49 protein-coding genes (2 of these 49 cut by a window edge) are annotated in these 56,610 nt (G+C 67.3%); 25 read left to right on the forward strand and 24 right to left on the reverse strand.

Annotated elements, in window-relative coordinates:
* Positions 1-419, forward strand: partial view of an N-succinylarginine dihydrolase gene (gene astB / locus D0901_RS05530; RefSeq protein ID WP_129139297.1) — the final stretch only. The gene continues 934 nt to the left of window position 1, outside the view; 419 of the gene's 1,353 nt are visible here — the last part of the coding sequence; its start codon lies off the left edge, out of view; it ends in the stop codon at positions 417-419.
* A 31-nt stretch (positions 420-450) separates the two neighbouring features.
* Here astB and D0901_RS05535 read toward each other — a convergent pair whose 3' ends face one another.
* The 3 genes from D0901_RS05535 to D0901_RS05545 form a co-directional block, all read right to left on the reverse strand.
* Complete coding sequence (locus D0901_RS05535; RefSeq protein ID WP_129139298.1) at positions 451-1,485, reverse strand: SPFH domain-containing protein; 1,035 nt, start codon at positions 1,483-1,485, stop codon at positions 451-453.
* The gene (locus D0901_RS05540; RefSeq protein ID WP_129139299.1) at positions 1,482-1,949 is read right to left on the reverse strand and encodes a nodulation efficiency, NfeD-like protein; all 468 of its coding nucleotides are present in this window, start codon (positions 1,947-1,949) and stop codon (positions 1,482-1,484) included. The genes D0901_RS05535 and D0901_RS05540 overlap by 4 nt, the downstream gene beginning before the upstream one ends.
* Before the next feature lie 203 nt (positions 1,950-2,152).
* Entirely contained in the window at positions 2,153-3,355 is a 1,203-nt protein-coding gene (locus tag D0901_RS05545) for an MFS transporter (protein ID WP_233440365.1), read from the reverse strand.
* Positions 3,356-3,560: 205 nt separating this feature from the next.
* Between D0901_RS05545 and D0901_RS05550 the strand changes: the two genes are divergently transcribed.
* On the forward strand, positions 3,561-4,811 hold the full coding sequence (locus tag D0901_RS05550; RefSeq protein ID WP_129139301.1) for a CaiB/BaiF CoA transferase family protein: 1,251 nt from the start codon (positions 3,561-3,563) through the stop codon (positions 4,809-4,811).
* Positions 4,808-5,527 carry a glutathione S-transferase family protein gene (locus D0901_RS05555; protein WP_129139302.1) on the forward strand — a complete coding sequence of 240 codons (720 nt, stop codon included), beginning with the start codon at positions 4,808-4,810 and terminating at the stop codon, positions 5,525-5,527. The genes D0901_RS05550 and D0901_RS05555 overlap by 4 nt, the downstream gene beginning before the upstream one ends.
* 165 nt (positions 5,528-5,692) lie before the next feature.
* Here the strand turns inward: D0901_RS05555 and D0901_RS05560 are convergent, their stop codons facing one another.
* Positions 5,693-6,652, reverse strand: a complete 960-nt coding sequence (locus D0901_RS05560; RefSeq protein WP_233440366.1) for an aldo/keto reductase — start codon at positions 6,650-6,652, stop codon at positions 5,693-5,695.
* A 185-nt stretch (positions 6,653-6,837) separates the two neighbouring features.
* Here D0901_RS05560 and D0901_RS05565 point away from each other — a divergent pair, with 185 nt between their 5' ends.
* Positions 6,838-7,758: a DUF808 domain-containing protein gene (locus D0901_RS05565; RefSeq protein ID WP_129139303.1), complete on the forward strand. Its 921-nt coding sequence runs from the start codon at positions 6,838-6,840 to the stop codon at positions 7,756-7,758.
* Here the strand turns inward: D0901_RS05565 and D0901_RS05570 are convergent.
* Entirely contained in the window at positions 7,744-9,264 is a 1,521-nt protein-coding gene (locus D0901_RS05570) for a GGDEF domain-containing protein (protein ID WP_162500827.1), read from the reverse strand. The two genes, D0901_RS05565 and D0901_RS05570, sit on opposite strands and share 15 nt — an antisense overlap.
* Positions 9,265-9,374: 110 nt before the next feature.
* Between D0901_RS05570 and D0901_RS05575 the strand changes: the two genes are divergently transcribed.
* The 4 genes from D0901_RS05575 (at position 9,375) to D0901_RS05590 (ending at position 12,530) form a co-directional block, all read left to right on the forward strand.
* Positions 9,375-9,848, forward strand: a complete 474-nt coding sequence (locus D0901_RS05575) for a GNAT family N-acetyltransferase (protein ID WP_129139305.1) — start codon at positions 9,375-9,377, stop codon at positions 9,846-9,848.
* A gap of 82 nt (positions 9,849-9,930) precedes the next feature.
* Positions 9,931-10,341, forward strand: a complete 411-nt coding sequence (gene mntA / locus D0901_RS05580; RefSeq protein WP_129139306.1) for a type VII toxin-antitoxin system MntA family adenylyltransferase antitoxin — start codon at positions 9,931-9,933, stop codon at positions 10,339-10,341.
* Positions 10,331-10,741: a type VII toxin-antitoxin system HepT family RNase toxin gene (gene hepT / locus D0901_RS05585; protein ID WP_129139307.1), complete on the forward strand. Its 411-nt coding sequence runs from the start codon at positions 10,331-10,333 to the stop codon at positions 10,739-10,741. The genes mntA and hepT overlap by 11 nt, the downstream gene beginning before the upstream one ends.
* Before the next feature lie 112 nt (positions 10,742-10,853).
* Positions 10,854-12,530, forward strand: coding sequence for a DNA recombination protein RmuC (locus D0901_RS05590; protein WP_129139308.1), 1,677 nt, complete (start codon positions 10,854-10,856; stop codon positions 12,528-12,530).
* A 34-nt stretch (positions 12,531-12,564) separates the two neighbouring features.
* Here the strand turns inward: D0901_RS05590 and D0901_RS05595 are convergent, their stop codons facing one another.
* Both D0901_RS05595 and D0901_RS05600 read right to left on the reverse strand, forming a co-directional pair.
* A complete protein-coding gene (locus tag D0901_RS05595) occupies positions 12,565-13,317 on the reverse strand; it encodes a Crp/Fnr family transcriptional regulator (protein ID WP_129139309.1) in 753 nt (250 codons plus the stop codon).
* Between the two features lie 269 nt (positions 13,318-13,586).
* Entirely contained in the window at positions 13,587-15,044 is a 1,458-nt protein-coding gene (locus tag D0901_RS05600; protein WP_162500828.1) for an alpha-amylase, read from the reverse strand.
* 225 nt (positions 15,045-15,269) lie between these two features.
* Between D0901_RS05600 and malE the strand changes: the two genes are divergently transcribed.
* From malE to D0901_RS05625, 5 genes are all read left to right on the forward strand, one after another.
* Positions 15,270-16,463 carry a maltose/maltodextrin ABC transporter substrate-binding protein MalE gene (malE, locus tag D0901_RS05605; protein WP_129139311.1) on the forward strand — a complete coding sequence of 398 codons (1,194 nt, stop codon included), beginning with the start codon at positions 15,270-15,272 and terminating at the stop codon, positions 16,461-16,463.
* Between the two features lie 64 nt (positions 16,464-16,527).
* The gene (gene malF, locus D0901_RS05610) at positions 16,528-18,114 is read left to right on the forward strand and encodes a maltose ABC transporter permease MalF (protein WP_129139312.1); all 1,587 of its coding nucleotides are present in this window, start codon (positions 16,528-16,530) and stop codon (positions 18,112-18,114) included.
* Positions 18,115-18,125: 11 nt separating this feature from the next.
* Positions 18,126-19,016 carry a maltose ABC transporter permease MalG gene (gene malG, locus D0901_RS05615; protein WP_129139313.1) on the forward strand — a complete coding sequence of 297 codons (891 nt, stop codon included), beginning with the start codon at positions 18,126-18,128 and terminating at the stop codon, positions 19,014-19,016.
* 322 nt (positions 19,017-19,338) lie between these two features.
* Positions 19,339-20,610: a maltoporin gene (locus D0901_RS05620; RefSeq protein ID WP_129139314.1), complete on the forward strand. Its 1,272-nt coding sequence runs from the start codon at positions 19,339-19,341 to the stop codon at positions 20,608-20,610.
* Between the two features lie 93 nt (positions 20,611-20,703).
* On the forward strand, positions 20,704-21,624 hold the full coding sequence (locus tag D0901_RS05625; RefSeq protein WP_129139315.1) for a MalM family protein: 921 nt from the start codon (positions 20,704-20,706) through the stop codon (positions 21,622-21,624).
* A 99-nt stretch (positions 21,625-21,723) separates the two neighbouring features.
* Here the strand turns inward: D0901_RS05625 and ugpC are convergent, their stop codons facing one another.
* The 4 genes from ugpC to D0901_RS05645 form a co-directional block, all read right to left on the reverse strand.
* Entirely contained in the window at positions 21,724-22,851 is a 1,128-nt protein-coding gene (ugpC, locus tag D0901_RS05630; RefSeq protein WP_129139316.1) for a sn-glycerol-3-phosphate ABC transporter ATP-binding protein UgpC, read from the reverse strand.
* Positions 22,839-24,515, reverse strand: coding sequence for an alpha-amylase family glycosyl hydrolase (locus D0901_RS05635; RefSeq protein WP_129139317.1), 1,677 nt, complete (start codon positions 24,513-24,515; stop codon positions 22,839-22,841). The genes ugpC and D0901_RS05635 overlap by 13 nt, the downstream gene beginning before the upstream one ends.
* A gap of 150 nt (positions 24,516-24,665) precedes the next feature.
* A complete protein-coding gene (gene malT, locus D0901_RS05640; RefSeq protein WP_129139408.1) occupies positions 24,666-27,383 on the reverse strand; it encodes an HTH-type transcriptional regulator MalT in 2,718 nt (905 codons plus the stop codon).
* A gap of 124 nt (positions 27,384-27,507) precedes the next feature.
* The gene (locus D0901_RS05645) at positions 27,508-28,185 is read right to left on the reverse strand and encodes a response regulator transcription factor (protein WP_129139318.1); all 678 of its coding nucleotides are present in this window, start codon (positions 28,183-28,185) and stop codon (positions 27,508-27,510) included.
* A gap of 143 nt (positions 28,186-28,328) precedes the next feature.
* Here D0901_RS05645 and D0901_RS05650 point away from each other — a divergent pair, with 143 nt between their 5' ends.
* Both D0901_RS05650 and D0901_RS05655 read left to right on the forward strand, forming a co-directional pair.
* Positions 28,329-28,841, forward strand: a complete 513-nt coding sequence (locus D0901_RS05650; protein WP_129139319.1) for a putative pterin-binding protein — start codon at positions 28,329-28,331, stop codon at positions 28,839-28,841.
* Positions 28,842-28,856: 15 nt separating this feature from the next.
* Positions 28,857-31,055 (forward strand): hybrid sensor histidine kinase/response regulator, encoded by a 2,199-nt coding sequence (locus D0901_RS05655; RefSeq protein ID WP_129139320.1) that lies wholly within the window; start codon positions 28,857-28,859, stop codon positions 31,053-31,055.
* 351 nt (positions 31,056-31,406) lie between these two features.
* Here the strand turns inward: D0901_RS05655 and D0901_RS05660 are convergent, their stop codons facing one another.
* The 5 genes from D0901_RS05660 to D0901_RS05680 all read right to left on the reverse strand — a co-directional run bounded on the left by D0901_RS05660 (position 31,407) and on the right by D0901_RS05680 (position 38,347).
* Entirely contained in the window at positions 31,407-32,612 is a 1,206-nt protein-coding gene (locus tag D0901_RS05660) for an EAL domain-containing response regulator (RefSeq protein WP_129139321.1), read from the reverse strand.
* Positions 32,613-32,696: 84 nt separating this feature from the next.
* Positions 32,697-33,470 (reverse strand): PEP-CTERM/exosortase system-associated acyltransferase, encoded by a 774-nt coding sequence (locus D0901_RS05665; RefSeq protein WP_162500829.1) that lies wholly within the window; start codon positions 33,468-33,470, stop codon positions 32,697-32,699.
* Positions 33,471-33,630: 160 nt separating this feature from the next.
* Positions 33,631-36,540 carry a bifunctional diguanylate cyclase/phosphodiesterase gene (locus D0901_RS05670; protein ID WP_129139323.1) on the reverse strand — a complete coding sequence of 970 codons (2,910 nt, stop codon included), beginning with the start codon at positions 36,538-36,540 and terminating at the stop codon, positions 33,631-33,633.
* Between the two features lie 54 nt (positions 36,541-36,594).
* Positions 36,595-37,791, reverse strand: a complete 1,197-nt coding sequence (locus D0901_RS05675) for a hypothetical protein (protein ID WP_233440367.1) — start codon at positions 37,789-37,791, stop codon at positions 36,595-36,597.
* Positions 37,769-38,347, reverse strand: a complete 579-nt coding sequence (locus tag D0901_RS05680; protein WP_224419124.1) for a type 2 periplasmic-binding domain-containing protein — start codon at positions 38,345-38,347, stop codon at positions 37,769-37,771. The genes D0901_RS05675 and D0901_RS05680 overlap by 23 nt, the downstream gene beginning before the upstream one ends.
* A 510-nt stretch (positions 38,348-38,857) precedes the next feature.
* On the opposite strand from D0901_RS05680, the gene D0901_RS05685 reads away from it, so the two are divergent.
* The gene (locus tag D0901_RS05685) at positions 38,858-39,889 is read left to right on the forward strand and encodes an alcohol dehydrogenase catalytic domain-containing protein (protein ID WP_129139324.1); all 1,032 of its coding nucleotides are present in this window, start codon (positions 38,858-38,860) and stop codon (positions 39,887-39,889) included.
* Between the two features lie 75 nt (positions 39,890-39,964).
* On the opposite strand, the gene D0901_RS05690 is transcribed toward D0901_RS05685, so the two are convergent.
* The gene (locus D0901_RS05690) at positions 39,965-40,498 is read right to left on the reverse strand and encodes an Hsp20/alpha crystallin family protein (protein WP_129139325.1); all 534 of its coding nucleotides are present in this window, start codon (positions 40,496-40,498) and stop codon (positions 39,965-39,967) included.
* A gap of 205 nt (positions 40,499-40,703) precedes the next feature.
* Between D0901_RS05690 and D0901_RS05695 the strand changes: the two genes are divergently transcribed.
* The 3 genes from D0901_RS05695 to D0901_RS05705 all read left to right on the forward strand — a co-directional run bounded on the left by D0901_RS05695 (position 40,704) and on the right by D0901_RS05705 (position 43,296).
* Complete coding sequence (locus D0901_RS05695) at positions 40,704-41,525, forward strand: SHOCT domain-containing protein (protein WP_129139326.1); 822 nt, start codon at positions 40,704-40,706, stop codon at positions 41,523-41,525.
* A 142-nt stretch (positions 41,526-41,667) separates the two neighbouring features.
* Positions 41,668-42,390, forward strand: coding sequence for a glutathione S-transferase (locus tag D0901_RS05700; protein ID WP_129139327.1), 723 nt, complete (start codon positions 41,668-41,670; stop codon positions 42,388-42,390).
* Between the two features lie 192 nt (positions 42,391-42,582).
* On the forward strand, positions 42,583-43,296 hold the full coding sequence (locus D0901_RS05705; protein WP_129139328.1) for a DUF3581 family protein: 714 nt from the start codon (positions 42,583-42,585) through the stop codon (positions 43,294-43,296).
* Between the two features lie 10 nt (positions 43,297-43,306).
* On the opposite strand, the gene D0901_RS05710 is transcribed toward D0901_RS05705, so the two are convergent.
* On the reverse strand, positions 43,307-44,344 hold the full coding sequence (locus D0901_RS05710; protein ID WP_129139329.1) for a GlxA family transcriptional regulator: 1,038 nt from the start codon (positions 44,342-44,344) through the stop codon (positions 43,307-43,309).
* A gap of 107 nt (positions 44,345-44,451) precedes the next feature.
* Here D0901_RS05710 and D0901_RS05715 point away from each other — a divergent pair, with 107 nt between their 5' ends.
* Positions 44,452-45,549: a class I SAM-dependent methyltransferase gene (locus tag D0901_RS05715; protein WP_129139330.1), complete on the forward strand. Its 1,098-nt coding sequence runs from the start codon at positions 44,452-44,454 to the stop codon at positions 45,547-45,549.
* A gap of 48 nt (positions 45,550-45,597) precedes the next feature.
* Here D0901_RS05715 and D0901_RS05720 read toward each other — a convergent pair whose 3' ends face one another.
* From D0901_RS05720 to dauA, 3 genes are all read right to left on the reverse strand, one after another.
* Positions 45,598-46,536, reverse strand: a complete 939-nt coding sequence (locus D0901_RS05720; protein WP_129139331.1) for a 2-dehydropantoate 2-reductase — start codon at positions 46,534-46,536, stop codon at positions 45,598-45,600.
* 146 nt (positions 46,537-46,682) lie between these two features.
* The gene (locus D0901_RS05725; protein WP_162500830.1) at positions 46,683-48,764 is read right to left on the reverse strand and encodes a methyl-accepting chemotaxis protein; all 2,082 of its coding nucleotides are present in this window, start codon (positions 48,762-48,764) and stop codon (positions 46,683-46,685) included.
* 151 nt (positions 48,765-48,915) lie between these two features.
* Positions 48,916-50,691 (reverse strand): C4-dicarboxylic acid transporter DauA, encoded by a 1,776-nt coding sequence (gene dauA / locus D0901_RS05730; protein ID WP_129139333.1) that lies wholly within the window; start codon positions 50,689-50,691, stop codon positions 48,916-48,918.
* A gap of 133 nt (positions 50,692-50,824) precedes the next feature.
* Here dauA and D0901_RS05735 point away from each other — a divergent pair, with 133 nt between their 5' ends.
* The 4 genes from D0901_RS05735 (at position 50,825) to D0901_RS05750 (ending at position 54,038) form a co-directional block, all read left to right on the forward strand.
* Positions 50,825-51,829 carry a ribonuclease Z gene (locus D0901_RS05735; protein ID WP_129139334.1) on the forward strand — a complete coding sequence of 335 codons (1,005 nt, stop codon included), beginning with the start codon at positions 50,825-50,827 and terminating at the stop codon, positions 51,827-51,829.
* Positions 51,826-52,437, forward strand: coding sequence for a cyclodeaminase/cyclohydrolase family protein (locus D0901_RS05740; RefSeq protein WP_129139335.1), 612 nt, complete (start codon positions 51,826-51,828; stop codon positions 52,435-52,437). The genes D0901_RS05735 and D0901_RS05740 overlap by 4 nt, the downstream gene beginning before the upstream one ends.
* A gap of 146 nt (positions 52,438-52,583) precedes the next feature.
* Entirely contained in the window at positions 52,584-53,417 is an 834-nt protein-coding gene (locus tag D0901_RS05745; protein ID WP_233440368.1) for a helix-turn-helix transcriptional regulator, read from the forward strand.
* A 15-nt stretch (positions 53,418-53,432) separates the two neighbouring features.
* The gene (locus D0901_RS05750) at positions 53,433-54,038 is read left to right on the forward strand and encodes a LysE family translocator (RefSeq protein ID WP_129139337.1); all 606 of its coding nucleotides are present in this window, start codon (positions 53,433-53,435) and stop codon (positions 54,036-54,038) included.
* 19 nt (positions 54,039-54,057) lie between these two features.
* On the opposite strand, the gene D0901_RS05755 is transcribed toward D0901_RS05750, so the two are convergent.
* From D0901_RS05755 to D0901_RS05765, 3 genes are all read right to left on the reverse strand, one after another.
* On the reverse strand, positions 54,058-54,525 hold the full coding sequence (locus D0901_RS05755) for a YbaK/EbsC family protein (RefSeq protein WP_129139338.1): 468 nt from the start codon (positions 54,523-54,525) through the stop codon (positions 54,058-54,060).
* 67 nt (positions 54,526-54,592) lie between these two features.
* Entirely contained in the window at positions 54,593-55,228 is a 636-nt protein-coding gene (locus D0901_RS05760) for a LysE family translocator (RefSeq protein ID WP_129139339.1), read from the reverse strand.
* A gap of 22 nt (positions 55,229-55,250) precedes the next feature.
* The gene (locus D0901_RS05765) at positions 55,251-56,000 is read right to left on the reverse strand and encodes an NAD(P)H-dependent oxidoreductase (protein WP_129139340.1); all 750 of its coding nucleotides are present in this window, start codon (positions 55,998-56,000) and stop codon (positions 55,251-55,253) included.
* Between the two features lie 101 nt (positions 56,001-56,101).
* Between D0901_RS05765 and D0901_RS05770 the strand changes: the two genes are divergently transcribed.
* Positions 56,102-56,610, forward strand: the 5' portion of a protein-coding gene (locus D0901_RS05770) for a LysR family transcriptional regulator (RefSeq protein ID WP_129139341.1). 403 nt of this gene lie beyond the right edge of the window; only the first 509 of its 912 coding nucleotides appear in the window; it begins with the start codon at positions 56,102-56,104; its stop codon lies beyond the right edge, outside the window.

Here is a 56,610-nt window from a genome sequence, read left to right on the forward strand (position 1 = left end):
TCAACTCGCAGTTGCTCACCAACCCCGGCGGCGACATGACGCTGGTGGTGCCGGGCGAGTGCCAGGAGAACGAGACGGTGTGGCGGGCGATCCAGGATCTGCTGCTGGCCGGGCACAACCCGATCGGCGAGGTGGTGGTCAAGGACGTCAAGCAGAGCATGCGCAACGGCGGCGGTCCGGCCTGTCTGCGCCTGCGGGTGGTGCTCGACGCCGCGGAGCGCGCCGGGCTTGCCGGCCGGGTACTGCTCGACGACGCGCTCTACGGCGAACTCGTCGGCTGGGTCGAGCGCCACTACCGTGACCGGCTGACGCCCGACGATCTGGCCGACCCGCAGCTCGCCGAGGAAACGCTGACTGCCCTCGACGAGCTCACCCGCCTGCTGGGTATCGGCAACGTCTATCCGTTCCAGCTCGGCTGAGAGGGGCCGGTTCCGGCCGCCCGGGCCCGGCTCAACCCTGGCTGGCGGCGCCGCCGACCATGCCGCGCTGCAGGTCGTTGTCGCGCAGGTGCTTGGCGACGGCGTCTTCCGGCGAGCCGGCCATCTCGCGGAACATGCCCATCGAACCCAGCAGGGCGGAGGACTCGTAGGGCACGAAGACCCGCTCGCCCGCCTTGGCCATGGTCGGCAGCGCCTTGATGTAGCTCTGGCCGAGCAGATAGCCCACCACGGTGCGCTTGTTCTCGTCGCTCTCGCCGATGGCGTTGAGTACCAGCTTGATCGACTCCTGCTCGCCCTGGGCGCGCAGGATCGCTGACTGCTTGTCGCCCTCGGCGTTGAGAATCGCCGACTCGCGCTGGCCCTGGGCCATGGCGATGGCGGCGGACTTCTCGCCCTCGGCTTCGGTCACCGTGGCGCGGCGCTTGCGCTCGGCGGCCATCTGCAGGCGCATGGCGCTCTCCACCTCTTCGGGCATGGCGATGTCCTGGACCTCGACGCGGGTGATCTTGACCCCCCACTTGGAGGCCGGCGCCTCCATGTCCGCCTGGATGGCGTTGTTGACCTCGGCGCGGGACTCGAACAGCTTGTCCAGTTCCATCTTGCCCACCACCGAGCGCAGCGTGGTCTTGGCCAGCACCTCGACCGCCTGGCTCATGTTGGCGACCTCGTAGACCGCGCGCTTGGGGTCGATGATCTGGTAGTAGAGCGCGCCGTTGATGGTGACGGTGACGTTGTCGGTGGTCACCACCGGCTGCCCCGGAAAGTCCATCACCGTCTCGCGGCGATCGATGCGCACCTCCTCGGTGGAGATCGGATAGAACTCCTCGCCCTGCTTGCGATAGCGGATCATGCTGATCGCCCGGGGCTGCTCGATGAAGGGGATGATCACGTTGATGCCGCTCTCCAGCAGCCGATTGAAGGAGCCGAGACGTTCGACCACCATCACCTCCGACTGGCGCACGATGACCAGCCCCTTGATGATGAGGATCACGCCCAGCGCGACGATGATCAGGCTGATCAGCAGCCCGGGTCCGATGACATTCATGACGATGATGACTCCGTGGGGTGGGGAAGCGTGACGATGGCGACGGTGCCATCGAAGCGCTGGAAGATGACTCGACGATTCTCGGGAAGCTCGGTCGTATCGCTGTCGGCGAGGCGCAGGCGATAGAAGTCGCCGTTGATCTCGATGCCCGTGGCGCCATCGAAGTCGCGCTTCAGCGTGTGGTAGACCTTGCCGCGTTCGGTACCGGTGCCGGTGGTGCCGTAGGCGACGCCACGCGGCGAGAAGCGCGGGCGGATCACCTTGACCACCACCGGCAGCATCACCCCGGCGGCCAGGCCCAGCCCCAGCAACTGCCAGGTGAGCGAGGCGCCGAGGGCGGCCAGCAGTACCGCGGCCAGCGTCGCCACCGCCAGTCCCAGCAATACCAGCGCGCCGGAGAGCAGTTCGGCCAGCCCCAGCAGCAGGGCCACCGCCAGCCAGACATAGGCCATGTTCCAGTCCATAGCGTTTCCCGGGATCGTATCGAAGGGAGGCCGCCCGCCCAGCGACGACGAACCCGGCCCTGCGGCCGCGTTCGGGTCGCCGTCGAGCGATCCGCCAATTTGCCTGCCGGCACACCGGACGGGTATCGGCGATCGCCGTCACGTCGTGTAAGCCGTCGACGACGATAGCCTGTTACGCGTGTGGTTGGCGAGACCCGGCCGGGTCACTCGTCGGCGAGCCTGACCATCTTCGGCCGGCCGATCAGCATCCCGGCCACGCTCTGGCCGGCGAGCAGCACCAGCAGGAACACCAGCGAGAGCTGCCAGTCGCCGTTCATTTCGTGCAGGGCGCCGAACAGCAGCGGGCCGCTGGCGGCCATCAGGTAGCCGACGCTCTGCGACATGCCCGAAAGCATGGCGGCATGCTGGGGGTGGCGCGTGCGCAGCACGATCATGGTCAGCGCGAAGCTGAAGCAACCGCCCTGGCCGGCGCCCAGCATCAGCGCCCAGCCGATCGGTGCGGCGGTGGGTGCCAGCAGCAAGCCCAGCAGGGCGATGGCGATCAGCGTGCACAGTCCCAGCACCAGCAGGCTGTGGCGTGACAGCCGCGAGGACAGCCGGGCGATGAAGTAGCTGGCGGGAATGCTGGTGAGGTTGATCATCGACAGCATGAGACCCGCAGTCGCCTGGGGGACGCCGGCCTCGCTGGCGACCGCCGGGACCCAGGTCTGCAGGGTATAGAAGCTCAGTGACTGGGCGCCCATGAACAGTGTCAGGGTCCAGGCGACGGGATTCTTGAACAGTCGGGTCATCGACGGTCGATGGCTGTCCGTGCCGGCCTCGGGGCCCAGGCGCAACGCCAGACGCCACCAGATGATCGCCGAGACGATCCCGAACGCCGCCCACAGCCAGATCGGCAGCGACCAGCTGCCCGACAGCTGCATCAGGGGAATCGCGGTGCCGGCACTGATCGTCGCGCCCACGCCCATCATCACCGTGTAGAGCCCCATGGTGCGGCCCAGGCGGTCGCCGCGGTCGCGCTTGACCAGGCTCGGCATCAGCACGTTGCCCAGCGCGATGCCCAGCCCGGCGCACAGCGTGCCCAGCAGCATGATCGCCACGCTCTCGACGCCGCGAAACACGCCGCCGATGGCGATCAGGCTGATCGCGCAGGCGATCGCCCGGTCGAGGCCGACCCGGTCGGCGAGCCCGGGCGCCAGCGGCGAGAGCAGGCCGAAGCAGAGAATCATCCCGGTGGTGAACAGGCTGGCCACGCCGGCGCCGATCGACAGCGTCGCCATGATCGGCTCGAGCACCGGGCCGATGACCACGATCGGTGCACGCAGGTTGATCGCCGCCAGCCCGAAGGCCAGCAGCCACAGCCAGGCCGGCAGCGAAGAGCGGGACGAGAGCGAAGCTTGCGACACGACGGATCGTCTCCAGGCAAAGGGGCGACAGTCTATCATCGACCGGCGTGACGACCGAGGCATGTCTGACCGAATGGTCGGTTGCCGCGCCAGACGCCGTGGTGACGCTCGCTCGGCGGTCCGTCGGTCGCCGCTGGGCTCGCGTCGTCGCGATCTTCTGATACCTTGAAACGATCACGCGTTATCCAGGGAAAGGAGAACAGCGATGACCGGTCCATTGTCGGGCATTCGCATCATCGATCTCACCGCGATGGTCTCGGGGCCGCTGGCGACCATGATGCTCGCCGATCAGGGTGCCGAGGTGATCAAGGTGGAGAACCCCCACGGGGGCGATTTCACGCGCTCGGCGTCCAACCGCCGGCACGGCTTCGCGGCGTCGTATCTCAACAACAATCGCAACAAGCGTTCGGTGGCGCTGGATCTCAAGCATCCCGGCGGGCGGGCGGCGCTCACCCGGCTGATCGAGCGCGCCGATGTCTTCGTGCAGAACTTTCGCCCCGGGGTGATCGAGCGCATGGGCTTCGACGAGACGCGGGTGCGCGAGATCGCGCCGTCGATCGTCTACGTCTCGATCAGCGGCTTCGGCGAGGCCGGGCCCTACGCCCAGTACCCGGTCTACGATCCGCTGGTCCAGGGGCTCTCGGGGCTGGCCACGGTGCAGGCCGGCAGCGACGAGCGGCGCCCGCAACTGGTGCGCACCATCCTGCCCGACAAGCTCACCGGGGTGAACGCCGCCCAGGCGATCAGTGCCGCCCTGTTCGCCCGCGAGCGCACCGGCGAGGCCCAGCACGTGCGCCTGTCGATGCTCGATTCGGTGATCGCCTTCCTGTGGGCCTCGGACATGGGCAGCCAGACCTTCGTGCGCGGCGAGCTGCCCCAGCAGGCGGCGGCGAGCTTTCAGGACCTGATCTACGAAACCCGGGACGGCCATATCACCCTGGCGGTGCAGAACGACCGCGAATGGGCGGCGCTGACCCGGGCGCTGGAGCGTCCCGACTGGCGCGACGATCCGCGCTTTGCCACCGCCGCGCTGCGCCAGGACAACATCGATGCCCGTCTCGAGCTGACCCAGTCGGTGATCCGCACCGCGACCAGCGAGCACTGGCTGCAGCGACTCCAGGCCGAGGGCGTGCCCTGCGCGCCGGTGCTGACCCGCCACGAGGTGCTCGAGCACCCGCAGGTCACCGCCAACGCCATCGTCCGCGAATACGACCATTCCCAGGCGGGCCGGTTGCGTCAGGCGCGTCCGGCGGCGCGCTTCGACGAGGGCGACGTCGACGCGCCCGAGGCCTGGCGGGGCGCCCCGGCGCTGGGCGAGGACACCCGCACGGTGCTCGGCGAGTGCGGCTACAATGCGGCCACGCTCGACCGCCTGGCCGCCGACGGCGCCTTCGGGCCCGACGCCTCGGCCGCGTCGGGCAATTCGACGGATACTTCCAGGGACGGTGACCCATGATCGACTTCTACTACTGGCCCACCCCCAACGGCTGGAAGGTGGCCATCATGCTCGAGGAGTGCGGGCTGGATTACCGCACCATTCCGGTCAACATCGGCAAGGGCGAGCAGTTCAGCGACGACTTCCTGGCCATCAGCCCCAACAACCGCATGCCGGCGATCGTCGACCATGATGCCGCCGATGCCGACGACAACGGGCCGCTGCCGATCTTCGAGTCCGGGGCGATCCTGCTGCACCTGGCCGAAAAGAGCGGGCGCTTCCTGCCCACCGGGCCGCGCGGGCGCAAGGAACTGCAAGAGTGGCTGTTCTGGCAGGTCGCCAATCTGGGGCCGATGGCCGGGCAACTGAGCCATTTCGTCAACTACGCGCCGGGCGATCATCCGTACGCCCACGAACGCTACGCCAACGAGTATCACCGCTGCCTGGGGGTGCTCGAACGGCGCCTGGCGGGGCGCGATTATCTGCTCGGCGACGACTACACCATCGTCGACATGGCCGCCTGGCCGTGGGTGCTGATCGCCAAGCCGCTGGGCCAGCCGCTCGACGAGTTTCCCAACGTCGCGCGCTGGCGCCAGGCGATCAAGGCGCGACCCGCGGTGCAGCGCGGGGTCGATCTGGGCAAGGAGTACCGTCGCCAGGCGCCGCCCGACGAGGCAGAGCGGCGCATTCTCTTCAACCAGCGCGGTGGTGGCGGGTCAGCCAGTCAGGGCGATTAAGAACTCAATTCCAAACCCCGGTGATGCTGGGCGCCGGGGCAAGGCGAAGCGAGGGTCCTTTGCCATGGATGGCAAAGGTAGCGCCCACGGAAGGGTTCACAGCGCCCTCGCGAAGCCTTGTCCCGGGAGCCTGCTTGGTCTGCCGGGTTGTGTGTTAAGGAAACTCTAAGCCTGAAAGGGATCGCTGGCCTCGTCGAGCGTCTTGAGCGCGTTGTCATCCAGCGTCAGCCGGGTGGCGGCGATCATGGCATCCAGCTGGCGCTGCGACGTGGCGCTGGCGATCGGCGCGGTGACCGCGGGGCGGGTCATCAGCCAGGCCAGCGAGACGCTCGCCGGGGTGGTGTCGAGGTGCTCGGCGACCTCGTCCAGGGCCGCGAGAATCTGCATGCCGCGCTCGTCGAAGTACTTGTCGAGGAAGGCCTCGCGGGGCTTGCCACGGGCGTCTTCGCGGCTGCGGTACTTGCCGGTGAGAAAGCCGCTGGCCAGCGAGAAGTAGGGAATCACGCCGACGCTGCGTTTCTCGCACAGCGGTGCCAGCCGGGACTCGTAATCGCTGCGATCGTAGAGGTTGTAGAAGGGCTGCAGGGTCTCGTAGCGCGGCAGGTCGTTTTGCTCGGCGACCGACAGCGCCTCGTCGAGGCGGCGTGCGGGGTAGTTCGAGGCGCCGATGGCGCGGACCTTGCCCTGTTCGATGAGCCGCTGATAGGCCTCGAGGGTTTCTTCGAGCGGGGTGTCGGTGTCGTCGTCGTGGGACTGATAGAGGTCGATCACGTCGGTCTGCAGGCGCGTCAGCGAGGCCTCGACGGCGCGCATGATGTAGTCCTTCGACAGACCTTGTTCGCCGTCGCCCATCGGCTTGCCGACCTTGGTCGCCAGCAGCACCCTGTCGCGGTTGCCACGGGCCTTGAAGTAGCGGCCCAGCACGCTCTCGGATTCGCCGCCGTCGTGGCCGTCGACCCAGCGCGAATAGACGTCGGCGGTGTCGATGGCATTGAAGCCGGCATCCAGCCAGGCATCGATCATCGCGAACGACTCGCGCTCGTCGAGTGTCCAGCCGAAGACGTTGCCGCCGAAGATCAGCGGCGCGGTTTCCAGACCGCTGTTGCCGAGGGGGCGTAGTTCCATGATCAACTCCTTGTGTCTGGCCTCACGGGGTGGCTGTGAGGCTGCTAAACGATGGTATCGCCAACAGCGTAGTCGACCGCCGGGCGCGCTGTCGGTTCCCGTGGCTGTCGGTTGCGGTGCAAATGTCGCGACAGCGGGCGTCGTCAGCCGGTAAGCTGGCGCGAAACCCTGTGGGAGGTGCCCCCGTGGCCGGCAGCAGTCTGCTTACCTTGATCGACGATATCGCCACCCTGCTCGACGACGTCTCGCTGATGACCAAGGTGGCGGCGAAGAAGACCGCCGGGGTGCTCGGCGACGATCTCGCCCTCAACGCCCAGCAGGTTACCGGCGTCAACGCCGACCGCGAGCTGCCGGTGGTCTGGGCGGTGGCGGTGGGCTCGCTGCGCAACAAGCTGATCCTGATCCCCGCGGCACTGCTGATCAGCGCCATCGTGCCCTGGGCGGTGACGCTGCTGTTGATGCTCGGTGGTGCCTACCTGTGCTACGAAGGCGTCGAAAAGCTCGCTCACAAGTTCCTGCATCGTGCCGACGATGCCGAGGAACACCGTCGGCGGCTCGCGGCGATGGCCGACGCCGAGACCGACATGCGCGCCTTCGAGCGCGACCGTATCAAGGGCGCGATTCGCACCGACTTCATCCTCTCCGCGGAGATCATCGTCATCACCCTGGGCAGCGTGGCCGGGGCGACCCTGACCCAGCAGATCGCGGTGCTGGTGGGGATCGGCGTGCTGATGACGCTGGGCGTCTACGGGCTGGTCGCGGGGATCGTCAAGCTCGACGATCTGGGGCTCTACCTCAGTCGCCGCCGCGGTGCGGCGGCCACGCTGGGCCGTGGGCTGCTGGCGGGAGCCCCCTGGCTGATGAAGGGGCTGTCGGTGGTCGGCACCCTGGCGATGTTCCTGGTCGGTGGCGGCATTCTCAGCCATGGAGTGCCGCTGCTGCATCATCTCGTCGAAGGTGCCGCCGAGGCCGATGTCGGCGTGCCCGGTCTCGATGCCCTGATCCACGGTCTCGGTCCGTCGCTGCTCAACCTGGCGATCGGCCTGGTGGTGGGGGCGGTGGCGCTGGGCGTCGTCACGGCCGTGCAGCGGCTACGTGCCGGCTGAACGCGCCTCATTCACGGTAACCGGCGCTTCGTCGTCGACCTCGACCTGGTTGCGCCCGCGGTGCTTGGCGATGTAGAGCGCGCGGTCGGCGCGGGCCAGGGCGACGGCCTGACGCTCGTGGACGTCGTCGAGCGGCGGGACGCGCGTCAGGCCGATACTCAGCGAGACACTCAGGGTCACCCGGTCGCTGTTCTCTCCCGGGGCCACGCTGAACGGCTCGTCGGCGACCGCGCGGCGGATTCGCTCGGCCAGTTCGAGCGCCTGGTTCGGAGCCATCGCGGTGGTTAGGATCGCGAACTCTTCGCCACCGATGCGGGCGAAGGCATCCTCGTGTCGCAGGGTCCCCTGGATGCGCCGGGCCACCAGGCACAGCAGGGCATCGCCGACGGGGTGGCCATGACGGTCGTTGACTCGCTTGAAGTAGTCGAGGTCGAGCAGCAGGAGGTGGGCCTCGGCTGGGCCATCCCCGCTTCCCGGCACGGGCCGGGGGAGCGCCGCGAAGTGCTGTTCCAGGCCGCGCCGGTTGAGCAGGTCGGTCAGCGCATCGTGATGGGAGGCGATCAGTGCCTGCTGCTCGCGGAGCTTGCGCCGACTGATGTCGATCAGCAGGCCGGCGATGCCCAGCGGTCGCCCGCAGGTATCGTAGGTGATGTCGGCGACCACCTCGCTCCAGCGCGTGCGGCCGTCGGCGATGCGTACCCGAGCGTCTTGGCGCCAGTAGGCGATCCCGTCGTGCAGTGCCTGGCGCAGACTCGCGAACAGTCGCTCGCGATCCTCGCCGACGAGGCGGACCAGCACCCGGCGCAGCGGCACGTGCGGGTAGCTGTCCGGGTAGCCGAGCAGGCGACGCAGGCCCTGGGAACACCAGAAGTCGCCCGAGGTCAGGTCCACTTCCCAGACGCCGCAGTCGGTGACCTTGTGGAACAGCTCGACCTGCGAGGAGCGGCTGGAGAGTTGCTGGCGAGAAAGGCCGGCGGCGATCAACTCGGCGGCGATGGCCAGGGTATCGAGCCCCACCCCTTCCCAGTCGATGGCGCGCTCGCAGTCGTCGATCCCCAGCGTGCCCCACCAGCGGCCGTTGACCAGGATGGGCACCGTGGCCATCGACAGGATCGACTGACTTTCGAGGTTGGCGCGCAATGATCCCGGCGCCAGGCGGTGGGTGATGGTGCTCTGGCGCTGGCCCAGGCGGCGCTGGTTGACCAGGCGCATGAACTCGGGGTCGTCGAACAGGGTGGAGAAGAAGCGGAAGCGTCGCTGGGTCAGCTGGCGATAGCGTGCCGCGGCGGCCCACTCGAAGACATAGTCCTGGATGATCGCCTCTTCCTGAAAGTCGATCAGCTGGAAGATCCACACCCGGCTGCCGCCGGTGGCCTGGCCGATGTGCGCGAGCAGGCGCTTGACGCCGTCGGTGAAACGGCTCGCCTCGGCCAGTGCCCGACCGCCCTGGTTCAGGGCATCGAGCAGCGCGACGGTATCGAGGGGGCCGGCTGAGTCGTGGAGCATGAGGGGCATTGTTGTTTATTATCGATTCTGAAAGTCTAAGGCGCCGTGTGGGGCTTGCCAATCGGCGAGTCGTCATACCTTCGCCTTGAATGCCATGAGGAAAACGTGCCATGCCGCAGGACTGGACGCTCGAGCGTCTGCCCCCCGATTCGCCGCATCTCGATACCGTGACGCGCTGGACCCACGACACCTGGGGTCATCTCAACCCGGCACTCGACTTTGCCGACCGGCTCGCCGAGACGCGCGACGAGTGTGGCGAGGCCGGGGTGCCGTCGGTGTTCGTGGCCATGAGCGGCGAGACACCGCTGGGCACGGCGAGCCTGATCGTCGACGACATGAGCAGCCGCCCCGAGCTGACGCCCTGGCTGGCCTCGGTGTTCGTGCTGCCCGAGTGGCGCGGCCGTGGCATCGCCTCGGCGCTGGTCCGCCGCGTCGAGTGCGAGGCCCGGGAAGCCGGGCTCGAACGCTTCTACCTCTACACGCCGGACCAGCAGGCGCTCTACCGGCGGCTGGGCTGGCGCGATGTCGAGAGCGTCGATTACCGGGGCGAGACGGTGACGATCATGGTGCGCGAGTGGCCGTAGGCCCGCAGCAAGCGTCGCCGATATTGTCAGCGCGGCGGGAGCCTCCTAGAGTGCAGATTTGCCCGGCCCATCGGAAACCCTCATGAGTCCATCAGCCAGTCGTCTGACGCGATGCGTAAACATCCTGCGCGAATGCTTGCCGGCGTTGCAGGCCGTCTATCTGTTCGGCAGTCAGGCCAGCGGGCAGCACGAGACTTCCAGTGATGTCGATCTGGCAATACTGCTGCCCGCACCGTTGGATGCGTATCAGCGTTGGGAGCTGGCCGAGCGTGTCGCCGAGCTGCTGAATCGGGACGTCGATCTGGTCGACCTGCGGTGCGCCAGTACCGTCATGCAACATCAGGTCGTCGAACACGGACGCCGGTTGTGGAGTGGTGGCACGGTGGCCGACGAATTCGAATTGACCGCACTCAGCGAGTACTGGGACCTGGCCATCCTGCGCCATGACCTGCTTGACGACATCCAGCAGCGAGGCAGCATTCATGGCCGATGACGTGCTTCTCAACAAGGCTGCGACCATCGAGCGCTGTGTGGCGCGTGCCCGGGAAGAATATGCCAAGGGGCCGGACTCCTTCGAGACCGATCAGACGCGTCAGGACGCCGCCATCCTGAATCTTCAGCGCGCCTGCGAGGCGGCACTCGACGCCGGCAATCGACTGATTCGAACCCACCGCCTCGGCCTGCCTCAGAGTGCCCGGGAGATATTCGATCTGCTGGCGAAAGCGCAGTTGATCGACCCCGAACTGGCCGGTGTCATGAAGCGCATGACCGGCTTTCGCAACATCGCCGTGCATGACTATCAGGCCGTGCAGATCCCTATCGTCATCGCGATCATCCAGAACTACACGGATGACCTGCTGAACTTCGCCAGCCGGATGGTTCGGCTGGCGTGAGCTGTAGCGCTCTCACTCGGTCTTTCAGTGTTCACGCTTCCGGTAGCGTCTTCGTGTCGATCCCGTGTCGCGCTACCATGCGCGGATGACGATGCTTGGTGAGTGAGCCCCGATGATTCTCGACCCGATCCCCCTGGCCGTAGCGGCCGCCCTGACGGCCTTCATCGCCGGCTGGAGCCTGGCCGCCTGGCGTGGCGCACGTCGGGTGGCAGCATTGCGCGCGATTCAGACCGACCTGGAGTCGCGGCTGGCCGAGCAGGCGCGTCAGGCCGAGGCCGCCCAGGCAGCGCTGTCCCAGGCCGACATCGCCCGGGCGCGCGTCGAGACCGAGCTCGCCGGGCTGCGCCGACACCAGGATGAGCTGCGGGCCGGGTTCGAGGAGCGCCTTCGTGAGCGCGACACCGAACGCCAGCGCCTGGAAGCACGGCTCGCCGAGCAGGCCGCGGTGCTCGAGGAGGCCCAGGAGCGCACCGCCGGGCTACGCGAGACGCTGCAGTCCGCCACCACCCAGCGCGACGAGACGCGCCGCTCGCTGGCCGATCATCGCCAGTGGTGGGAGGCCGAGAAGTCCCGTAGCGGCGAACTCGCCGGCGAGCTCGCCGAGCTGAAGACGGCCTACGGCGAACTCGCCACCACTCTCGAGCAGAAGCAGACGCACTTCGACGAACAGCTCGACCTGCTGCGCCAGAGTCGCGAAGCGCTCAAGCAGGAGTTCGAGAATCTCGCCAACGAGATTCTCGAGCGCAAGGGCAAGGCCTTCTCGGCGCTCTCCCAGGAGCGCATCAGCGGTCTTCTGCAGCCGATCCACAACGAGATGAAAGGCTTTCGCGAGAAGGTCGAGTCGATTCATCAGCAGGAGAGCGAGCAGCGCGTGCAGTTGCGTACCGAGCTCAGGCACCTGCAGGAACTCAACCGCGCGATCACCGACCAGGCCGATCGGCTGACCAACGCCCTGCAGGGGCAGAAGAAGATCCAGGGCAACTGGGGCGAGCTGATGCTCGAGAACGTCCTCGACGGCGCCGGCCTGCGTCGGGGCGTCGACTACCAGCGCGAGGCGAGCTTCACCACCGAAGAGGGGCGCAAGCGACCGGATGCCATCGTCCATCTGCCCCAGGGCAAGCATCTGGTGATCGATGCCAAGACCTCGCTGGCCGCCTACACCCGCTACGTCAACGCCGACGACGACACCGAACGCCGCCAGGCGCTGGCCGAGCACTGCCGGGCGGTGCGCGAGCGCATCAACGAGCTGGCCGACCGCCATTACTACGACCTGCCGGGGCTCAATTCGCCGGAAGTGGTGATCATGTTCGTGCCGGTGGAGTCGGCCTATGTTGAGGCACTCAAGTTCGACGACGGTCTCTACCAGCGGGCCATCGAGAACAACGTGCTGGTCGCCACGCCGACCACGCTGCTCACCAGTCTCAACATCGTTCGTCAGTTGTGGCGCTTCGAGGATCAGAACAAGCACACCGCCGAACTCGCCAACCGCGCCGAACGCTTCTATGCCAAGCTGGCCACCTTCCTGAACAGCATGGAGGACGTCGGCAAGAAGCTCGATGGTGCACGCGTGAGCTACGACCGGGCGATGAATCAGCTGGTCAGCGGCAAGGGCAACCTGATCAAGCAGACCGCCGAGTTCAAGGACCTGGGCGTGGCGGTCAAGAAGGAGCTGCCCGCCGAGCTGGTCGAGCGTGCCCACCTGGAACTCGACCGCCACGGCGCAGCGGGGACCAGCGATGCGCCGTCCGGCGATCCGGCGAACCCGGCCGTCAGCCGCTCGGACGTCTGAGCCGCCGTCGAGTCGGGGACTGGCAGCGGCGCGTTCAGGCGGTGTCCTCGACCCGGGCATGCAGCCCGCTCATGGCCGAGCTCAGATAGCGGTCGTCGAAGTCGGCCTCCTCGAACAGCCGGTCACGATCGTGAACTTCGATGTGGTGACGCGCCTTGGTGAGCAAGCCGTCACGCGTCATGTCGGACAGCGAGCGGGATACGTGGACCGAGGTCAGGCCGAGCAGTTCCCCGAGCAATTTCTGCGAGAGCGGCAGGTAGAAGCCGCTCAGGTCCGTGGGCTGCACCCGATTCAGGCGGGTATGGGTCTCGATGATGAAGTGGGCGATCCGGGCACGCGCGCTGCGCTGTGAAATCAGCAACAGACGCTCGGTGAGGATCGCTTCCTGCCGGGCGAACGCGGCGAGCAGCGCCATCGACAGCGGGGTCGAATTTTCCATGATGTCGAGAATTCGGTGATGCGGGAACGGGTAAACCACCCCTTCGGTGATCATGCGTGCCTCGGAGATATGCGTCGCGAAGGTCAGTTCACGCAAACCGGCGACATCGCCCGGCAACAGGATGTCGACCACCTGTCGGCCCCCGTCGGGGTTGTCGCGAAAGCTGTAGGCCCAACCGCTTTGGATGATATAGAGCTGATCGACCGGGCTGTCGGCCGTCCACAGGGGCTGACCGCTGCGCATTTGGGCCGGATCCTTCTCGAGATCACGCAGAAGACGCTGGTCGTCGTCACCCAGCCTGAAATAGTGATTCAGGTTGGCCAGGATGCAGCTTTGGATACGGGGCATTGAAACCGCCTTCTAGGATGGGGGCGACAGTGGAGCGGTAAGGGTCGGCTGGTCGTTCGCTGACACGACGAATGCGATGAGTCGCGTGTCCCGGGCCGCAAGACCCGCAAATGTCTCCTGTGCCTGAGGCGGTCAAGGGAAAGTTACCGTAACGATGTCATCGGAGCCCGAAGGATAGTTAATTTTTCGGGTTGCTCCAAGCACTGGCGGCATCCGGCGTGTACACAAATCTTGCCCGAGATAGCCGCCGTGCCGTTTTGGCGTCCCGATCAGCGGTCGTGGCGCAGTGCGACTGCGCCATCGGCCGGCACCGTCAGGCGGGCCCGGCCGTTGTCATCGATGTGAATCGTCTCGCAGTCGGGGGCGAGGATATTGCAGTAGTCGCCCGGTGCCAGGCCGGTGGTCAGCGTTGCACTCCAGTCGGTCTCGCTGCGGTTGAAGGCGACGAAGCCGCGGGACCCGCGGGAGAAGGCGATACGCGACTCGCCGTCGGTCTGCCAGTGTGTCACCGGGGCTTCGTGCACGGCGCGTCGAAAGCCGACCATCGTCAGCACTGCCGGATCGCGGTGCTCGCAGACCCAGCGTGAGTCGCCGCAGCGGTCATCGTTATCGGTGTAGACGGGCAGGGTCTGCCAGCCCTCGTCATGGTGCGGCGGCCCCTGGTCGGCGTTCTCGAAGGTATAGCTCGACATCAGCCTTGGCGTGCCGTAGGGCCAGGCGAGCATGAACAGCCGGCCGAGGGTGTAGCGCATGCCGCTGTCGAAGGTCATTACCATGCCGCCGGCACCATGGCCGCGCTGGTTGTCGTGGTTGTCGATGAATACCAGGGCCCGTTCGGCGGGCGCCCAGCCCGGGGCATCGCCGAGATCGTGCAGGCGGGCCAGATCGCCGCTCATGAACGCGCGTGACAGCTGCGGTCCGTAACGGAACTCGGTCACGTCGCCGTTGGCGAGATAATCCTGCACCGTGATCGGTTCGTTGCCCATGTCGATCACTTCCTGGAAGACGTAAGAGGCGCCGTGGAGGCCGTCGAGAATCGCCGCGATATCCTCCGGCGGGATATGCTTGGCGGCGTCGATGCGAAAGCCGGCGACGCCCAGATCGAGCAGCGTCTGCAGATAGTGTCGGATGCGCTCGCGCACGGCCGGCTTCTCGGTGGCCAGATCGGCTAGCCCCACCAGATGGCAGTGCTGGACTTCCCAGCGGTCCTGATAATTGCGGATGCTGTCGTCGCCATGTCGCCCGCAGTGGTGGAAGTCCTCGTGACGATACAGATCCCCGTACCGGAACGGCGTGTAGCGGGTGCCGGCGATGCCTTCCCCCTCGCCGATGCCGGCCATGTGGTTGATCACCGCATCGACGACCACGCCCACGCCGGCGGCACGACAGCGTGTGACCATGTCGGCGAAGGCGGCGTGGCCCCCGCTGCGCGAATCGAGTCGATAGCTGACCGGCTGGTAGCGTGCCCACCAGGCGCCATCGACCGGGTCGAGGGCGATATGCTCGTTGGGCGGCGAGACCTGCACGGCACTGACGCCGGCGGGGGCCAGCACACGCTCGCATTCGCGGGCGACATCGTCCCATCGCCACTCGAACAGATGTACCATCACCGCGCCCGGCGCGTTCAGGGTGACGGCATCCAGCGGTGACTTGGCGGCGACGACAGGGACCATCAGGCCGGCCAGCAGCGAGCCGGCGAGCCAGTGGACGGGGGAAGCGAGGCGCATGACATGTCTCCTGAAATAGCGTCGTCCGGTCATGCTAGCCGTCGCACACAAGGGGCGAATCCTTCCGCGACAGGCCCGGCTACGCCACCGCCCTACGCCGGCTACGCCCCGGCCGGGGATGAGGAAGGCGGACTGCGGATTGGCGAGGCTTTGGGCTGAAGGGCCGTGCCCGATTGTTGTCGGGGCACGGCGTGATTGGGACAACAACAAAGGACGCTCTCACCGATGCAAGCACGCCACCGTTTCACCGTTTCGCTCCTCGCGCTGGCCCTGGGCGCCGTCGCGCTGCCGGCCCAGGCCTTCGAAGACGACGCCCTGACCGTCTGGATGGGGGACAACAAGGGGGCCGAGGGAATTCGTCAACTGGCCCGCCAGTTCGAGGACGAGACCGGCATCGAGGTCGACATCGTCAATCCCGACAACCTGACCGATCGCTTCCCGCAGGCGGCGGGCAGCGGCCAGGGGCCGGATATCGTCATGTGGGCTCACGATCGGTTGGGGGAGTGGGCGCAGAGCGGCCTGCTCGCACCGGTCAAGCCGGATACCGAGTTCCGTCGCCACTATTTCGACTTCACCTGGGAAGCCACCACCTGGAACGGCCAGAATTACGGCTACCCGGTGTCGGTGGAGTCGATCGGGCTCATCTACAACAAGGCCCTGGTCGACAAGCCGCCGCAGAGCTTCGACGAGCTGACGGCACTCGACGCCAGGCTCGAGAAGCAGGGCAAGAAGGCGATCCTCTTCGATTACGGCGAGCCCTACTACGGTTGGCCGCTGCTCGCGGCCAACGGTGGGTATCCCTTCAAGCACACCGCCGAGGGTTATGACGTCAGTGACATCGGGGTCAACGACCTCGGTGCGGTCCAGGGCGCCAAGCGGTTGCGCGAACTGATCGAGAACGGTGTGCTGCCGGAAGGCACGGACTACAACATCATGGACACGCGGTTCAACAAGGGTGAGGTGGCGACCATGATCAGCGGCCCCTGGGCCTGGGGCAATCTCGAGCGCAGCGGCATCGACTTCGGGGTGGCGTTGCTGCCCAAGGTGGGTGACGAACGTGCCAAGCCGATGTTCGGGGTGACGACGGCGATGATCAATGCCGCCTCGCCGAACAAGCTGTTGGCCACCGAGTTTCTCGAGAACTACCTGCTCACCCGCGAAGGGCTCAAGACCTTCAACAGTGATGGCTCGCTGGGCGCGGTGGCCAACAAGGTCTACCAGCAGGAGCTGGCTCGCGATCCGAAGATCGCCGCCACTCTGGCGAATGCCCAGGCGGGCGACCCGATGCCCAATATCCCCGAGATGGGGGCGTTCTGGTCGGCGATGAAGCCGGCGTTGCAGAACATCGGCAGCGGTCGCCAGGCGCCACAGGCGGCTCTCGATGCCGCCGCCGAGCGCATTCGCACTTCCATTCAATAACCCGCGTTCGCGCCGATCCGGTGCCCGTCGGGGCGCCTGGTCGGCGCGCCGTCCGGTGATCTCCATGTATACGACCAACGCCTCGCGCGGCCTGCCGCGCCATCGCTCGCGCCATACCGGCGAGCGCTATTCCCGCTGGGCGATGCGCGCGCTGATGGCGCTGTTGACCCTGGCGCTGCTGTGGCTGGTGGTAGGCTTCTACCTCAATGGCCAGTGGATGTTCGCGCTGCTGTTTCTGGTGCTCGACGCCGCTCTGGCGATCGTCTTCACGCGGCGGCAGTTGATGAGTCACCGCTATGTCTTTCCTGCCCTGGCGGGAATGGGCGTGTTCGTGATCTTTCCGCTGCTCTACACGATCGGTATCAGCTTCAGCAACTACAGTTCGAGCAACCTGTTGAGCGAGCAGCGCGTGCGCGAGCAACTGCTCGCCGAAACCTATCGGGTGCCGGGCGAGACCTTCAGTTTCCAGCTCTTTGCCGCCGGCGATTCGCGCGTGCAACTGTTTCTGACCGGCTCCCGCGTGGCTGAGGATGGCACCGACTCGCGGGTGGAAGACCTGATCAGCCCGCCGGTTCGTCTCGACGAGGCCCCCGCCACACTGCCCCTGAAAGCTGCCGACGCACCGCCCGACGCCGAACCGCTGGGCGTTCGCGCGGTGATCCGTCACCGCCAGGCGTTGGGCGATATGACCCTGATCGCCCCGGGTGGCACCGAGCTGCGCCTGGCCGGGTTGCGTGACTTCGCGCCGATCCAGCCGCGCTATCGGGCCAACGATGATGGTACCTTGAGCGATCGCAAGACCGGGGGAACGCTCACACCGGACTCGACCAGCGGCTTTTTCGTCACCGATGACGGACAGCGCATCACGCCGGGCTGGCCGGTGGCCGTGGGTCTCGACAACTACCAGAGGGTGCTGTTCGACCCGGCGGTTCGCGGCCCGTTCCTGCAGATCTTCGTGTGGACCTTTGCCTTTGCCGCCCTGACCGTGGTGTTCACCCTGGCGGTGGGCTTCGTGCTGGCCTCGCTGCTGCAATGGGACCAGTTGGGCGGCAAGGCCACCTACCGCACGTTGCTGATCCTGCCCTACGCGGTACCGGCGTTCATCTCGATCCTGATCTTCAAAGGCATGTTCAACCAGCAGTACGGCGAGATAAACCTGATCCTGGAGTCGCTGTTCGGCATCAGTCCCGACTGGTTCACCGACCCGTGGATGGCACGTGGCATGCTGCTGATCGTCAATACCTGGCTGGGCTATCCCTACATGCTGCTGCTGTGCATGGGGCTGATCCAGTCGATCCCGCGGGATCTCTACGAGGCCTCGGCGGTGGACGGTGGCGGGCCGCTGACCAACCTGTTCCGCATCACGCTACCGCTGATCATCAAGCCGCTGACGCCGCTGCTGATTGCGGCCTTCGCCTTCAATTTCAATAACTTCGTTCTGATCACCCTGCTCACCGGCGGGGCACCGGACATCATCGGCGCGAGCACGCCGGCCGGAACCACCGATCTGCTGGTCAGCTACACCTACCGCATCGCCTTTCAGGATGCCGGCCAGAACTTCGGCCTGGCGGCGGCGATCGCCACGCTGATCTTCGTGATCGTGGCGGCGCTCTCGCTGCTCAATCTGCGACTCACCAAGGTCAAGGTCTAGGAGACACGCCCATGCCCATGGTCCAACCCCGTTCGATTCGCCGCCGCAGGCTGGTCGCGCATCTGGCCTTGCTGGTCTTCGTCGCGCTGGTGGTGTTTCCACTGCTGCTGGTGATCTCGATCTCGTTTCGTCAGGGCAACTTCGCCACCGGAGGCCTGATCCCCCATGACTTCTCGCTGGAGCACTGGTCGCTGGCGCTGGGCATCCCCTGGGAGCGGCCCGATGGCAGGGTGGTGCAGCCCCCATTCCCGGTGCTGCTCTGGCTGTGGAACTCGATCAAGGTGGCGGTCAGCTCGTCGCTGTTGATCCTGCTGCTCTCGACCACCAGCGCCTACGCCTTCGCGCGCATGCGCTTCGCCGGCAAGGCGCCGATCCTCAAGGGCATGCTGATCTTCCAGATGTTTCCACCGGTACTTTCGCTGGTGGCGCTCTATGCGCTGTTCGACCGTCTCGGCGAGTACGTGGCATGGCTGGGTATCAATACGCACGGCGCCCTGATCGCCGCCTCCCTGGGCGGGGTGGCCCTGCACATCTGGACGATCAAGGGCTATTTCGAGTCGATCGACGGCTCGCTGGAGGAGGCGGCGATGGTCGACGGCGCCAGCACCTGGCAGGCGTTCCGGCATATCCTCCTGCCGCTCTCCGTGCCGATCCTGATGGTGGTCTTCATCCTCGCCTTCATCATGTCGATCATGGAGTACCCCATGGCCTCGGTGCTGCTGCTCGACGAGAACAAGCTGACGCTCGCCGTGGGAGCCCAGCAGTACCTGGCCGATCACAACCAGCGCTGGGGCGACTTCGCGGCTGCCGCGGTGCTTTCCGGGCTGCCGATCACCGTGGCCTTCCTGTTGTGTCAGCGCTGGATCGTCGGTGGCCTGACTGCCGGTGGCGTCAAGGGCTAGCCCCGGCCCCTGTTCGGCTCGTCCTCTTGCCCCGCCTTGTGCGGGGCTTTTTCTATGGGTGGCCCCCGTCTCCGCTCCGTTCCGCATCGCCCGAGCGCCTCTTGTCTCGTCGACCGCTCTGCTCGACGAAAGACTTACACCCCGGTCGCCGCCGAGCTACGCCCCACCACCCCGCCCTGAGCCAGTGAGGCGGGGAGGGTCTTAAGCGGCGACATATGCGCGAGAGTGACAGGGCAGCGCTCGAGGGCGCCATTTTTCAGCCGTAGCCCGAGGCAGTCTCCGGCCTGGGCAGGGAACCGCACAACAACAAACGAGGATCGACATGCGACTCTCACGTTTCACGCCATTCACGCTCTCTACCCTGGCTGCCGCCGTGGCACTGGGTGCTTCCGCCTCGGCCCAGGCGGTCGACGCCGACTTCCACGGCTACGCCCGCTCGGGTGTCGGGGCGACCGCCGGCGGTGGCGATCAGGCCTGCTTCCAGGCCGCGGGGGCATCGGCCAAGTACCGGCTGGGCAACGAGTGCGAGACCTATGCCGAGCTGGGCCTGGGCTCGACGCTCTACGAGCAGGATGGCAAGAGCTTCTACTTCGACAGTCTGGTCGCCTACGTCAACGAGCAGGGCAACGACTTCGAGAGCCTTGACGGGTCCAGCGAGGATGGCAACACCATCGCGCTGCGCCAGATGAACGTTCAGGCCACCGGGGTGATCGAGGCGCTGCCCAATGCCACCGTCTGGGCGGGCAAGCGCTTCTATCAGCGCCACGACATCCACATGAACGACTTCTACTACTGGGACGTCTCGGGCCCCGGTGGGGGGATCGAGAACATCGATCTGGGCTTCGGCAAGCTCAGCGTGGCCTGGATGCGCAACAGCAGTACCGACGATGCCTTCCCCGACAGCGACCAGAACCTGGCCAACGATACCCTCGACATTCGCCTGGCCGGGCTCGAGACCAACCCCGGCGGCCAGCTGGAGATCGGCTATGACTACGGCGCGGCGAACCTCACCGAGGCCCAGGAGGACGCCGACGTCGACCCCGAGAATGGCCACCTGGTGACGCTGGAGCATGTTCAGGGCGATTGGTTCGGGGGCTTCAACAAGTTCGTCGTGCAGTACGGCAAAGATGGTGCCATCGGCAGTTCCGGCAGGTCGAATCCCGCCTCGTCGGTGCCCGAGGGCGACATGATCCGCGTCATCGACCATGGCCTGGTCAATCTGTCACCCAACGTCGACATGCTCTACGCGGCGATCTACGAGGACCGCGATCTCGACAACGGTCAGGGTCAGACCTGGACCTCGGCGGGGGTGCGCCCCACCTATTACTGGAGCGACACCATGAGCACGGCCATGGAGCTGGGTTACGACCGTGTCGATCCGCAGGACAGTGGCCAGGAGACGGCCGACCTGACCAAGCTCACTTTCGCCCAGCAGTGGTCGGCGGGGCGTGGCGCCTTCGCGCGCCCGGTGGTGCGCGCCTTCGTCACCTACGCGAGCTGGGATGGCGACGTCTACAACGCCGCCAGTGAGTCGATCGAGGATGGCGAGGATGACGGCCTGACCTACGGCCTGCAGATGGAAGCCTGGTGGTAATCGTCCGGTTCGTTACCTGCATCCGATAGTGACGGTTCGATCGTTCATTGGCCGGTCTCCACGGAGGCCGGCATTTTTCGCAAGGAGATCGCGATGTTCCTCCCGCGCCTGACCTTGACCGCGCTTTGTGCCGCCCTGCTGGCAGGCTGCGCCGCGTCCGCCGAACGCCCCTCGACACCTGCCGACGATGCCTGGCTCACGCGTGCCGATGACTGTTGCACGGCAGGGCTCGATGGCCTGCCCGCCACCGCGGTCGATGCCCCTCAGTCTCTGACGCTGCGTTTCGGGCCCAAGACGCCGGTACACACTTTCGAAGGTGGCAAGGCACCGTTTCACGTGCTGGCATTGCCGCGTGGTCAGGGGCCCTTGCGCCTTACCCTGACCAGCCGGGTGACGCGCGACGCCGAGGGCGAGCCGCAGGTGTTCGCCCCGGTGATGGTGGTGCTCGATGCCCGGGGCGAGGTGCAGCGCCGGTTCGGCTGGCACGACTTCGAGTACCATCCAGCGCTCGGTTTTCAGGTCGACCGTCTGACACTGGGGGTGTCGGTGTCGCCGGGCACGGGTGCCGATCGGGTGCTGATCACCACCAGCGATGAGGCCTTGGCCGCGCGAACCGAGCTGCTGCATCCCGCGCGTCTCGAGGCTCGGGCGCGTCACCTGGCGGAACCACCGGTGGTCAACCCCGAGGCCGCCCACCGCGCGAGCGGCGAGGTGCGTGTCGAGGTGCGCCCGCTGGGCGAGGCGACGGGTGTGCTGGCGCCCTTGATCGGCGATGCCTTGTCGGATGACGACGCCCCCAGTGCCATCGAGGCGCCGAGTCCGGCTTCGACGGCGGCTGACAGCGCCGCTGCCCGTGACGCCGCGGCGCTCGGGGGCGTCGACTTCCGTCGCCTGATTCGCGCCGCGCTGGCCGCCGATGATATCGCGCTGGCCATGGATCTCGCCGAACGTGCCGAGCGCGCCGGTCATGCCGGCACCCGAGACTGGCTTGCGAAGCAGCTCGAGCGGCGCTGAGTGGGCCGCTGACATCGCACCCGGCCGCCCGAGATGAGCCCGAAACGCAACGACCCCGGCCGATCGTTCGGGGTCGTTGCGTTTCGGGCGGCTGAATCGTCAGCGTTTCGCGCCGCCGACGATGCCGGGGATCTCGATCCGGCGGGGGCAGGCGCGGCCGTCATCGGCGAACAGGTGGCAGTGATCGCCGGCGAGTCCGAGATGCGTCGGCTGGCGCCCGTCGAGCCGGGCCAGGCCGTCCAGACGCCGGGTGACCGGGCCATGGGCGCCGTCGACCTGGAAGTGGGCCAGAGTCTCGTAGCCCAGCTTCTCGGCGACCGTCAGGCGCGCCGCGAGGCTCGCCTCGGCAGCCTCGGCGGCGACGAAGTCCTCGGCGCGCACGCCCAGCGTGGCCTCGCTACCTGCCTCGAGCATGCTGCCGTCCACCGCCACGGCCAGCGGCTGACCATCGGGCAGGCGCACCGTGGTGGTGGCGGTACCCGGCTCGACGACCGTGACCGGCAGGGTATTGATACGCGGCGAGCCGATGAAGGCGGCGACCTCGAGGCTTTCGGGAAAGTGGTAGAGCGACAGGGGGGCTCCGACCTGGGCGATGCGCCCGCCGGAAAGCAGCACGATGCGGTCGGCCAGTGTCATCGCCTCGACCTGATCATGGGTGACGTAGATCATTGTCGCCCCGAGGCGCCGGTGCAATTCGGCGATCTGCACGCGCATCTCGACACGCAGCGAGGCGTCGAGGTTGGACAGCGGCTCGTCGAACAGGAATACCGCCGGCTCCTTGACCAGCGTGCGGCCGATGGCCACGCGCTGGCGCTGGCCACCCGAGAGATCCCTGGGCTTGCGCTCGAGCAGTGCCTCGAGCTGCAGGATGCCTGCGGCGTGCTCGACCCGCCGGCGGATATCGGCCTTGGGCGTTCGCGAGAGCTTGAGGCCGAAGGCCATGTTCTCGGCGACGCTCATGTGCGGGTAGAGCGCGTAGGACTGAAAGACCATGCCGATGTCGCGCTCCTGCGGCGGGATCTCGTTGATTCGCTCACCGTCGAGGCGCATTTCTCCGGCGGTGATGTCTTCGAGGCCGGCGATCATGCGCAGCAACGTCGACTTGCCACAACCCGAGGGGCCGACGAATACCACGAATTCACCGTCTTCGATGGTCAGGTCGATGTCGCGGGAAATCTCGACGCCATCGTAGGCCTTGCCGATCCCCTCCAGGGTCAGACATCCCATGGTGCCGTCTCCTCGTCGTCAGTACAGTGGCCGATCGCGATGCCATGGCCCGGCAGGACGAGGGTCCCGCCGTCCCAGCTTCCCTCGACCCAGGCCGGTGCCGAGGTCATGGCAGACGTCGCGCGCGGTGCCCTCAGCTCGCGTGGCTGCGCGGCAAAGTTGAGCGCGATCAACAGGCGCTCGCCGCCGCCGGGCAGACGACGCTCCAGGCAGAGTACGTCGTCGCGTACCGGATGGTAGCGGACATCGCCCTTGATGAGCGCCGGCTGGCCGCGGCGGAAGGCCAGGAACTCCCGGTAGGCGTTGAGCAGCGAGTCCGGGTCGGCCTCCTGGCTGTCGACGGCAAGGGCATGATGCGCCGCGGGTACCGGCAGCCAGGGCGCTGCCGGGCTGAAGCCGGCGTGCGGTGCGTCTGCCTGCCAGGGTTGGGGCGTGCGGCAGCCATCACGACCCTTGTAGGCCGGCCAGAAGGTGATGCCCGCCGGGTCGACCAGTTGCTCGAAGGTGAGTTGCGCCTCGCCGAGGCCCAGTTCCTCGCCCTGATAGAGACAGACGCTGCCGCGCTGGGTGAGCAGGAAGGCGAGATAGAGGCGCAGGGCCGCTGGACTCTCTTCGGCGTTCCAGCGCGTGGCCAGGCGTGTCACGTCGTGATTGCCGAGTGCCCAGCACGGCCAGCCGTCGCCGATGCGCGCTTCCATGGCGGTCAGCGTGTGATGCAGGAATGGCGCATCGTGCCGCTCGCCGAGCAGGTCGAAAGAGTAGGCCATGTGCAGTCGCTTGCCGCCCTGGGTGTATTCGGCCATCACACCCAGCGAGTCGTCGTCGCCGATCTCGCCGACGCTGGTGGTGCCTGGGTACTCATCGAGCAGCGCGCGCAGCTTCTCGAGGAAGTCGAGATTCTCAGGCTGGGTCTTGTCATGCACATGCCGCTGGAAGCCATAGGGATTGTCCGGGCGAACGCCGATGAATCCTTCGCCGAGTTCCTCGCGAGGCGGGTTGTCCTCAAGCTCGCCATGGGTGCAGAAATTGACCGCGTCGAGCCGGAAACCGTCGACGCCACGCTCCAGCCAGAAACGTACCTCTTCGAGGATGGCTTCGACCACTCTGGGGTTGCGGAAGTTGAGGTCGGGCTGCTCGACCAGGAAGTTGTGCAGATAGTACTGGCAGCGCCGGGTGTCCCATTGCCAGGCGCTGCCGCCGAAGATCGACTGCCAGTTGGTGGGCGGCGAACCGTCGGGGCGCGGATCGGCCCACACGTACCAGTCGGCGCGGTCGTTGTCACGGCTCTCGCGACTTTCCAGAAACCACGGGTGCTGGTCCGAGGTATGCGAGAGCACCTGGTCGATGGTCACCTTGAGCCCGCGGGCATGGGCGGCTTCGACGAGTCGGTCGAAGTCGGTCAGGGTGCCGAACATCGGGTCGACGCCGCGGTAGTCGCTGACATCGTAGCCGAAGTCCTTCATCGGCGAGGTGAAGAAGGGCGAGAGCCAGATGGCGTCGACACCCAGTGACGCGATGTAGTCGAGTTTGCCGATCACGCCCTGGAGGTCGCCGATGCCGTCGCCGTTGGCATCCATGAAGCTGCGCGGATAGATCTGGTAGATCACCGCGCCGCGCCACCACTCCTGGCCATGGCTGCCGATGCCGTTTGCAGTCGCTGTCATTTGCCGTTGTCCTTGTCGAGCCCCGTCGCGCCTGAACGGGGCGTTGTCGTTGCGTCGACGTTCATGGTGGCGACAGGCGGCGGGGCGGGCATCCTCCCGCCGGTGAGCGGGCGGGCGTAGCCGGGGGGAGGAGGCGGACTGAGCGAGGGGTCACTGCCCCTCGATGCGTGCGAGCAGCTCCCCGGCCAGCGCGATCGCCTCCTCGCGGCGGCGGATGTTCTGCTTCTGGTAGAGGCTGCGGATGTGCGTCTTGATGGTGGTCGGGGCGACCGAGAGCTGCTCGGCGATCTGCTCGTTGGAGAGCCCGGCATGGATCAGTCCCAGGATCTGCCATTCGCGGCGAGTCAGCGGCGAGGTACGGATCAGTTCGGGAACATCGGGGCGGGCGACGATGTCGGCGATTACCGTCTCGTCGAGCATCAGCCGCACGGCGTTGCCGAAATCGCGCTGACGTTCGGCCAGGGTGAGTAGCCGTTCGGCGCGCGACCGGGCCAGAGCGTCGAGCTCGTGTGCGGCGAGCAGGGCCTGAAGCATATCCACCAGCGGCCGGCCGAGGCGCAGGAAACTGCCGGTGAGCGTGGTACGCCCGGCCAGTTCCAGGGCGACGGCCAGATGGTCGAGCGCCGTGGCAGGTTCGCCAGCGTGCCAGGCGAGATCGGCGAGACACAGACGGTTGCGGTTGGCGTCGGTCACCAGGCCGAAGCGCTGGGTCTGCCCTTCGAGCCGTTCGAGCAACTGCTTTGCCTGTTCGTAGTGGCCGAGCAGGGTCAGGGCGCGGGCGTGGTTGCGAGCGTTGCACTGGGCGAAGTGATTGCTGGCGCCGTCGAGGTCGATGGGCGGCGCGTTTTCCAGCCAGCGGGCTACCGCCTCCTTGTCCTCGGTGGAGCGCCACCAGGCCAGGAGGGTAGCGTGAGCGTTGGCGCGCCAGTCGATATGGTAATCACCGTCGGCGAGAATCTTGCGCAGCCGGCGGATATGGTCGGCACACTGTGCCTGATCGCCACGGGCCTGAGCCACCTTGGCGAGGCTGATGTGACACTGCAAAGTCCAGCGCTCGCCCTGGCTGTCGAGTACGGCGATACCGGCTAGAGCGGCCTGTTCGGACTCGTCGAGGCGATGCCATTCCCAGAGTATCTGGCTGCGGATGCGGTAGAGAAACTCGGCCACCGGCAGGCGGTCGAGCTCACAGGTCTCGAGCAGCGAAAATGCCTGCTCCTGGATGTCGTAGGCGGCCTGCAATCGGCCCTGGGCGACCAGCGTCTCGGACTGGTGACACAGTGCCCAGAGCTGTAACTGGTCGTCGCCGATACGCCGGGCATCGCGTACCACGTCCTTGACCCGGGCCAGCGACTCTTCGAGCTGGCCCTGGACGAAACGGGCCTCGCACAGGATCGCGCCCGCCGAGACCGAGGTCGCGGCGAGATAGCGTGCCGGCAGCGCCAGCGCATCCCTGGCCAATGGCGCGGCGAGGCCGGCATTGCCGCGGTTGATCGCCAACTGGGCGCGCAGGGTGGCGAACTCGGCGGCGAGTGCCTGCCAGTCCGGGGCTTCCTGCTGGGCCTCGATCCAGCCGATGGCGCGGGCGGTTTCGGTGAACTGGTACTGGGCGTGGGTGACCCAGCCGTAGATCAGCGTCAGGCGGGGCGAGACGCAGACGCGTGGCTCGCCGAGCGACGCCAAGCCCTGGGCGAGCAGAGCGAAGTGACCATTGGCCAAGAGGTGCGGGCCGTGGTTCTCGAGCAGGGAGACCAGGGCGTCGGGTTCTTCGGCCTCGATCGTCTGATGGAGGGCGAGCGCCGGATCGCCCAGCGCCAGCCAGGCCTCGCCGGCGCGACGGTGCAGCTCGCGCTGAGTGGCGACGCTGAGTTCGTGGCGGCGATGGCGCAGGTAGCCGGCGAACAGCGGGTGGAAGTGCCGCCACTGGCCGTGTGGATCCTGGCGGTGAATGAACAGGCCGGCGTCCTCCAGGGCTTCGAGGCGTCGCGATAGATTGCCGCCCTCGAGCAGGCGCGCGACCAGTTCCGGCGAGAAGCGCGACAGCACCCCGAGTTGCAGCAGCAACTGGCGATCGGCGTCGCCGACGCTGTCGGCGAGCATCTCGTCGAACCAGGCGACGAAGTCGGGATGGTCGCCGCCGAGCCGCTCGAGCAGGGCATCGAAGCTGGCTCGCGTGGTGGTGCGTTCGACCAGCCAGCCCAGGGCCATCACCCAGCCCTCGACGCGGCGCATGGCCCGTTCGAGGCTGACCCGGGTGGGCGGAAAGGCAAGCTGCTCGGCGCACAGGGTCTGGGCTTCCTCGATATCGAAGGCCAGCACGTCCGCGGTGATCTCTTCCAATTCGCCGCGCAGGCGTAGCGTGGGCAGGCCCAGTGCCGGCTGGGTGCGCGAGAGAACGGTCAGCGTCAGCCAGCGCGGTTGGTGCTTCAGCCAATAGCGCAGCCCTTCGAGGATGTCGGGGTGGTGCAGATGCTCGAATTCGTCGATTACCAGCCGGCAGGGCGAGGCGTCTTCGGGTAGTGCCGCGAGCCAGTACTCGATTGCCACGCTGAAGGGCAGTGGTGCCTCGCTGGCAACCAGCTCGATGTCCAGCCGCTCGAGACCCAGCCGCTGCAGGGCGGCCTCGAAGTAGCGGGCGAAGCGCGACGGAGTGTCGTCGCGGGCATCCAGGCGCAGCCATGCTGCCGGTTGCTCCAGCGCGGGCAGGCGCTCTGCGACCAGGGTGGTCTTGCCATAGCCGGGCGGGGCCTGGATCACCAGCAGGCGCACGCACTCGTCGAGCACGAAACGATCATTGAGTCGTGAACGGGCAACGGCGGAAGGAGGCAGTAACGGCGCTGAGAGCTTTTCGTCGATCAGTGGTTCCGACACGGCGTGATTCAGTGCGTTCAAGGAGCACCTGTCTAGGTCTTAAACGTTTCATTCAAAACCTAGTATGCGTGTGGAACCGGCCGGTTTGGGCGAGATTAGACCATGGTTTAGGATCGCAAGGCCGTCACCCCTGGGATTCCAGCCGGTACCCATGCTGATAGACGCTCTTCAGGCGCAGGCCGTGGCGACCGTCGAGTTCAAGCTTGTTGCGCAGCCGACTGACGTGGGTGTCGACGGTACGCGTCGAGACGTCGGCGCTGATGCCCCAGACCAGTTCCAGCAGTTGCCCCCGCGAGAACAGTTGACCGAGACGACTGAAGAACACGCTGGCCAGCCGGAATTCGCGGTCGGTGAGGGGGATCTCCGCCTCGCCCAGCTGAATGCGATGGCGCTGGTGGTCGAGATGGTAGGCGCCGATGTTGTCGTCGCTTGCCGCCGCCTGGATGCCGGCACGGCGTGCCAGGGCGGCGACCCGGGCCCGCAGCTCGGAGGGGCGCAGGGGCTTGGGCAGGAAGTCGTCGGCGCCGTGTTCGAGCGCCAGCACCACGTCGTCCTCGCCGTCGCTGGCGGTAATGAAGAGGATCGGCCCGTTCCAGCCGTGGTGGCGGCGCAACTGGGTCATCACGTCCAGGCCCGAGGCATCCGGCAGGTACCAGTCGAGGATCAACAGGTCGAAGCCCCGGGCGAGCAGGGCGCGGTGCATCTCGCTGGCACGCAGGTAGGTCTCGACCCGCTCGTCGGCGAGGCACTGGCGTATGAAATCGCATTGATCCTTGTCGTCTTCGAGAACGCCGATACGCATGCCTGCTTGCTCCGTTGTACGTTTGTCGATGGGGAGGGCTCTTTGTCTTATCGGCAGCCTTGTCACAAAGCTTCACAGTTGGCCGTGCTGGAGACGACGCTTCCGCCGATATACTGACCTAGGTCATCAGGAGGGCCTGAAACATGTCAGTCCAGTTCGTGAAGCACCTGTTTACCGTCAGTATGGCATTGCTGGCGGTCCTGGGGGGGCGTGCGCTCGCTCTCGAGGCGCCGCAGGGCCCGGTGTTGCTCACCGTCACCGGGAACATTGCCAACACCAACGTGGGTAACGAGGCACGCTTCGACCGGCAGATGCTGCTGGCGCTGACCCAGCGCGACACCGCCACGCACACGCCCTGGCACGATGGCCGGGTGGTGTTCAGCGGCCCCTTGGGGCGCGCTGTGCTCGAGGCCGTCGGCGCTCAGGGGACGCGGATGCGAGTGACCGCGCTCAACGACTACGCCGCGACCGTGCCGATGGCCGATTTCTACGAGCATGACGTGATCCTCGCCATGTCGGCCGACGGCCGGCGACTGCGGATCCGCGATCAGGGGCCGCTGTTCGTGATCTATCCCTTCGACGAGGCGCCGGAACTGCTCAACGAGACGGTGATGACACGTTCGGTATGGCAGGTCACACAGATCGATATCGAATAAGCCGGATACCCCGCCATGCTCCACCTGATGTCGCTGCGCTTTCGGATCACCAGCTTCGCGGTGATCCTGTTCTTTCTCTCGGCCATGATCACCGGCGGCGTGGCCTACCAGCGTCAGCAGGCGGTGGAGAACCGCCTGCTCGAGGATCTGGTCTGGGCGGTCTATCAGTTCGATCGCGAAGTGCGCGAACTGCGCCTGACCTTGAGTCATACCCAGGACGGCGATCTCGACGAGCTGCTGACCCGCTACGAGATTCTCTACAGTCGGGGGCAGCTGTTCAGTCGCGGCGAGATCGCGCGAAGCATGGCGGCGATTCCCGCGATTCGCCAGCCACTGGTCAAGGCCCTGACGGCGATTCATGACATGGAGGCGGATTTCCGGGCGCTGGGCGACGGTGAGTTGTCGCTCACGCCGGCCTTCCGCCAGCGCCTGGAGGCCAAGTTTCAGGCGCTCCAGGAGGATGTCGGGACCACCCTGGTCAATACGCATGGCTACGTGGCCTCGCTGCGTGTCGAGGAACGCGAGTTACTGCTGCGCCTCTACGCCGTCGTCCTCGCGATGGTGCTGTTGATGATGGGATCCGGCGGGGTGCTGGTGGTGTCCCTGCTGCGCCAGGCCAGGGGGCGCCAGCTCAAGACCGAGCAGCTCGAGGAGCGCACCCGGGAACTCGAGGCGGCGCGGGAACGGGCCGAGGAGGCCAGCCGTGCCAAGTCGGAGTTCATGGCGGTGATGAGCCACGAGATTCGCACGCCGCTCAATGGTGTGGTGGGCGTCGCCGACCTGCTGGACGGCGAGGTGAGCGGGCCGCGAGGGCACGACCTGCTGCAGACGCTGCGTGACAGCGCCATGGGCCTGCAGGTGGTGATCAACGACGTGCTCGACTTCACCAAGATCGAGGCCGGTTCGCTGGATCTGGATCGGCGGCCGTTCTCGTTGTCGGCCTTCCTCGATCAGCTCTGTGCCGGCTATCGCACCCGCGAGAAGGCCACCGGGTTGCGCTTCGAATGCGATATCGACGCGGCCCTGCCCGACTGGGTGAGCGGGGACGTCAACCGTCTGCGCCAGATCGCCATGAATCTGCTCAACAACGCCTTCAAGTTCACCGAAGCCGGGTTCGTGCGTCTGAGCGTGTTTCCCGACGACGGCGCCATCCGCTTCGATATCCGTGACACCGGCTGCGGGATCGAGCCGGCCATGCAGACGCGCCTGTTTGCGCCGTTCTCGCAGGTCGACAGTTCGATCGCCCGGCGTCACGAAGGCACCGGCCTGGGGCTGGCCATCTGTCAGCGGCTGGTCACGGCGATGGGCGGCGAGATCGGCCTCGATAGCCATCCCGGCCTGGGCAGCCTGTTCTGGTTCCGCGTGCCCCTGCCGCGGGTCGCCGAGGGAGAGGTCGATGAGACGGTCTGCGAGCCGGCGTCGGCGTTGTCGCGTCATCACCTGCTGATCGTCGAGGACAACCCCGTCAATCAGGCGCTCACCCAGGCCATGCTGGAGTATCTGGGGCAATCGGCCGATATCGTCGATAACGGGGAGGCGGCGCTGGTGGCGCTGGCGCAGACCCCCTACGATCTCGTGCTGATGGACATCCAGATGCCGCGGCTTGATGGCTTGGAAACCACACGCCGCTGGCGTGCGCGGGAAACCGGCACCCGGCTGCCGATCGTGGCGGTCACCGCCAACGTGATGCCGGCCGATCGCCAACACTGCCTGGAAGCGGGGATGGACGACATGATCTGCAAACCCTTTACGCGGGCCGATCTGCGCCGCCTGCTGGGACGCTTTCTGGGGACCGCGAAGGGGCCCGATGAGGTGCGGGAGGCGGTCGCCACCGAGGAGGCGCCAGCGCCGGCGGCGTCGGTCGATCCACCGCTGATCGATCCGGCGACTCGTGACGAGTTGCGCGACGCGTTGGCGCCCGACGTACTGGAGGGGTTGCTGTTGACCTATCTCGAGCGTCTGACGTCGCGTCTGAGTCGCTTCGAGACGTTGCTGGCGGCGGAGGATCGCGCGGGTATTGCCGCCGAGGCGCATTCGCTCAAGGGAGCCTCGTCGTCGCTGGGCTGCACGGCCATGGCGCAGGCCGCCGCCGAGCTCGAGCGCATCGCCGCGGATACGCCGTTCGCGACGCTGGCGCAGCGTGTCGCCGAGCTTCGGCGACTCCAGGAGGCGACCAGCGAGGCGTTGCGGGAAGAGGGGCTGCTGCCCGCCTGACGGCGGGCAGGTGACGCCGCGTTAGGGAAACACTGCATAAATGGCTACGCGGGCAAATCACGTCGTTGTGCGGTGCTGGTGCGCCAGCCCGGTCGGAATCCTCACCTATACCCCATAGGCTCCGGTTCCTGTGCGCCGTACGCCTCGTGCTTTACACCGCTCGCCAATTTAGAGCGCCTTTACACAACCGCTAGACGACGTGGACTTATCCGGCGGCAGGGCGACGCGAGGGCGCTGTGAACCCCTCCCTGGGCGCTACCTTTGCCATCCATGGCAAAGGACCCTCGCTTTGCCCTACCCCCGGCGCCCATCGTCAAAGGGTTTGGAAATGGGCTCTTATTCAGCGCTTCCTTAGTGCGGTGCGCGGGGATGTCGGGCCAGCCAGTCGCCGAAGGTCTCGGGGTTCATCGGTCGGCCGAACAGGTAGCCCTGGCCCAGTGGGCACCCCATGGCCGTGAGCAGTTCGTGCTGGGCGGGAGTCTCGATGCCCTCGGCGACCACGCGCAGGCCCAGACGCTGGCCGAGATCGACGATGGTCCGGGTGATGGCGGCGGCCTCGGCGTCGATGTCGCTACAGCCGACGAAGCTGCGATCGACCTTGATCTGGTCGAACGGCAGCCGGTAGAGCTGGGCCATCGACGAATAGCCGGTGCCGAAATCGTCCATCGACAGAGTGCAGCCCCGGTCGCGCAGGCTGCCCAGGACATGGCGGGCATAGCTCAGACATTCCATCGCCCCGCTTTCGGTGATCTCGAGTTCGACGCCGTCCAGGGCGATGCCGTGACGCGCCGCCAGGGCATCGATGCCGCTCAGGCAGTCGGCGTCGTGCAGCCATGCTGGCGGGACATTGACGGCCAGGCCGAAGTGGTGGCCGGCGGCTTCCCAGCGTGCCTTCTGGCGAAAGGCCAGGTCGAGCACGTGCCAGGTCAGGGCAATGCCACGGCCACTGTGTTCGGCCAGCGGGATGAAGGCGTCCGGGTAGACGATGCCCCGCCCCGGCGCGTTCCAGCGAAGCAGTGCCTCGACGCCGGTCAACCGGCCGCTGGCCAGCTCCAGCTTGGGCTGGAAGTTCAGGAAGAGTTCGTCGCGCCGCAGGGCGGTGTCGAACTCGGCTACGGTGAGCGGGGGCGGCGGCAGCGGGCGTTGCTCGAGCAGGCGCTGCAGGGTGGCCGGCTGCACGGGTTTGTGCAGGTAACCCAGCATCCTCAGTCCGCCGCTCCGGCCGGCCTCGACGAGCTGTTCCAGGGTGGCCAGCGAACAGCTGCTGACCAGGATCACGCCGGCGGTGGCCCGCTTGTCCTGCAGGAATTGCATGACGTCCCGGCCGGTGAAGGGCCCCAGGTCGACATCGAGAAAGATCAGCTCGGTATCGAGCATCTCGCTCTGACAGGCCAGCTCCTGGAGGCCGCTGGCGACCTTGACGCAATACCCGTGGCGGCCGAGCAGGGCGCGCATCAGAAGGCGGATCTCGACATCGTCATCGACGATCAGCGCCCGTGTCGCGGCGCCCTGAGGCGGTGGTACGCCGTCGACGGCGTGAAGCGGCAATGGTGACATGAGCGGCGCGATTCCCTGAGCGAAGATGACGCCAGCTTAGCGCAGGAGGCTGTGCCGGAAATCGTCGCGTCACGCTTTGTCACACTAGTTTGCGTTTGTCTCGGCCCTGCCGCGCGTCGCTGCTCTGGCGTACTGGCTGGCCAGTTCGCCCTCGATGTGGCGATAGAGTTCATGCAGGCTGGGTTGCAGGCTGGCCACCGCCTCGCGTTGATCGATGTAGAAGGCGCGCCGCTGACCGTGGAAGACGGTCGGCTCGCCGACGCAGGTAAAGCGCAGGCCGTAGATCGCCAGCAGCCGCGGCAGGCGATTCTGCATCATGGCGAAGACATGATAGTGCCCGGACAGCCCCACCAGGGCGGTGGCGGCGAGGAACAGACCGACCCCGATCAACGGAAAGGTACGCCGTTCGTCCGCCGAGAAGCGGTAATCCGAGTCGGGGGGCGTGGGCGGGGCGTCGCCGGACGGCTGACGACGAAAGTAATGGGGGACGGCGAGTCGCGAGATCTCGCAGATCTGCCCGCGGGGCAGGCGTTCGGGATGCAGTTCGGGATGGGTCAGACTGTCCCGGCAGTGGACTTCCAGCGGCAACCGGGCCAGCGTCGCCGAGGCCCCCTCGAGCGGGTGAACGAGACGCATGCAGCCGGCGGCCAGGCCGCTGGCGCGATGCTCGAGGAGCACGATCAGCGAAGCGCGGTCGTAATCGTCGTGTTCCAGGCGCTTGGCCGGGTCCTCGCTCATCTGGTAGTCGAGCTCGCGCCGGAACACGCTGTGGCGCAGGGCGTAGGCACGGTCGCGTGCTTCGGGGGTGGTGGCGAGGCGAAAGGCGAAGGCCGCCTCGAACTGGGTCAATGCGTTCACGGGCAAATCCCTTCGGTCGGAGAGGTCTGATGCCTCCTTGTCGAGTCATCCCTGGCAAGGGCCTGTGGCGGCCTGGGCGTTGTAAGAAATTCATCAAGGCCCGACCGTGCGTTCATTCTACGCCCCCGGCGCCGGCAGGCGAATGCGCGTTTGTCGAGCCTCAGTCGTGCTCGTCGGCGCCACGGCGGCGCCAGGTGGCAAGGACTTCGCTCGCCGGCACCGGCCGGCCGATGTAATAGCCCTGGGCGTAGGTGATGCCGTACTGCTCGAGCAACGGCAGCATCCGGGCCTGATCGACGAACTCGGCGATGGTCCGCTTGCCGAAGCCGTTGGCGATGTCGGCGATCGCCTTGACGATCAACCGGTCCTCGGGGCTGTCGAGCAGTTTCTGGATGAACGAGCCGTCGATCTTGATGTAGTCGGCGGGCAACTGACCCAGGTAGTGGAAGCTGCTGAAGCCGACGCCGAAGTCGTCGAGGGCGGTCTGGCAGCCCAGGTCGCGGATCCCCTGCAACACGCCGCGGGCGGTGGCGAAGTCGGTCACGGCGGCGGTCTCGGTGACCTCGAGGATCAGGCGCTGGGGATCGGCGCCGGACTCGACCAGCGTGCGTTCGAGGAACTCGGTGAGGTTGGCGTCGTGCAGCGACTGGCCGGAGAGATTGACCGCCAGACTCACGCCATGGCGCTGCAACCGCGCGAGCAGGCCCAGGCTCTCGCGCAGCACCCAGCGGTCGAGCTCGACGATCTGGCCGCTGCGTTCGGCGATGGGGATGAACAGCCCCGGCATCACCAGGGCCCCGTTGTCGCCGTGCATGCGCAGCAGGGCCTCGTAGTGGCGGATGCTGTCGTCGGTAAGCCGGCGGATCGGCTGCAGGACCAGTTCGAAGTCGTTCTCGCGCAGCGCCTGACGAATCCGTTCGACCCAGTAGACGCGCTGACGCAGTTCCTCGCGGGAGTGCACCACCGTCGATAGCAGGTGCCAGCGTTGACTGCTGTTCTCCTTGGCCTTGTACATGGCCAGGTCGGCGCCGGCCATCAGGTCGATCTGGCTCGAGCCGTGCTCGGGATACAGGGCGATGCCGATGCTGGCCACGGCACGATGGCGTCGGCCGTTGGTCGAGAAGTCGATCTCCTCGAGGACCCGGACGATGCGTTCGGCGACCCGACAGGCCAGGTGGGCGTCGGCGTTCTCCAGCAGGATCGAGAACTCGTCGCCGCCCAGGCGGGCGATGATCGCTTCGTCCTCCAGTTCGCCGGCCAGTGCCCGGGCCACCAGTCGCAGCAGCTGATCGCCGGCGTTGTGGCCGCTGAGTTCGTTGACTTCCTTGAACTGGTCGAGGTCGAGGAACAGCACCGCGCCCTGGGCGTCGATGGTCAGGGCGCGTTCCAGGGCGTCCTGGAAGAAACGCCGGTTGTAGAGGTCGGTCAGCGGGTCGCGATGGGCCAGCCAGGCCAGGCGTTCCTCGGCCCGCTTGCGTTCGGTGATGTCCAGCCCCACCGAGATCAGGGTGCCGGCGTGCTGGCCCTGGCCCGGGATCGGGGCGTGATACCAGGCGATGATCCGTGACTCCCGGCGGGCGGTGAGCAGCTCGCCTTCCTCCTGCGAGGCGTGCTCCTGGGGCGGCAGCGACAGCCGCTCGTGGCCGTGGTGTTCGTGGCGGAACAACTCGGCGAAACGCCGGCCCATCAGGGCGTCGACGTCGTAGCCGGTGACCGTTTCGGTGAAGCGGTTGACCAGGGTGATCCGCCCCTGCTCGTCCTGGGTGAGGATCAGCACCCGGGCCGTGTCCAGCAGGCCGCTGACGAAATCGCGCTCGACGCTCAACTCGGCGAGGCGCCGGGTCAGCTCCTGGTCGCGGCTGGAAACGGCATGTTCGAGGGATTCCAGCTGGCCGGCGAGTTCGAGCGTGGTGCGTTCCAGGGTGTCGATCTCGTCGGTGAAGTGGCGCTTGTCGCGCGCCAGCGAGCGCTGGACGCCGTCGAAGTCGCGCTGTGCGAGCCGGGGCAGCAGCACCGCCAGATCGCGCAGGCGCGCCATGGGCCGCCACAGGATCAGCAGCAGCAACCCTTCGGCGGCCAGCCAGCCGAGCAGGGCGATCGTCAGGCTATGGCGGGTATCGCGACGGATCGCCTCGACTTGCTCGGTGATGTCGGAGATCAGCAGCAGGTAGCCGCGGCTCGGGAATTCGGCGGAATCGTTCATGGGCACCGCCGCGAGTTCGTAGGTACGCCCGCGATGCGCGAAGTTCCACGGCCCTTCGGTGAGTCGCGACAGCGGGGCCTGCCGCGCGGCGTCGCGCAGGATCGGCAGATTCTGGTCCTGGTGGGTCAGGGTGATCAGTGAGCCGCGCCACGCGGCCAGGTAGCGTTCGCCGGGGGCCCCGGAAGCGGTGGTCGGCGGTGGCGTGACCGCCGCGCCCGACAGGCCGGCGCTATAGCGCTCGGCGACCAGCAGCGCCACGTCGGACTGGGCCATGCTCCGGGCGTAACGGGTCAGATCGGCCAGCGAGCGTGACAGCACCACCACACCCACGCTGGCTCCGCCCGCGAGCACCGGCACCACGGTGTACTGACGGCAATCCTGCAGGCAGCGCAGGGTGCTCAGCGGTGTCTCCTTGCGCATGACCTGACGGGTCCAGCCATCGAACGGGGGGGTGTCGCCGGGCAGCGGCTGGCCGCGGGCCGCGAGTACCTGACCGCGGTCGTTGAATATGCGCATCTCGTCGACGCCGACGTCGAGCTGCAGCGTCGGCCAGACCGGGTCGATGGCCAGGGTGACGCGGGTCGGGCTGTTGGCGCGCACGGCCGCGCCCAGCCGGTCCGAGGCGGCGGCGAGACTGGCCAGTTGAGTCAGGGTGTCGTTGGACCGGGCGATCACCTGCTGGAATTCGCGCTGGCGTGACTGGTAGATGGACTCGCGCGATTGGTGGAACTGTTCGGTGAGACTGTCGTGACTGATGAGCGTGAATACCGAGGCGATGCCCAGCAGCAGCAGGCTGGTCAGGGCGATCGCCCGCCAGGTCAGGCTGATCCGCGGCCTTTCCGTGTCGCTATCGTTCGGCAGTCGCATGGTCCGGGGCAATCCTCGCTGGCTGGTCGTCGACCCGCACTCGGGTCATGGCGTTCAAAATCGGAACGAGGCCTGGAACAGCAACAGGTTCCAGTATTTTTCCGTGTCCTCGGCATCGGCGACGGGTAGCCAGCCCGTGCCTTCGATGTTGTGCCACTCCGCCGCCAGCAGTACCCGCGGGTGGATACGCCACTGCAGGCCGGTGGTCACGTCCCGGGCGTAGCGGGAATAGGCCGGGCCCAGACCGTCCGCCTCATACTGGGAACCGTCGCGATCGTTGCGGTCGTTGGCCAGGCTGTCGTAACGCAGCAGCCATTGCCATTCGTCGGCGAAGCGCCGTGTGTACTGCACGTACCAGCTTTGCCCGAGGCTGACGTCATTGAGGCGCGGATTGGTGAAGTCGTCGAGCGCGATACGACGCAGGGCGAATTCCGTGGTCAGGCTCCAGTGCTCCTGGTTGTATTGCCACGAGAGGATCCAGGGCTGGAAGTGGAAGCGGCCGTCGCCGATGGGGCCCGCGCTGTCCTGGTAACGGGCGGTGACGTCGGCGGCACTCAGGGCAGCGGTCCAGTGGCCTTCGCCATCCTCGTAGAGGATCTGGCCGATGTAGGAGGTACGGCCGTCGAAGGAACCGGCCTGCTCGCCGAGTCCCAGGGTCTCGTCGAGATCGTCGCCGGCCTGGGGGTCGCCGATGCCGATCTGCAGGCGCAGCGTGCCGTCGGCGAGGTATTCCTCGTCGTAGACCGAGACGCCGTCGGCGGCCAGCGCCAGCGAGCGGGTGCGCTCGAAATAGATCGACTGCGGCAGCAGGATGCTCGGCCGCGTGAAGGCGACGTCGCGGGTCTGGTTGTAGAAGCCGAACGGGTTCTTGAAGCGTCCGAGCTGGATGCCCAGCCGGCGCCGGGCGTTGGAGAATGCCTGGTAGTCGACGATGCCGTGATCGAGCCTGGGGCTGGCATCGTCGTCACCGGCGCGACGGCTGAGCACCTGGGCGGACACCAGGACGTCACGCAGGGGGCGCAGCGAGACGTTGAGGCCGATCTCGGTGTACTGGAAGCTACCGTCGTTTTCGCTGCTCGGGCCGAAGAAGTCGTTGTCGTCGCTGACCAGCCAGGCCTGACTGAGAAAACCGTGAACCTGCAGGGTGTCCATGGCGTCGGCGTCCGCGTTGGCGACCGGCCAGGGCAGGCAGCCCGCCAGGGTGAACAGCGACCATGCGATCAGGCGCTCAATTCGCCAGCGATATGACATGGACACTGTCCTCCAGTTGATCGCGCTCGAGATAGCCGACACCGCCCGGTGTCGAGGCCACGCGTTCGAGCATTTCCCGTTCGTCGTCCACCGGGTGGGGGGCCTGGCCGGTGCCGGAGAAGACCACCCGATCCCAGGCCAGTCGCAACTGGTGGGGGTAGACGTTGAGCAGCCTCTTCGCGAAGCGCTCGTGCACGGGGTCGTCGTCGGGCAGCACGAAGACGTTGATCGCCTGGCCGTTGGGCCAGGTGCGCAGGCGCATGGCAAAGATGGCGCGGGCCATGTCGTGGGAGATGACGCGCGCGCCGACTCCCTGGTTGGCGATCACCACGACATCGTGCTCGGCCCCCTGGGCCGGACCCTGGCAGGCCAGCAGCAGCAGCGCCGTGCAGCCGACGAAATGCCGGGTCAGATGGCGCGTCCACGGGGGCGGCGCCAGGTTGCCGGGATGGAATCGGCGGCGGCGTGAGCCAGGGCACCCGGAAATCCGCGAGGTACCCGATGGAATCGAGGACGCGATGGCATCGTTACGCCGCTGGGGTCGACGCCAAATCATGAGGTGGAAAACGCCCAGGACGCGGGCAAATCGTTAGCGCACTTCGGGTAGACTTTCCCGCGAAGCCGCAAGAAATCGTCAGCTGGCACGAGCGTTTTCATTCGTCTGTTTGACCCCGAGTTACGACCCATGAGGGACGTTTACCATAATACTAGCGTGTCAATCGAATCCATCATCCTGGCAAAAAAGCCGACCCATCTCGTGCGATGGCTCAGAGGGCAAGCCTGATGCCTTGTCGCGCGAAGTCTCTAATTAATATTTGGTATCCCGCGCCTGTTCGATAGCGCCGGCGGAGTGGCCAACCCTCGCCACGACCGGGCGGCGATCAGGTATGTTACTCGTGCTCGGCACAAATATGAATTTCACTAAGTTATTTTTTTCACAGCACTTCCCGCAGTGAACACGGCGGAGACACCGGCAGGTTACGCCGACCTGATACCGATCAAGGCGGACGCCACCACCCCGGCTAGACTCGAATCATCGCCTGCGTCACCGACCGGAGAGTGCCCCATGCGTGCCATGCAATTGCATCAGTTGACCCCCGTGACCCAGCGCGCCACGCCGCTGCGCATCGATGAGATCGAGGCGCCGCAACCCGCCGCGGGTCAGGTGCTCATCGAGGTGGGTGTCTGCGGCGTCTGCCACACCGAACTCGACGAGATCGAGGGGCGCCTGCCGCCGCCTCGTCTGCCGCTCGTTCCCGGTCACCAGGTGGTGGGTACGATCATCGGCGTGGGCCGCGGCGTGAACGACGCGCGGCTGGGGGAACGGGTGGGGGTCGGCTGGATCGCCTCGGCCTGCGGCGAGTGCGACTACTGCCGCAGCGACCGCGAGAACCTGTGTCCCGAGTTCGTCGCCACCGGGCGCGACATCGATGGCGGCTATGCCGAACGCATGGTGGTCGATGCGCGCTTCGCCTGTCCGATTCCGGGCACGCTCGACGACGCCCAGGTGGCGCCCCTGCTGTGCGCCGGGGCCATCGGTTATCGCTCGCTGCGTCTGGCGGCCCTGGAGAACGGCGAGCCACTGGGCCTGACCGGCTTCGGCGGTAGCGCGCACCTGGTCCTGCAACTGGTGCGGCATCGCTATCCCGACTCAGCCGTCTTCGTCTTCGCGCGCAATGCCGCGGAGCGCGAGTTCGCCCGCCAGCTCGGGGCGCGCTGGACCGGCAACACTCATGAACGCCCACCCGAGCCTCCGGCGGCGATCATCGACACCACGCCGGCCTGGACGCCGATCGTCGCGACGCTGGGTCATCTGGCCCCCGGCGGGCGTCTGGTGATCAATGCCATTCGCAAGGAGGGGCGCGATCAGTCGGCACTGCTGGCGCTGGAGTACCCGTCACACCTCTGGTTGGAGAAGCGTATCCAGTCGGTGGCCAACGTCACCCGCCGCGATATTGTCGAGTTTCTCGAGCTGGCCGCCGAGATCGACATCCGTCCCACGGTGCGGACCTTCCCGCTGGAGGAGGCCAACCGGGCGCTGATCGAACTCAAGACGCGTTCGGTGCGCGGTGCCAAGGTGCTAAAGATCAGGGAATAGCCACGGAAAAGCCAGCATGCCGACGTAAAGGGCCGCGCCGGCGGTGGACGGCGGCGCGGCAGACCTCGGTGGCACTCACTGGATGTCGATTCGCCGGCGACGGGCTTCCTTGAGCTTGGGCAGGATGAGTTCGAGAACGCCGTCCTGGAACGAGGCGCTGGCCTTGTCGGGATCGACGTCGCCGGGCAGCGTCAGCGTGCGGGCGAAGGTCCCGCGCGAGATCTCGCTGCGGAAGTATTCCCCCTTTTCCTCTTTGCTGGTCGTTGCTTGCTCGCCCTTGATGGTGACACGGTTATCGGCGATCGAGACGTCCAGATTGTCGCGTTCGACACCGGGGATCTCGGCACGCAGCACGAACTCGCCGTCGCGATCGATCAGGTCGACCCGGGGCAGGCGTGGCCCGGCCATGTCGAAGCGGTCCCAGAACTGGCGTTCCTTGAACAGCGGACGCATCCAGCCGCGATCGAAGACGTGCTCGAGCAAGCGGTCGAACTCCTCGAACGGTGTCATCGCCTGACTGCCGGACCGTCCGGGGGGTGATTCCGGTGCGCCGGGGGTGGCGTCCTTCATCTCGCTGACGTTGCTCATGTCGCTGACTTTCTTGGCCATGGGAAAACCCTCCATGAAGAGGATGTGGTCCGGCGCTTGGGCCCGCCGGGACCACCGGTGAAACCCACGGATAGAAAGATAGTGAGGCCCGCGTGAACGCGTCTTGACGCGCGTCAAGAGCGCGTTGGGCGAAGCCGTCAAGATGAGCGGGGGCCCGCGATGTAAACCCGCTAGACTGACGGTATCGATCAGGGAGGACGCCTGCATGGCACGACTTTCATCCCAGGGCGAAGCGACGGTCGACGAGCTCGCTCAGCGTCACGGCTTCAGCCGCGAAGCGGTCATACACATGCTGTTCGCGGTTCGCGACGGCAACGGCGGCATGGCCCAGTTCAGTCATCCCGAATTCGGCGGCTCCGGGCAATGGATGCGCGGCGGCATGCTGATGCTCGGCGACATGTTCAATCATGGCTTGAAAGGGCGGGTGGACGCGCTCTGTCACGACGTCGCCGAACGGCTCGCCGCGCAGCCCGGGCTGCTCCATACGGGCAGTTTCCAGTCGCAGCGCCAGAGCGGCGGTGCCCGGCAGTATCAGGACACGGGCGACATGGCCGGCACCTCGAGCCTGTTCGTGGCCGACCCCGACGATCGCTGGTGGCCGGCGGCGCTCGGCGAGCCCGATGCCCGGGGCACGCAGAATCAGCTGCGCTATGCCTACTTCGCCGGGCCAAGGCGGCTGGCGGTGCACAGCAACGGTAGAGTCCGGGTCTACGACACCGGCGATCACCGTATCGGCGGCTTCGCCCAGCAGCAGGGGGCCGGCGGCTCGATCACCTTTACCAGCCAGCACGGCAGCGTCGATGTGACCCGATTGACTCTGGTCTCGACCGACGACGCGGGCCTCGCCGCGGCCCCGCCGACGAGCGAACCGGCCCCGCCGCCTCCGAGCGCCGCGCCTGCCGGCTTGCCCGCCGGCGGAGACGACATCTTCGCCGCTTTGGAACGACTCGGCGATCTCAAGGCCAAGGGCATCCTCACCGAGGCGGAATTCGCCGCCAAGAAGGCGGAACTGCTCGCCCGGCTGTGACGCATGCCGCGATGGCCGGGCCACCTTGCCGTCGGTGCGGGTGACGGGCGTGATGCCGGAGCGAATCTCGCCCGCGGCCGGTCACACTCTGCTACCTTGGCTAGTCGTTCCCGCAGGGAAGCGAGCGATCGAGGAGACGACCATGCGCTACGAACTCTATTACTGGCCGACCATCCAGGGCCGCGGCGAATTCGTCCGGCTGGCCCTCGAGGATGCCGGCGCCGATTACATCGATGTGGGCAATGCCTCGGATGCCGGCATCACCGAGATCTCCGACTACCTCGACGGCGAGAGTACCTCGTGCCCGCCGTTCGCGCCGCCGTTTCTCAAGGCAGGCGAGGTGATCGTCTCGCACGTCGCCAATATCCTGCAGTTTCTGGGGCCACGCCTGGGCCTGGCGCCCGAGGACGAGGCGACGCGCCTGTGGGCCCATGGCCTGCAGCTCACCGTGACCGACTTCGTCGCCGAGATTCACGACGTCCACCACCCGATCAGTTCGGACGAGTACTACGAGGACCAGAAGGGGGTGGCGCGCCAGCGGGCCGAGGCCTTCCACGAGGCGCGGCTACCCAAGTTTCTCGATTACTTCGAGCGGGTGATCGAGCTCAATCCCGACAGCGGCGACTGCCTGGTCGGCGGTGAACACAGTTACGTAGACCTGTCGCTGTTCCAGGTGGTCAGCGGGCTGCGCTATGCCTTCCCGTGTGCCATGGAGCGCCTGGCGCCGCGCTACCCGGGCGTGGCCGCGCTGACAAGCCGCGTCGTCCGGCGCGAGCGCATCGCCGACTATCTGAGTTCCGAGCGCCGCCTGCCGTTCAACGAGAACGGCCTCTTCCGCCACTACCCCGAGCTCGACGTGGCCTGAGCGTCCTGCGCCCCTGGCGTCGGCTAGCGCCCTGGGTGAGGCGTTTTTACGCACGCCGCCTTCACGCACGTTCTGGTCAGCGGCAGCGCAATGCTGTAGAACGCCACGATTGAGGCATTCGCTGAACGATTCCAACGCGCGGGCCGCTCGATGGCGCACCGACGGTTCGGCTTTCAAGGTACCAGGACTGGCATGTTTCTCGACGATTTCCATACAGTGGCGGATGGCTGGATCCGCATCACCGCGACACAGGCGAGCCGCTTTGCCAAGCGGATGGCCGGCGACTACAACCCCATTCACGACCCGGATGCCCGTCGCTTCTGTGTGCCCGGCGATCTGCTCTTCGCCCTGGTGCTGGCGCGCCACGGACTGTCGCAGCGCATGACCTTCCATTTCCGCGGCATGGTCGGCGACGACGTACCGCTGGCCGTCGAGGAGCGTGACGGCGGTGCGCTAAGCGTCGTCGACGCGACGGGCAAGGCCTTTCTGGATGTCGAGCGCAGCGGCGAGACCACCCGCGACCCGGCCGTGATCGAGGCCTTCACCCGCCGCTACATCGCCTTTTCGGGGCGCAATTTCCCGCATTTTCTCAAGCCACTGCTGGAAGAGCATGGGGTGATGTTCAATCCCCAGCGCCCCCTGGTGATCTACGACAGCATGGGCTTCGCGCTCGAGCGGATCGACGATGCCGCGTTGGAGATCGCCTTCGACGGTGCCACCTTCGAGTGCCAGGGCAAGCGCGGCGAGGCGCGGTTGGCATTCCGCATGCTCGCCGACGGGGCCCCGGTGGGGACCGGCGCCAAGAAGCTGGTGGTCAGCGGCCTCCAGCCCTACGATGCCTCGGTGATGGACGCCTTCGTCGAGACCTTCAACCGGCGCAAGTCGGCATCCGGCGCCTCGTCGTGAGGCGCTTCGTTCACGGAGTCGCCTTTTGCTGGATGGCCAGCCGCAGCGAACGGAAGCGGCGCCGGTACTGACCCGGGGTCAGTCCCACCCGACGGCCGAACAGCCGTCGGAAGAAGCTGGCATCCTCGTAACCCACGCTTTCGGCGATCGCCTCGATCGGGGCATCGTCGCTCTCCAGCATCTGCTTGGCCTCCTCGAGGCGCAGGGTGTGTACGTAGGCGATCGGCGTCATGCCGGTGGCGGCCTTGAAACGGCGCTTGAACGAGCGCTCGCTGAGCCCACTGAGGCGGATCATGCCGGCTACCGGGTAGCGGTGGTCGTAATGGCGCGCCGCCCACACCTGGCATTCGGCGATCACGCCATCCGCGGTCTGGCGCGCCCGGGTCAGCGCCGCATAGGGTTGCTGGCCCTCGCGGTGCCAGTCGATCAGGTACAGGCGCGCCAGATGCATCGCCTCCTCGATGCCGGCCAGCCGCGCCACCAGAAACAGTGCCAGGTCCAGCCAGGAAGTGCCGCCCCCGGCCATCAGCAGGCGCTCGCCGGGACCGCTGGCGACCAGCGAGCGATGGGCGTGCACGCGGACATCGGGGTATTTCGTGGCCAGCGCTTCGCAGTAGGCCCAGTGGGTGGTCGCCTCGCCGCCGGCCAGCAGGCCGGCCTCGGCGAACAGCAGGGCGCCGGTGCAGGCTGCCGCCAGCAGCGCGCCCTCGGCATGGCAGCGGCACAGCCAGGCGATCTCGGCGGGGTAGCGGCCGGTCAACGGCTCGTCGGGCGCGACCATCAGGTCGGGTAGGCACACCGCCTGGGGCAATGGACAGTCGGCCAGCGCCATGTCGGGCTGGATCCAGGCCCGGTTGCCGGCACGAAAGCCCCGACCGTCGGTGGAGACGATCAATGGGGTGAACAGGCTGCGCCCGGGGCGGCCCTCGGTGACCAGCGTCCAGTCGCGTCCTGCCGAGCTGAACAGGTCGTAGAGGCCGTAGAGGGTCGAGGCGGTGGCCTCGGGGGGCGCCAGCAGGGCGACCGTGATCGGGGCGTCGGATGACATGGCACGATCCGCGCGTTTGTGTCCCAATCAACGTTAGTACAGGCTCACTTCGCGGGATAGCGTCGACTGGCCGATTCCGGCTTGTCTACCTTCCGAGGAGTCCCGTCATGTGCCAAGCTCTCGCCCCTGCCGACACCCATCGACCCGATGCCGAGACCGATGCCTTCGAGGCGCGTCTGGTCAACGCCCTCAACGAGGGCGGGCTGATGCTGCTGATGTCGATCGGCTATCGTACCGGTCTTTACGAGCGTCTCGCCGGCCAGCCGCCGCTCACCGACGTCGAGATCGCCGAACGCGCCGGCCTCGATGCGCGCTATGTGCGCGAATGGCTGGGCGGCATGGTCGCCGGCGGCGTCATCGAACTCGACCCCGCGACCCGCCGCTACCGGCTGCCCTCGGCCCACGCCGCGCTGCTGACCGATGCCGATGGCCCCAACCTGGCCGTCTACGCGCAGTTCTTCGCTCTGCTCGGCGCGGTCGAGGACGACGTCGTACGCTGCTTTCGCGAAGGCGGAGGCGTGCCCTACTCGCGCTATCCACGCTTTCACGAGGTGATGGCCGCCGACAGCGCCCAGACCGTGCTCCCGGCGCTATTCGACGCCATCCTGCCGCTCGCCCCGGAGCTGCCCGCGCGCCTCGAGCAGGGCATCGACGTGCTGGACTGTGCCTGCGGGCGAGGGCGGGCGCTGCTGGCGATGGCCGAGCGCTACCCGGCCAGTCGTTTCACCGGCTACGACCTGTCGACGGAGGCGATCGCCTGGGCGCAGGCGCGGGTAGCCGAGAGCGGCCTCGCCAACGTTCGCTTCGCGACGCGCGACCTGTCCGACTTCGACGCGAGCGCCGAGCCGGCTGCCTTCGACCTGGTCACCACCTTCGATGGCATCCACGACCAGGCCCGGCCGCTGGCGCTGGTGCGCGGCATCCGTCGCAGCCTGCGCCCGGGCGGGGTGTATCTCGCTCAGGACATCCACGCCTCGAGCCATCATCATCTCGACCGCGAGCACCCGCTGGGCACGCTGCTCTATGCGGTGTCGGTGAGCCACTGCATGACGGTCTCGCTGGCCCAGGGCGGGGAGGGGCTGGGCACGATGTGGGGGCGCGAGCGCGCCCAGGCACTGTTTGCCGAGGCAGGGTTCACGACGGTGAGCGTTCACCAGCTCGAGCACGACATCCAGAATGACTATTTCGTCTGTCGGGCCGAGTGACCTCGCTGACGCCGCGCCGGCCGGTTGCCGGCGCGGCGTTCTGGCGGGTCAGAAATCCAGTTCTCCCCGGGCACGTCGCTCCTGGGGCAGCAGGGCGGCATGGATCCAGGCGTTGACCGGGGTGTCGACACCGGCCTCGCGGCCCAGGCGCACCACGGCGCCGTTCTGGGACGCCAGCTCCGAGGGTTTGCCATCCATGATGTCGCGCTGCATCGAGGCGGTGCCCGACTCGGGCAAACGATCGATGAAGCGCAGCGCGCGCTGAACGGCGTCGTCCGGCAGCGCCACGCCCCGCGCTCGGCCCACCCGGGCGATCTCATCGAGAATCCGTTCGATCAGTTCGCGGGTCGCCGGCTGGCTGCGGGTCACGCCGATCGGCGCGCGGGTGATCGCGCCGATGCCGCTCATCGCGCAGATGAACAGGAACTTGCTCCAGATCGCGACGTGGATGTCGTCGGGGATTTCCGCCTCGATGCCTCGGGCGCCGTCGAACGCGGCCTTGAGGCGTCGTGTGCGCTCGCTGGCACGGTTGTCCAGTTCCCCGAAGCGCACGAAGGGGTCGACGCCGGCGTGGACGATCTCGCCGGGTTCGCCACGCCAGGCGAGAATGCCGCACAGCCCGCCCAGCGCGTGCTCGGGGCCGAATGCCTCGGCGACCTGGCGGGCGGCCTCGACGCCGTTCTCCAGCGGCAGGATCAGGGTCTCCTCGTCGACCAGCGGGCGCATCGCCTCGATGGCCTCGGCCACCTGCCAGGCCTTGACGGCCACCAGCACCACATCCACCGCGCCGACCTCGGCGGGGTCGTCCGTTGCCGCGACCGTGGGCAGGTGAAAGTCGCCGGCGATACTGCGTACCCGCAGGCCGTCGCGGCGCAGGGCCGCCAGATGCTCGCCGCGGGCAATGAAGGTCACGTCCTCGCCGGCCTCGGCCAGACGGCCGCCGAAATAACCGCCGACGCCACCGGTTCCATAGATGGCAAAGCGCATGCTGACTCCTCGTGTCGTGTGGGTCATCGGGGCAGTATACGGAACCCGGGGCCGCGCTCGCACGATCCGGTCGGCCCGGTCGCAGGGAAAGGCCCGCCATGGGGCGGGCCTATGCATCGTTCTTCCTCCGAGGCGCGATCGAGAGCCTAGAACGCCTCCCAGTCGTCCTTCGTCGTCTCGGCGGCCTGCGTCGTCGGCTTGTTCAGGGACGGGCGGCGGAGTTCGGCAGCGGCGTCGGGCCGGGGCGTCTCGGCCCGGCTCGGGGCGGGGGCCGAATCGCCCAGATGGAAGCGCTCCATCAATTCGCTCAGGTGGCGTGCCTGACTGCGCATCTCTTCGGCGGCGGCGCTCGACTCGGTGACCATGGCGGCGTTCTGCTGGATCATGGTGTCGAGTTCCGTCACCGCGACGTTGATCTGGCCGATGCCGTCGCTCTGTTCGCTGGCGCCGCTGCTGATTTCACCGATGACGTCGTTGACGCGCTCGACCCCGTCGAGAATCGATGACACCGTGCGCGCGGCGCGCTCGACCTGTTCGGCACCGGCCCGGGTATGGGTGAGTGACGTATCGATCAGACCGCGAATCTCGCTGGCGGCATCGCTGGAGCGGGTGGCCAGGGTGCGCACCTCCTGGGCGACCACGGCGAAGCCACGGCCGTGCTCGCCGGCACGCGCCGCCTCCACCGAGGCATTGAGCGCGAGGATGTTGGTCTGAAAGGCGATCGAGTCGATCAGGGTGATGATGTCGCCGATCTTCTCCGCCGAGGCATTGATGTCATTCATCGACGATTGCGCCCGCGCCATGGCGTCGTTGCCCTGGCCGGCCAGGTCACGGGTGTCGCCGACCAGTTGCGTGGCCTGACGCGCGGCGTCGGCGGTGTTGGCCACCGTGCTGGTGATCTCCTCGAGCGAGGCCGAGGTCTCCTGCAGGTTGCTGGCCGACTGGTCGCTGCGCGAGGCGAGATCCTCGCTGCTCTGGGCGATCTCGCCGGCGGCGTGGTAGACGCTCTGCGTGCTGCGACGCACGTCGCCGACGATGCGCGCCAGGCCGTCGCCGATGCCGTTCATGGCCGTGGTCAGGCGGCCGATCTCGTCATCGCGCCGGACCGCGATGCGCCGCGACAGGTCGCCCTTGGCCAGGTCCTCGGCCAGCCCGCCCAGGGCATCCAGGGGGCGGCTGATCATCCGCCGCTGCAGCCGATAGAGCAACAGGCCGAGGGCCAGCGCGACCAGCAGTGCGCCGACGATCGCGTAGTTGCGCAGGGTGTCGATGGCGGCGAAGACCTCGTCGTCGAAGACCGTGCTGACGATGGTCCACTGGCGTTCGGGGTAGGCGGTGAAATAGACCGTCCGCGGGCGTCCGTCGTCGGCGGCGATCGCCGTGTCGAAGCGACCGCTGTCGGTCTCGGAGAGCGCCGCATAGGCGGATTGGCCCTGCGGCGTGAGGACCTCGTCGAGGTTCCGTCCCTCGAAGGGGCCGCCGGCGATCACCTGGCCGCGATGCCCCTCGCGGGCGTCGACCAGCATGACGAAGCCACTCTCATCGAAGCGAATGTCGCGGATCTGCTGTTCGAGCAGTGCCGACTGCCGGGTGATGTCGATGCCGATGAAGGTGGCGCCGATGACCCGCCCGCCGGCGTCCTCGATCGGCCGATATTGGGTGATATAACGGGTGCCGAACAGGTCGGCGAGACCGGTGTAGGGTTCGCCGGCGATCAGGCGGGCGTAGCTGGCGTTGTTGCGGTCGAGGAGGGTACCGACGGCGCGCGAGCCGTCGGCTTTCTTGAGCGAGGTGGTGACGCGGACGAAGTCGTCGCCGTCGCGGGCGAAGATCGTCACCGGTGCCTGGGCCGCCCGGGTGAACTCATCCAGCGGGCCGTAGTCGCCGTTGAGCACGCGAGCGCCGTTGCGCAGCGCCGGCGTCTGCCGGCCGGCGACCTCGATGCGCTCGTCAGGCGCCAGCGCGTAGGCGGCGTCGAATTCGCCCTCGAACAGGTTCAGCAGTCGCGAGATCTCGTGATGCAGTGTCTGGTCGAACAGGGTCAGGCGGGCGCCGACCTGGGCCTGCTGCTGGGTGACGCGCTCGGTCATCTCGGCGGCCACCTGGCGTTCGGCGGCCCAGGTCAGTACCCAGCTCAGGGCGACGAAACCGACGACCAGAATCGCTGCCACCAGAATGGATACCCGGCTGACGATACCCAGGCGCCGCATCCCCGTTTTGTTCTTCATTGTCATTGCTCCGTTACACAGTGATACAAAGTTTATCGACTGTAAGGGGCGTGACTTTAGGGATGATCGATGATTTTCGTAGAATTTACAGACTCTTGATTAGATTTAAGTGATGTTTTGCATGGTCTGTTGACCTTTTTTTACAGAAACGTCACTCGGCGCCGGTGCCTGGTCCAGACGTCGTCGGCGCCTCGCCAGCGTCATTCAACCAGCGGTGGGCAAGGCGCCGGGCGCGGTCGAAATCGGCGCAATGATTCAAACGGCGGCGCACGCTGTGGATGCCGGTACGCTTGAGCTTGACGATCTGGCGCGGTGTCAGGCCGACGAAGATCAGGCCCACCTCGCGGCGGCGCATCTCGTCGACCAGGCTGCGCAGCGCGACCAGTGCCGTGCCGTCGATACTCGGGACCTGACGCATGTCGATCAACACGATTCGCACCTGCGGGTCGGTGATGTGCAGCGCCGCCAGTGCCTTGTCGGCGACGCCGAAGAACATCGGACCGGCGATCGAATAGGCCGCCACGCTGGGCGGCAGGTCGCCGAGTTGCGGTTGCCGGTCGCTATCCAGGCGCGCGGTTCGCGACAGGGCGCTCATGCGGTGGATGAAAAGCGCCGCCGCCATGCCGATGCCCACGCCCACTGCCAGCACCATGTCGAACACCACGGTGAGCACGAAGCACAGTGCCAGGATCGCGATATCGCCGGCCGGCGCGGTGCGCAGGGTGCGCAGGAACAGGTGGGCCTCGCTCATGTTCCAGGCGATGATGAACAGCAGCGCGGCCAGCGACGCCATGGGCACGCGGCCGAGCAGGCCGGCCAGACCGATCACCGCCAGCAGCACCACCAGCGAGTGGACCACCGCCGACAGCGGCGAGCGGGCGCCGCTGCGAATGTTGGTGGCGGTTCGCGCCAGTGCGCCGGTTGCGGTGATGCCGCCGAAGAAGGGGGCGCACAGGTTGCCCAGCCCCTGGCCGATCAGCTCGGCGTTGGGGTCGTGGCGGCCGCGGGTCATGCCGTCGGCGACGACCGCGCAGAGCAGCGATTCGATGGCTGCCAGCATGGCGATGGCGAAGGCCGGCCCGAGCAGTTGGCGCAACAGCTCGAAGCTCAGGCCGAGCGGCTGGCCGTCAGGCCCGGGGGCATTCCAGGGCAGGTCGAACCGGGGCGCGATCGGCGGAATGCCCTGGCCGCTCGTGCCATCCAGCGACCAGTGAAAGCGCGAGTCGATGGTGGCGACCTGGCCGGGTAGCCAGTGATCGATCACCAAGGCCGCCAGGGCGCCCGCCACCAGCCCGGCCAGCGGCGCCGGTACCGGCGTCTTCAGGCGCGGCCAGACGAGCAGCACCGCCAGGGTGAGCACCCCGACGGACAGTTCCTGGGGCTGCACGGAGGGCAGCGCGGCGACGATGTGGCCCAGGTTGGCGATGTAGCTGTCGCCCAGCTCGACCGTCAGCCCCAGGAAGTCGGGAATCTGCAGGGTGGCGATGACCACCGCGATGCCGGCGGTGAAACCCAGCACCACCGGGTAGGGCACGAACTGGATCAGTGCGCCGAGCCGCGCCGCTCCCAGTCCGACCAGGATCAGGCCGGCCATCAGCGAGGCGAGTAGCAGCCCGCCGAGGCCGTACTGCTGCACGATGGGAAAGAGGATCACCACGAAGGCGGCGGTCGGCCCCGAGACATTGAAGCGGGCGCCCCCCGTCAGGGCGATCACGATCCCGGCGACGATCGCCGTGTACAGACCGTGCTGTGGCGCCACCCCGGTGGCGATGGCCAGCGCCATGGACAGCGGGACGGCGACGATACCGATGGTCAGCCCCGCGAGCAGATCGCTGCGCAACTCGCGCACGCCATATCCCTCCCGCCAGGCCTCGCGCAGTCCCGTGGCCAGGCGCGGCCCTGTCCAGCGTCGCTCGCCGTCGCTCATCGTCGTGTCTTCCTCTATCGAATCGGGAAAGCATCGATGTTACCAAGGCGCGACAGGGACGCGCTGGGGCATTTTTACCGATACGCCCGCTTGACCCACAATGGTCTTCCACGTTCCCCACAGGCGAGTCCGTATGCGTCTCCATTTCCTGGGTACCTCCGCCGGTGTACCGACCCGTTCGCGCAACGTCTCCGCCGTGGCCCTGCAGCCCGAGACGGGCAAGCGCTGGTACCTGATCGATTGCGGCGAGGCGACCCAGCATCGCCTGATGCGCACGTCGCTGACCCTGCCCAATCTCGAGACGATCCTGATCACTCACGTCCACGGCGATCACTGCTATGGCCTGCCGGGGCTGCTGGCCAGCGCCTCGCTGGCCGGCCGTGAACGCCCGCTGAGCGTGGTCGGCCCGCCGGCGATCCGCGACTTCCTCGACGCCGTGCAGGCCACCACCGGGCTGCATCTGAGCTTTGCGCTGGATTTCATCGCCGTGGAGCCGGCGCAGGGTCCCCTCGAGTTGGCCGACTTCCGGGTCGAGAGCGCCGCGCTTTCCCACGGCGTGGCCTCCTACGCCTATGCCTTCACCGAGCGGCACGTCGAGCGCCAGCTCGACCGCGACCGGCTGATCGCGCTGGGGCTGCCGCCGGGTCCGGCCTGGGGGCGGCTGCAGCGCGGCGAGGACGCGTTCCTCGCTGATGGCACCCGGATCGCGAGCGACGCTGTCCGGCGTGCCTCGCGACGCGCGCGCAAGGCGGTGATCGCCGGCGACAACGACACCCCGGCGCGTCTCGGCCGGCTGTGCGAGGGCGCCGACGTGCTGGTCCACGAGGCCACCTACACCGAACCGGTCGTCGCGCGGCTGGGCACCGACAACGACCACAGCACGGCGGCGCGGGTGGCGAGGTTCGCCGCGTCCGAGGAGCTCCCGAGCCTGATCCTGACCCACTTCAGCCCGCGTTATGCAACGCGCCGCGATGCCTCGCCCTCGATCGCCGACATCGAGCACGAAGCCCGAGCCCATTTCAGCGGCGCCCTGTTCCTGGCCCGGGATCGGGCCACGTACGGCGTGAACCGCGAGGGCAGCGTCGAAGCGCCCGATGGCGAGAACGAAGGACCGTTGCATGAAGGAGAAACGCCATGACCGCCTCGACCAGCCTTTGGGAGATGACCCTCGCCGGCTTTCGCGATGCCATCGAATCGCGCTCCACGCCGGGCTGCGGCGCCGCCGCGGCGGCCTCGGCGGGGCTCGGCATGGCGCTGGTGCTCAAGGGACTGCGCATCACCCGGGACAAGCACGACGACGCGCCGGAGGCGATGCACCAGGCGATCGAGCGCGCCGACGCGCTCTTGGCCCAGCTCGGCGACTACGCCGACGAGGATGTCGAGGCGTTCGAGGCCTACCTGGTCGCCGTCAAGCTGCCCCACGCTGACGACGCGCAGCGCGAGCGCCGTGAGCACGCCATCGCCCGCGCCGCCGAGCGGGCCAATGACGTGCCGCTGGGGGCCGCGCGGGTCTGTCACGAGGGACTGGTGCTGAGCGTCGAGGCCCTGGCGCTCACCGCCGACAATCTGCAGAGCGATACCCGCGCCGGCGCACTGATGCTGCACTCGGGGCTGAGCGCCTTGCTGCTCGGTGTCGAGGCCAATCTGGCGAGTCTCGACGATGCCGACGAGCGCGAGGCCCTGGCCCGCTCGCGGGATGCCCTGCAGGAGGCGGCCGATCGCTGCCGCGACGACCTGCTGCGCTGAACCCGCCGGCTTACGTCGGTTGCGGCGCCGGGATCGCCGTTCGCGCGCAACAGCGCAATAATGTCCAAGTCCCGGCATCTCACCGGTGATAGCGTGGTCGGTGACAGGACGGCGATGGGACGACGATGGCGTCCGGGAGGTGCAGGGTGTCGCAATCAGAGAGTCGCTTTCGCTTCGCCAGGAGCCCGCTGCTGCCGGATCTCACCGTGCTGCAGGCGGCGATGCGCGATTTCAGCTACGACCGTCACGCCCACGAGGAGTACGCCTTCGGCGTCACCCTCAGCGGGCGCCAGGATTTCTTCAGCAGCGGCAGCTACCACCGTAGCCCGCCCGGCAACGTCATCGCCTTCAATCCGGATCAGATTCACGACGGCGAGGCCGGCGACGGCGGCACGCTCGACTACGTGATGGTCTATGTCCACCCACAGCGGCTTGCGCCACTGTTCGCCAGTGCGCTGGGCCACGAGGCGGCGGGTGAGTTCCGCATCGGCGAGACCTTGATGCAGGACGCGGCACTGCGCCGTGCCATTCTCGAGCTGGCATGGCGAGTCACCAGGGAGACGGGCAGTCGCATCGAGCAGGAGCAGGCGCTCTACCGGATCGCCACCCGTCTGGCACAGCGCGCCGGGCGCTGGGAACCCGACGCCCGGACGCGCCGCAGCGATGCGCTGCTCGGCCGGGCCAAGGCGTATATCCACGCCCACGTCGGTGACGACCTGTCGCTGGATGACATCAGCCGCGCCGCCAATCTGTCGAAGTATCACTTCCTGCGGCTGTTTCGTCGGCAGTTCGGCATCACGCCGCACCAGTACGTGCTCAACTGCCGCGTCAACGCCGCGCGCAGCGAGCTCGACGCCGGTGGGGATCTCGGTGACGTCGCGCTGCGCTACGGCTTCGCCGACCTCAGCCACTTCAACCGGCGCTTCAAGCGCATCTACGGCATGACGCCGCACCAGTATCGACGCCACGTCAGCCGCTGAACGGGACACTGTCACATGTTGGGAATCCTCGCCTATGCCCTGGGGGTGATGTACACCCCCGGGCCCGTGAATCTGCTCGGCCTGAATGCCGGACTCAACGGCCAGGGCCGTGCCTCGCTGGGTTTCTGCCTGGGCGTGGGCACGGCGATGCTGGGCCTGTTCCTGATCTTCGGCCTGGTGGGCGCGGCCTGGGTGGAGGGGGCACTGCTGACGGTGGTCGGCGCGCTGGGCTGTGCTTACATCCTCTATCTGGCGGCGAAGCTCGCCCGGGCCGGCGTCGAGATCGATGTCGACCGGCCCGCCGCGCAGGCCCTGCGATTTCGCGACGGCCTGCTGATGCAGCTGCTCAATCCCAAGGGCGTGGTCGCCACCCTGCCGATCGCCACGCTGCAGTTCCCGGCGGCGGGCATCCACGGCGTCGCGTTGATCGCCTGGTCGCTGGGGCTGGCGCTGCTGGCGGTGGGCGCACCGGGGAGCTATGCGCTGGTGGGCGCGCTGCTGGGAAGGCGCATCGCCGATCCACGGCTCTTTCGGGGGTTCAATCTGGCGATGGCGATCCTGCTCGCCGGCGTGGCGATCTCGATCGGCTACGAACACGTCTATCGGCCGCTCGCGGCGTGACCGGTTTCGGGACGGGCATTCAGGCCGGCAGCTTGCAGACATCCACCCACTCGGCGTCCACCAGGTCGGCCAGCCGCTCGGGCGTCAGACGCACGGCGCTGTGGGTGGCTCCGGCGGCGGGCAGTACCTCGGCATAGGCGCGCAGCGATGCGTCGCAGTACACCGGCAGCGGGGTCGCCAGGCCAAACGGACAGACGCCACCCACCGGATGGCCGGTGAGCGCCAGCACCGTCTCGGCGTCGAGCATCTTGGCCTTGGCCTCGAAGGTCTCGCGCATCTTGCGGTTGTCGATGCGCGCCTCGCCGCTCGCCACCACCAGGACCCGCCGCTCGCCGACGCGAAAGGCCAGCGTCTTGGCGATCTGCCCCGGCTCGACGCCATGGGCCTCGGCGGCCAGCGCCACCGTCGCGGTGCTGGTTTCCAGCTCGATGACGTCGAGATCGGGGGCGCGCTCGGCAAGGAAGGTGCGAACGGTGTCGAGGCTCATGAGTCGGGCTCCGGGGGCAATGAATGAACCCCCAGGCATAACCGAAAGTCGGGCCTCGCGCCACCCGTCAGGCCGGCAGTCGTATCCGGAACAGCGATACGCCCAGCCCGATGAACAGCCCGCCGAGGGTACGCTGGAAACGTCTGGCCCACCGCGGCGAGCGCAGCCGATGCGCCAGGCGGCCGGCCAGCAGGCCGTAACCCATCAGGGCCAGGAACGACATCGTCATGATCGTCGCGATCAGGATCAGGAACTGGGGCAGAAGCGGCCGGCTCGCGGCGATGAACTGGGGGAACAGCGCCGAGAAGAACAGAATCGCCTTGGGGTTGCTGATCGCCACCAGGTAGCCCTCGCCGAAGGTCTTAAACGGTGACCAGCCGGTTGGCGCCCGTGTCGCGGACAGCGCGGCCAGCAGCGACGACGAGGAGCGCCACTGGCGGATACCCAGATAGATCAGGTAAAGGGCGCCGCAGGTCTTGAGCAGCGTGAACAGCCATTCCGAGGTGTGCAGTACCGCGCCCAGCCCCAGGGTCGCCAGCCCCGCCACGCAGGCGATGCCGGTGATGTTGCCCAGCGACGACGCCGCGACCCGCCACGTGCCGCCGCTCAATCCGTTGCGCAGGGCGACGAGCGCCGCGGGACCGGGGCTCAGCGTGGCCGCGGCGGCGAAGGTGATGTAAAGCAACCAGACGGACAGGGACATGGGATCTCCGGGACTTCGGGCGTCAGGGCCGCCAGCGTAGTGGATGGGTCTCTCGTAGTATGCCGTCGTCGTCCCAGTCCGCCCAGCCGGTGAAGGGGATCGGTGTCTCGTCGTCGAGCCCCTCCAGGCGCCCGGCCCAGCGGGCCTTGTCGGCCTCGAGCTGTCGCCGGAAGCTCGCTTCCGCCTGATAGCTCAGTCCGCCACCCTGAACGCCATAGGTCAGCTGCGGCGCGAGCACGTCGAAGCCGACGTAGTAGAGCGAGCAGTGGATCGGCCACAGCAGCGTGGTGATGTCGGCGCTGCGCCCGAATCGCGAGAAGGTCGCCGCCGGAGCGCCGGTGGTGACCGAGCAGAGTGCCCGTCGGCCTTTGAGCGGGCCGCGGTCGAAGCGGCGATTGCCCGAGTAGAGTCCGCCGTAGACGAACACCCGGTCGAACCAGCCCTTGAGCATCGCCGGCTGGGCGTGCCACCACAGCGGAAACTGCAGGATCACCAGCTCGGCACGCCACAGCCGGTCGATCTCGCGCTGGACGTCGGTCGGCAGGGTCCCCGAGTCGTGATGATAGCGCTGTTCGGTCAGCGCCGAGAAATACCCGCCGTCGGCCCGAGCCGGATAGTGGGTGGCTCGCTCGACCGGGTCGAAGTGCTGGGCGTAGAGGTCGCTGACCTCGATGCGGTGGCCGGCGCGCTCCAGTGTCTCGATCGCGACATCGGTGAGTGCCGCGTTGAACGAGTGGGGTTCAGGGTGACAGTGGACGATCAGGACCTGCATGACAATCTCCGCGTCGATGGCTGTTTCATCACGGTAGATATTGCGGTAACGGACAGGAATTCCCGATACTTGCAAGACAGGTTTGCAGAAATGAACAGGTAATGAACGCACACACGCTGCCCTGGGGCGACCTGCAGGTAGTCCTGGCGATCGTCGAGGCGGGCTCTCTGGCGGGCGCGGCGCGTCGGCTGGGGGTCAGCCATGCCACCGTGTTCCGGCGTCTCGGCGCGCTCGAGAAGCGCCTGGGCGTGCGTCTGTTCGAGCGTGCGCGCAGCGGCTACGCGCCAACGCCGGCCGGCGACGACCTGGCGGCGACCGCGTCCCGCGTGGCCGAGGAGATCGACGGTGCCGAGCGACGCCTGCTGGGGCGCGATCTGGCGTTGTCGGGCAGTCTGCGCATCACGACCACCGACACCCTGCTGATGGGGCTGCTGACCCCGCTGTTCGCCGAATTCCGCGCGGCGCATCCGCGTATCACCTTGGAGGTGGCGGTTTCCAATCGTCCCCTGAACCTCGGTCGACGCGATGCCGACATCGCCATTCGTCCCAGCAACGCCCCGCCCGAGACGCTGGTCGGGCGGCGGGCCGGGCGCATCGCCCAGGCGGTGTA

This window comes from Modicisalibacter coralii (assembly GCF_004117855.1).
Taxonomy (GTDB): domain Bacteria; phylum Pseudomonadota; class Gammaproteobacteria; order Pseudomonadales; family Halomonadaceae; genus Modicisalibacter; species Modicisalibacter coralii.

What these genes read in the sequence shown, in the direction of transcription:
- D0901_RS05535 (WP_129139298.1), bottom strand. Translation starts at nt 1,485, where the DNA reads ATGAATGTCATCGGACCCGGGCTGCTGATCAGCCTGATCATCGTCGCG.
- D0901_RS05540 (WP_129139299.1), bottom strand. Translation starts at nt 1,949, where the DNA reads ATGGACTGGAACATGGCCTATGTCTGGCTGGCGGTGGCCCTGCTGCTG.
- D0901_RS05550 (WP_129139301.1), top strand. Translation starts at nt 3,561, where the DNA reads ATGACCGGTCCATTGTCGGGCATTCGCATCATCGATCTCACCGCGATG.
- D0901_RS05555 (WP_129139302.1), top strand. Translation starts at nt 4,808, where the DNA reads ATGATCGACTTCTACTACTGGCCCACCCCCAACGGCTGGAAGGTGGCC.
- D0901_RS05560 (WP_233440366.1), bottom strand. Translation starts at nt 6,652, where the DNA reads ATGGAACTACGCCCCCTCGGCAACAGCGGTCTGGAAACCGCGCCGCTG.
- D0901_RS05570 (WP_162500827.1), bottom strand. Translation starts at nt 9,264, where the DNA reads ATGCTCCACGACTCAGCCGGCCCCCTCGATACCGTCGCGCTGCTCGAT.
- D0901_RS05575 (WP_129139305.1), top strand. Translation starts at nt 9,375, where the DNA reads ATGCCGCAGGACTGGACGCTCGAGCGTCTGCCCCCCGATTCGCCGCAT.
- mntA (WP_129139306.1), top strand. Translation starts at nt 9,931, where the DNA reads ATGAGTCCATCAGCCAGTCGTCTGACGCGATGCGTAAACATCCTGCGC.
- hepT (WP_129139307.1), top strand. Translation starts at nt 10,331, where the DNA reads ATGGCCGATGACGTGCTTCTCAACAAGGCTGCGACCATCGAGCGCTGT.
- D0901_RS05590 (WP_129139308.1), top strand. Translation starts at nt 10,854, where the DNA reads ATGATTCTCGACCCGATCCCCCTGGCCGTAGCGGCCGCCCTGACGGCC.
- D0901_RS05595 (WP_129139309.1), bottom strand. Translation starts at nt 13,317, where the DNA reads ATGCCCCGTATCCAAAGCTGCATCCTGGCCAACCTGAATCACTATTTC.
- D0901_RS05600 (WP_162500828.1), bottom strand. Translation starts at nt 15,044, where the DNA reads ATGCGCCTCGCTTCCCCCGTCCACTGGCTCGCCGGCTCGCTGCTGGCC.
- malE (WP_129139311.1), top strand. Translation starts at nt 15,270, where the DNA reads ATGCAAGCACGCCACCGTTTCACCGTTTCGCTCCTCGCGCTGGCCCTG.
- malF (WP_129139312.1), top strand. Translation starts at nt 16,528, where the DNA reads ATGTATACGACCAACGCCTCGCGCGGCCTGCCGCGCCATCGCTCGCGC.
- malG (WP_129139313.1), top strand. Translation starts at nt 18,126, where the DNA reads ATGCCCATGGTCCAACCCCGTTCGATTCGCCGCCGCAGGCTGGTCGCG.
- D0901_RS05620 (WP_129139314.1), top strand. Translation starts at nt 19,339, where the DNA reads ATGCGACTCTCACGTTTCACGCCATTCACGCTCTCTACCCTGGCTGCC.
- D0901_RS05625 (WP_129139315.1), top strand. Translation starts at nt 20,704, where the DNA reads ATGTTCCTCCCGCGCCTGACCTTGACCGCGCTTTGTGCCGCCCTGCTG.
- ugpC (WP_129139316.1), bottom strand. Translation starts at nt 22,851, where the DNA reads ATGGGATGTCTGACCCTGGAGGGGATCGGCAAGGCCTACGATGGCGTC.
- D0901_RS05635 (WP_129139317.1), bottom strand. Translation starts at nt 24,515, where the DNA reads ATGACAGCGACTGCAAACGGCATCGGCAGCCATGGCCAGGAGTGGTGG.
- D0901_RS05645 (WP_129139318.1), bottom strand. Translation starts at nt 28,185, where the DNA reads ATGCGTATCGGCGTTCTCGAAGACGACAAGGATCAATGCGATTTCATA.
- D0901_RS05650 (WP_129139319.1), top strand. Translation starts at nt 28,329, where the DNA reads ATGTCAGTCCAGTTCGTGAAGCACCTGTTTACCGTCAGTATGGCATTG.
- D0901_RS05655 (WP_129139320.1), top strand. Translation starts at nt 28,857, where the DNA reads ATGCTCCACCTGATGTCGCTGCGCTTTCGGATCACCAGCTTCGCGGTG.
- D0901_RS05660 (WP_129139321.1), bottom strand. Translation starts at nt 32,612, where the DNA reads ATGTCACCATTGCCGCTTCACGCCGTCGACGGCGTACCACCGCCTCAG.
- D0901_RS05670 (WP_129139323.1), bottom strand. Translation starts at nt 36,540, where the DNA reads ATGCGACTGCCGAACGATAGCGACACGGAAAGGCCGCGGATCAGCCTG.
- D0901_RS05675 (WP_233440367.1), bottom strand. Translation starts at nt 37,791, where the DNA reads ATGTCATATCGCTGGCGAATTGAGCGCCTGATCGCATGGTCGCTGTTC.
- D0901_RS05680 (WP_224419124.1), bottom strand. Translation starts at nt 38,347, where the DNA reads ATGATTTGGCGTCGACCCCAGCGGCGTAACGATGCCATCGCGTCCTCG.
- D0901_RS05685 (WP_129139324.1), top strand. Translation starts at nt 38,858, where the DNA reads ATGCGTGCCATGCAATTGCATCAGTTGACCCCCGTGACCCAGCGCGCC.
- D0901_RS05690 (WP_129139325.1), bottom strand. Translation starts at nt 40,498, where the DNA reads ATGGCCAAGAAAGTCAGCGACATGAGCAACGTCAGCGAGATGAAGGAC.
- D0901_RS05695 (WP_129139326.1), top strand. Translation starts at nt 40,704, where the DNA reads ATGGCACGACTTTCATCCCAGGGCGAAGCGACGGTCGACGAGCTCGCT.
- D0901_RS05700 (WP_129139327.1), top strand. Translation starts at nt 41,668, where the DNA reads ATGCGCTACGAACTCTATTACTGGCCGACCATCCAGGGCCGCGGCGAA.
- D0901_RS05705 (WP_129139328.1), top strand. Translation starts at nt 42,583, where the DNA reads ATGTTTCTCGACGATTTCCATACAGTGGCGGATGGCTGGATCCGCATC.
- D0901_RS05710 (WP_129139329.1), bottom strand. Translation starts at nt 44,344, where the DNA reads ATGTCATCCGACGCCCCGATCACGGTCGCCCTGCTGGCGCCCCCCGAG.
- D0901_RS05715 (WP_129139330.1), top strand. Translation starts at nt 44,452, where the DNA reads ATGTGCCAAGCTCTCGCCCCTGCCGACACCCATCGACCCGATGCCGAG.
- D0901_RS05720 (WP_129139331.1), bottom strand. Translation starts at nt 46,536, where the DNA reads ATGCGCTTTGCCATCTATGGAACCGGTGGCGTCGGCGGTTATTTCGGC.
- D0901_RS05725 (WP_162500830.1), bottom strand. Translation starts at nt 48,764, where the DNA reads ATGAAGAACAAAACGGGGATGCGGCGCCTGGGTATCGTCAGCCGGGTA.
- dauA (WP_129139333.1), bottom strand. Translation starts at nt 50,691, where the DNA reads ATGAGCGACGGCGAGCGACGCTGGACAGGGCCGCGCCTGGCCACGGGA.
- D0901_RS05735 (WP_129139334.1), top strand. Translation starts at nt 50,825, where the DNA reads ATGCGTCTCCATTTCCTGGGTACCTCCGCCGGTGTACCGACCCGTTCG.
- D0901_RS05740 (WP_129139335.1), top strand. Translation starts at nt 51,826, where the DNA reads ATGACCGCCTCGACCAGCCTTTGGGAGATGACCCTCGCCGGCTTTCGC.
- D0901_RS05750 (WP_129139337.1), top strand. Translation starts at nt 53,433, where the DNA reads ATGTTGGGAATCCTCGCCTATGCCCTGGGGGTGATGTACACCCCCGGG.
- D0901_RS05755 (WP_129139338.1), bottom strand. Translation starts at nt 54,525, where the DNA reads ATGAGCCTCGACACCGTTCGCACCTTCCTTGCCGAGCGCGCCCCCGAT.
- D0901_RS05760 (WP_129139339.1), bottom strand. Translation starts at nt 55,228, where the DNA reads ATGTCCCTGTCCGTCTGGTTGCTTTACATCACCTTCGCCGCCGCGGCC.
- D0901_RS05765 (WP_129139340.1), bottom strand. Translation starts at nt 56,000, where the DNA reads ATGCAGGTCCTGATCGTCCACTGTCACCCTGAACCCCACTCGTTCAAC.